The 56,458-nt window shown below is 65.5% G+C and carries 49 protein-coding genes (2 of these 49 cut by a window edge); 29 read left to right on the plus strand and 20 right to left on the minus strand.

What is annotated here, in order from left to right; translation table 11 throughout:
- Together AAHK21_RS18890 and AAHK21_RS18895 are read left to right on the plus strand one after the other, a co-directional pair.
- Positions 1 to 1,001 carry the 3' portion of a carbohydrate porin gene (locus AAHK21_RS18890; RefSeq protein WP_111532118.1) on the plus strand. The gene continues 343 nt to the left of window position 1, outside the view, so 1,001 of the gene's 1,344 nt are visible here — the last part of the coding sequence; its start codon lies off the left edge, out of view; the stop codon is at positions 999 to 1,001.
- A gap of 119 nt (positions 1,002 to 1,120) precedes the next feature.
- Positions 1,121 to 1,975, plus strand: coding sequence for a D-hexose-6-phosphate mutarotase (locus AAHK21_RS18895; RefSeq protein ID WP_046854323.1), 855 nt, complete (start codon positions 1,121 to 1,123; stop codon positions 1,973 to 1,975).
- On the opposite strand, the gene hexR is transcribed toward AAHK21_RS18895, so the two are convergent.
- Positions 1,968 to 2,831: a DNA-binding transcriptional regulator HexR gene (gene hexR / locus AAHK21_RS18900; RefSeq protein WP_172670918.1), complete on the minus strand. Its 864-nt coding sequence runs from the start codon at positions 2,829 to 2,831 to the stop codon at positions 1,968 to 1,970. The genes AAHK21_RS18895 and hexR overlap by 8 nt on opposite strands.
- A 191-nt stretch (positions 2,832 to 3,022) precedes the next feature.
- On the opposite strand from hexR, the gene zwf reads away from it, so the two are divergent.
- Genes zwf through AAHK21_RS18915 form a run of 3 tightly spaced genes read left to right on the plus strand, consistent with a single transcriptional unit; the run spans position 3,023 to position 5,884 of the window.
- On the plus strand, positions 3,023 to 4,492 hold the full coding sequence (zwf, locus tag AAHK21_RS18905; RefSeq protein ID WP_046854324.1) for a glucose-6-phosphate dehydrogenase: 1,470 nt from the start codon (positions 3,023 to 3,025) through the stop codon (positions 4,490 to 4,492).
- Complete coding sequence (gene pgl, locus AAHK21_RS18910) at positions 4,479 to 5,192, plus strand: 6-phosphogluconolactonase (RefSeq protein WP_367858026.1); 714 nt, start codon at positions 4,479 to 4,481, stop codon at positions 5,190 to 5,192. The genes zwf and pgl overlap by 14 nt, the downstream gene beginning before the upstream one ends.
- 17 nt (positions 5,193 to 5,209) lie before the next feature.
- Positions 5,210 to 5,884: a bifunctional 4-hydroxy-2-oxoglutarate aldolase/2-dehydro-3-deoxy-phosphogluconate aldolase gene (locus tag AAHK21_RS18915; RefSeq protein ID WP_046854326.1), complete on the plus strand. Its 675-nt coding sequence runs from the start codon at positions 5,210 to 5,212 to the stop codon at positions 5,882 to 5,884.
- 209 nt (positions 5,885 to 6,093) lie between these two features.
- Here AAHK21_RS18915 and leuA read toward each other — a convergent pair whose 3' ends face one another.
- The 3 genes from leuA to xseA all read right to left on the minus strand — a co-directional run bounded on the left by leuA (position 6,094) and on the right by xseA (position 10,328).
- Positions 6,094 to 7,767: a 2-isopropylmalate synthase gene (leuA, locus tag AAHK21_RS18920; RefSeq protein ID WP_046854327.1), complete on the minus strand. Its 1,674-nt coding sequence runs from the start codon at positions 7,765 to 7,767 to the stop codon at positions 6,094 to 6,096.
- Positions 7,768 to 8,117: 350 nt separating this feature from the next.
- Entirely contained in the window at positions 8,118 to 8,945 is an 828-nt protein-coding gene (locus AAHK21_RS18925) for a M23 family metallopeptidase (RefSeq protein WP_046854328.1), read from the minus strand.
- 3 nt (positions 8,946 to 8,948) lie between these two features.
- Positions 8,949 to 10,328: an exodeoxyribonuclease VII large subunit gene (xseA, locus tag AAHK21_RS18930; RefSeq protein WP_217868530.1), complete on the minus strand. Its 1,380-nt coding sequence runs from the start codon at positions 10,326 to 10,328 to the stop codon at positions 8,949 to 8,951.
- Positions 10,329 to 10,465: 137 nt separating this feature from the next.
- Here xseA and AAHK21_RS18935 point away from each other — a divergent pair, with 137 nt between their 5' ends.
- Positions 10,466 to 11,230: an N-acetylmuramoyl-L-alanine amidase gene (locus tag AAHK21_RS18935; protein WP_367858027.1), complete on the plus strand. Its 765-nt coding sequence runs from the start codon at positions 10,466 to 10,468 to the stop codon at positions 11,228 to 11,230.
- Here AAHK21_RS18935 and AAHK21_RS18940 read toward each other — a convergent pair.
- Positions 11,218 to 12,117, minus strand: coding sequence for a LysR family transcriptional regulator (locus tag AAHK21_RS18940; RefSeq protein ID WP_367858028.1), 900 nt, complete (start codon positions 12,115 to 12,117; stop codon positions 11,218 to 11,220). The genes AAHK21_RS18935 and AAHK21_RS18940 overlap by 13 nt on opposite strands.
- A 97-nt stretch (positions 12,118 to 12,214) precedes the next feature.
- Here AAHK21_RS18940 and AAHK21_RS18945 point away from each other — a divergent pair, with 97 nt between their 5' ends.
- The 4 genes from AAHK21_RS18945 to guaA all read left to right on the plus strand — a co-directional run bounded on the left by AAHK21_RS18945 (position 12,215) and on the right by guaA (position 16,789).
- Entirely contained in the window at positions 12,215 to 12,970 is a 756-nt protein-coding gene (locus AAHK21_RS18945) for a sulfite exporter TauE/SafE family protein (RefSeq protein WP_367858029.1), read from the plus strand.
- 50 nt (positions 12,971 to 13,020) lie between these two features.
- Positions 13,021 to 13,578 (plus strand): sugar ABC transporter ATPase, encoded by a 558-nt coding sequence (locus AAHK21_RS18950; RefSeq protein ID WP_367858030.1) that lies wholly within the window; start codon positions 13,021 to 13,023, stop codon positions 13,576 to 13,578.
- 86 nt (positions 13,579 to 13,664) lie between these two features.
- On the plus strand, positions 13,665 to 15,134 hold the full coding sequence (gene guaB, locus AAHK21_RS18955; RefSeq protein WP_023628475.1) for an IMP dehydrogenase: 1,470 nt from the start codon (positions 13,665 to 13,667) through the stop codon (positions 15,132 to 15,134).
- A 77-nt stretch (positions 15,135 to 15,211) separates the two neighbouring features.
- A complete protein-coding gene (guaA, locus tag AAHK21_RS18960; protein WP_011535447.1) occupies positions 15,212 to 16,789 on the plus strand; it encodes a glutamine-hydrolyzing GMP synthase in 1,578 nt (525 codons plus the stop codon).
- 180 nt (positions 16,790 to 16,969) lie between these two features.
- On the opposite strand, the gene AAHK21_RS18965 is transcribed toward guaA, so the two are convergent.
- From AAHK21_RS18965 to AAHK21_RS18975, 3 genes are all read right to left on the minus strand, one after another.
- Complete coding sequence (locus AAHK21_RS18965) at positions 16,970 to 19,267, minus strand: autotransporter outer membrane beta-barrel domain-containing protein (RefSeq protein ID WP_367858031.1); 2,298 nt, start codon at positions 19,265 to 19,267, stop codon at positions 16,970 to 16,972.
- A gap of 213 nt (positions 19,268 to 19,480) precedes the next feature.
- Positions 19,481 to 20,269, minus strand: a complete 789-nt coding sequence (locus tag AAHK21_RS18970; RefSeq protein WP_367858032.1) for an alpha/beta hydrolase — start codon at positions 20,267 to 20,269, stop codon at positions 19,481 to 19,483.
- A gap of 253 nt (positions 20,270 to 20,522) precedes the next feature.
- The gene (locus tag AAHK21_RS18975; protein ID WP_110604785.1) at positions 20,523 to 20,996 is read right to left on the minus strand and encodes an OsmC family protein; all 474 of its coding nucleotides are present in this window, start codon (positions 20,994 to 20,996) and stop codon (positions 20,523 to 20,525) included.
- 282 nt (positions 20,997 to 21,278) lie between these two features.
- On the opposite strand from AAHK21_RS18975, the gene AAHK21_RS18980 reads away from it, so the two are divergent.
- Positions 21,279 to 22,661, plus strand: coding sequence for a multicopper oxidase family protein (locus AAHK21_RS18980; RefSeq protein WP_367858033.1), 1,383 nt, complete (start codon positions 21,279 to 21,281; stop codon positions 22,659 to 22,661).
- Entirely contained in the window at positions 22,661 to 23,140 is a 480-nt protein-coding gene (tadA, locus tag AAHK21_RS18985) for a tRNA adenosine(34) deaminase TadA (protein WP_046854335.1), read from the plus strand. Before AAHK21_RS18980 ends, tadA begins: the two co-directional genes overlap by 1 nt.
- 104 nt (positions 23,141 to 23,244) lie before the next feature.
- Here the strand turns inward: tadA and mltF are convergent, their stop codons facing one another.
- On the minus strand, positions 23,245 to 24,702 hold the full coding sequence (mltF, locus tag AAHK21_RS18990) for a membrane-bound lytic murein transglycosylase MltF (protein WP_367858034.1): 1,458 nt from the start codon (positions 24,700 to 24,702) through the stop codon (positions 23,245 to 23,247).
- A gap of 222 nt (positions 24,703 to 24,924) precedes the next feature.
- Between mltF and purL the strand changes: the two genes are divergently transcribed.
- Together purL and AAHK21_RS19000 are read left to right on the plus strand one after the other, a co-directional pair.
- Positions 24,925 to 28,824: a phosphoribosylformylglycinamidine synthase gene (purL, locus tag AAHK21_RS18995; protein ID WP_367858035.1), complete on the plus strand. Its 3,900-nt coding sequence runs from the start codon at positions 24,925 to 24,927 to the stop codon at positions 28,822 to 28,824.
- Positions 28,825 to 28,827: 3 nt separating this feature from the next.
- Positions 28,828 to 29,139 (plus strand): NIF3 1, encoded by a 312-nt coding sequence (locus AAHK21_RS19000; RefSeq protein ID WP_023632229.1) that lies wholly within the window; start codon positions 28,828 to 28,830, stop codon positions 29,137 to 29,139.
- A gap of 110 nt (positions 29,140 to 29,249) precedes the next feature.
- Here AAHK21_RS19000 and nagE read toward each other — a convergent pair whose 3' ends face one another.
- The 8 genes from nagE to tatA form a co-directional block, all read right to left on the minus strand.
- On the minus strand, positions 29,250 to 30,911 hold the full coding sequence (nagE, locus tag AAHK21_RS19005; protein WP_367858036.1) for an N-acetylglucosamine-specific PTS transporter subunit IIBC: 1,662 nt from the start codon (positions 30,909 to 30,911) through the stop codon (positions 29,250 to 29,252).
- Positions 30,912 to 30,923: 12 nt separating this feature from the next.
- Entirely contained in the window at positions 30,924 to 33,467 is a 2,544-nt protein-coding gene (ptsP, locus tag AAHK21_RS19010) for a phosphoenolpyruvate--protein phosphotransferase (protein WP_367858037.1), read from the minus strand.
- An 18-nt stretch (positions 33,468 to 33,485) separates the two neighbouring features.
- Positions 33,486 to 34,508, minus strand: coding sequence for an SIS domain-containing protein (locus AAHK21_RS19015; protein ID WP_367858038.1), 1,023 nt, complete (start codon positions 34,506 to 34,508; stop codon positions 33,486 to 33,488).
- Positions 34,505 to 35,593, minus strand: a complete 1,089-nt coding sequence (gene nagA, locus AAHK21_RS19020) for an N-acetylglucosamine-6-phosphate deacetylase (protein WP_367858039.1) — start codon at positions 35,591 to 35,593, stop codon at positions 34,505 to 34,507. The genes AAHK21_RS19015 and nagA overlap by 4 nt, the downstream gene beginning before the upstream one ends.
- A gap of 11 nt (positions 35,594 to 35,604) precedes the next feature.
- Positions 35,605 to 36,336 carry a GntR family transcriptional regulator gene (locus AAHK21_RS19025; protein ID WP_038706720.1) on the minus strand — a complete coding sequence of 244 codons (732 nt, stop codon included), beginning with the start codon at positions 36,334 to 36,336 and terminating at the stop codon, positions 35,605 to 35,607.
- A 636-nt stretch (positions 36,337 to 36,972) separates the two neighbouring features.
- Entirely contained in the window at positions 36,973 to 37,707 is a 735-nt protein-coding gene (gene tatC / locus AAHK21_RS19030; protein WP_367858040.1) for a twin-arginine translocase subunit TatC, read from the minus strand.
- Positions 37,707 to 37,994 (minus strand): Sec-independent protein translocase protein TatB, encoded by a 288-nt coding sequence (tatB, locus tag AAHK21_RS19035; protein ID WP_046854344.1) that lies wholly within the window; start codon positions 37,992 to 37,994, stop codon positions 37,707 to 37,709. The genes tatC and tatB overlap by 1 nt, the downstream gene beginning before the upstream one ends.
- Positions 37,994 to 38,212 (minus strand): twin-arginine translocase TatA/TatE family subunit, encoded by a 219-nt coding sequence (gene tatA / locus AAHK21_RS19040; protein WP_046854345.1) that lies wholly within the window; start codon positions 38,210 to 38,212, stop codon positions 37,994 to 37,996. Before tatA ends, tatB begins: the two co-directional genes overlap by 1 nt.
- A gap of 136 nt (positions 38,213 to 38,348) precedes the next feature.
- Here tatA and gspK point away from each other — a divergent pair, with 136 nt between their 5' ends.
- The 3 genes from gspK to AAHK21_RS19055 all read left to right on the plus strand — a co-directional run bounded on the left by gspK (position 38,349) and on the right by AAHK21_RS19055 (position 40,907).
- A complete protein-coding gene (gspK, locus tag AAHK21_RS19045) occupies positions 38,349 to 39,314 on the plus strand; it encodes a type II secretion system minor pseudopilin GspK (RefSeq protein ID WP_367858041.1) in 966 nt (321 codons plus the stop codon).
- A gap of 134 nt (positions 39,315 to 39,448) precedes the next feature.
- Positions 39,449 to 40,747 (plus strand): hypothetical protein, encoded by a 1,299-nt coding sequence (locus AAHK21_RS19050; protein WP_367858042.1) that lies wholly within the window; start codon positions 39,449 to 39,451, stop codon positions 40,745 to 40,747.
- Positions 40,737 to 40,907, plus strand: coding sequence for a hypothetical protein (locus tag AAHK21_RS19055; RefSeq protein ID WP_203650986.1), 171 nt, complete (start codon positions 40,737 to 40,739; stop codon positions 40,905 to 40,907). Before AAHK21_RS19050 ends, AAHK21_RS19055 begins: the two co-directional genes overlap by 11 nt.
- Positions 40,908 to 40,982: 75 nt before the next feature.
- Here the strand turns inward: AAHK21_RS19055 and AAHK21_RS19060 are convergent, their stop codons facing one another.
- On the minus strand, positions 40,983 to 43,028 hold the full coding sequence (locus AAHK21_RS19060) for a PhoX family phosphatase (RefSeq protein WP_367858043.1): 2,046 nt from the start codon (positions 43,026 to 43,028) through the stop codon (positions 40,983 to 40,985).
- A 207-nt stretch (positions 43,029 to 43,235) separates the two neighbouring features.
- On the opposite strand from AAHK21_RS19060, the gene AAHK21_RS19065 reads away from it, so the two are divergent.
- From AAHK21_RS19065 to AAHK21_RS19120, 12 genes are read left to right on the plus strand one after another with little or no spacing between them, the layout of a single operon-like run.
- A complete protein-coding gene (locus tag AAHK21_RS19065; protein WP_367858044.1) occupies positions 43,236 to 44,882 on the plus strand; it encodes a lipoprotein UxpA in 1,647 nt (548 codons plus the stop codon).
- On the plus strand, positions 44,879 to 45,298 hold the full coding sequence (locus tag AAHK21_RS19070; RefSeq protein WP_367858045.1) for a pilus assembly protein PilZ: 420 nt from the start codon (positions 44,879 to 44,881) through the stop codon (positions 45,296 to 45,298). Before AAHK21_RS19065 ends, AAHK21_RS19070 begins: the two co-directional genes overlap by 4 nt.
- Positions 45,299 to 45,301: 3 nt before the next feature.
- Entirely contained in the window at positions 45,302 to 47,251 is a 1,950-nt protein-coding gene (gene gspD / locus AAHK21_RS19075) for a type II secretion system secretin GspD (RefSeq protein ID WP_367858046.1), read from the plus strand.
- Complete coding sequence (locus AAHK21_RS19080) at positions 47,251 to 48,699, plus strand: GspE/PulE family protein (RefSeq protein ID WP_367859006.1); 1,449 nt, start codon at positions 47,251 to 47,253, stop codon at positions 48,697 to 48,699. The genes gspD and AAHK21_RS19080 overlap by 1 nt, the downstream gene beginning before the upstream one ends.
- 2 nt (positions 48,700 to 48,701) lie before the next feature.
- Positions 48,702 to 49,898: a type II secretion system inner membrane protein GspF gene (gene gspF / locus AAHK21_RS19085; RefSeq protein ID WP_367858047.1), complete on the plus strand. Its 1,197-nt coding sequence runs from the start codon at positions 48,702 to 48,704 to the stop codon at positions 49,896 to 49,898.
- Between the two features lie 14 nt (positions 49,899 to 49,912).
- A complete protein-coding gene (gene gspG, locus AAHK21_RS19090; RefSeq protein ID WP_046854352.1) occupies positions 49,913 to 50,347 on the plus strand; it encodes a type II secretion system major pseudopilin GspG in 435 nt (144 codons plus the stop codon).
- A 13-nt stretch (positions 50,348 to 50,360) separates the two neighbouring features.
- A complete protein-coding gene (gene gspH, locus AAHK21_RS19095; protein ID WP_367858048.1) occupies positions 50,361 to 50,804 on the plus strand; it encodes a type II secretion system minor pseudopilin GspH in 444 nt (147 codons plus the stop codon).
- Complete coding sequence (locus AAHK21_RS19100; protein ID WP_094011662.1) at positions 50,801 to 51,169, plus strand: type II secretion system protein; 369 nt, start codon at positions 50,801 to 50,803, stop codon at positions 51,167 to 51,169. The genes gspH and AAHK21_RS19100 overlap by 4 nt, the downstream gene beginning before the upstream one ends.
- Entirely contained in the window at positions 51,166 to 51,756 is a 591-nt protein-coding gene (locus AAHK21_RS19105; RefSeq protein WP_263160191.1) for a prepilin-type N-terminal cleavage/methylation domain-containing protein, read from the plus strand. The genes AAHK21_RS19100 and AAHK21_RS19105 overlap by 4 nt, the downstream gene beginning before the upstream one ends.
- Positions 51,753 to 52,814: a GspL/Epsl periplasmic domain-containing protein gene (locus AAHK21_RS19110; RefSeq protein WP_367858049.1), complete on the plus strand. Its 1,062-nt coding sequence runs from the start codon at positions 51,753 to 51,755 to the stop codon at positions 52,812 to 52,814. The genes AAHK21_RS19105 and AAHK21_RS19110 overlap by 4 nt, the downstream gene beginning before the upstream one ends.
- The gene (gene gspM / locus AAHK21_RS19115) at positions 52,811 to 53,197 is read left to right on the plus strand and encodes a type II secretion system protein GspM (RefSeq protein ID WP_367858050.1); all 387 of its coding nucleotides are present in this window, start codon (positions 52,811 to 52,813) and stop codon (positions 53,195 to 53,197) included. The genes AAHK21_RS19110 and gspM overlap by 4 nt, the downstream gene beginning before the upstream one ends.
- On the plus strand, positions 53,194 to 53,853 hold the full coding sequence (locus tag AAHK21_RS19120; protein ID WP_367858051.1) for a hypothetical protein: 660 nt from the start codon (positions 53,194 to 53,196) through the stop codon (positions 53,851 to 53,853). The genes gspM and AAHK21_RS19120 overlap by 4 nt, the downstream gene beginning before the upstream one ends.
- A gap of 12 nt (positions 53,854 to 53,865) precedes the next feature.
- Here the strand turns inward: AAHK21_RS19120 and AAHK21_RS19125 are convergent, their stop codons facing one another.
- A complete protein-coding gene (locus tag AAHK21_RS19125; protein WP_367858052.1) occupies positions 53,866 to 55,485 on the minus strand; it encodes a ShlB/FhaC/HecB family hemolysin secretion/activation protein in 1,620 nt (539 codons plus the stop codon).
- A gap of 187 nt (positions 55,486 to 55,672) precedes the next feature.
- On the minus strand, positions 55,673 to 56,458 hold the end of the coding sequence (locus AAHK21_RS19130; RefSeq protein WP_367858053.1) for a hemagglutinin repeat-containing protein. 2,931 nt of this gene lie beyond the right edge of the window; only the last 786 of its 3,717 coding nucleotides appear in the window; its start codon lies off the right edge, out of view; the stop codon is at positions 55,673 to 55,675.

Below are 56,458 nucleotides of genomic sequence, written 5' to 3' on the forward strand. Positions count from 1 at the left end.
CCAACGACCGCATCAGCGACCCGCGTGCCGGGCAGTTCAGCTCGGTGCAGGAGGTCTGGGGCCGCGGCCAGACCTGGCGCCTGACGCAGATGTGGGTCAAGCAGAAGTACTTCGACGGCGCGCTGGACGTGAAATTCGGCCGCTTCGGCGAGGGCGAGGACTTCAACAGCTTCCCCTGCGACTTCCAGAACCTGGCCTTCTGCGGCTCGCAGGTGGGCAACTGGGTCGGCGGCATCTGGTACAACTGGCCGGTCAGCCAGTGGGCGCTGCGGGTCAAGTACAACATCACCCCGGAATTCTTCGTCCAGGTCGGCGCCTATGAACAGAACCCGTCGAACCTGGAGACCGGCAACGGCTTCAAGCTCAGCGGCAGCGGCACCAAGGGCGCGATCCTGCCGGTGGAAGCGGTGTGGTCGCCGAAGGTCAACGGCCTGCCGGGCGAGTATCGCCTGGGCTACTACTACAGCACCGCCAAGGCCGACGACGTCTACGACGACATCAACGGCAACCCGCAGGCGCTGACCGGCGCGGCGTTCAAGTCGCACTCCAGCAAGCACGGCTGGTGGGTGGTGGCGCAGCAGCAGGTCACCGCCCATGCCGGCGACGTCAACCGCGGCCTGAGCCTGTTCGCCAACTTCACCGTGCACGACAAGGCCACCAATGTGGTCGACAACTACCAGCAGGTCGGCCTGGTCTACAAGGGCGCCTTCGATGCCCGGCCCAAGGACGACATCGGCTTCGGCATCGCCCGCATCCACGTCAATGACGATGTGAAGAAGCGCGCCGAGCTGCTCAATGCCCAGTCCGGCATCAACGACTACGACAACCCGGGCTTTGCGCCGCTGCAGCGCACCGAGTACAACGCCGAGCTCTACTACGGCTTCCACGTCACCAACTGGCTGACCGTGCGGCCCAACCTGCAGTACATCAAGAGCCCGGGTGGTGTGGACGAAGTGGACAACGCGCTGGTCGCGGGGTTGAAGATTCAGTCGTCATTCTGAGAAAAATTGTTGTAAATTTACGCCATCCATTTCGGCCTCCCGCTAACCACTGGTCTGCAGTGGTTAGCGGGCACAGGCTGAGACAGCGCTATCTCGAACAACAAAAGAGCTTGGAAACCATGCCCGAACATCCGCTACATCGCTTCTTCACCTCGCAACGGCCGAGGCCGACCTTCGAGTGGGAGCGTTACCAGCAGCGCGATGTGCTGATCATCGACCACCCTCGCTGCCAGGCAGTGTTCAGCCGCCAGGGCGGGCAGCTCCTGCACTTTCAACCCGCCGGTGAGAAACCCTGGTTGTGGTGCGCCGAGCAGTGGCCGCAGGTGGGGGCCATCCGTGGCGGTGTGCCGGTGTGCTGGCCCTGGTATGGCCGCCATCCCAGCGAGGACCTGTGGCCGGCCCATGGCTGGGCGCGCCTGCTGGACTGGAAGCTGGTGGACAGCCGCGAGGACGAGGAGGGGGTGACCCTGAAATGGCGCCTGGACCTGTGCGACTGGCAGGTCGACCTGCATGCCCGGCTTGGGGCAAGCATGGAGCTGAGCCTGAGCACCGAGCACCAGGACAGCGAACCGTGCCAGCTGAGCCATGCGCTGCTGGCCTACTGGCGGATCAGCGACGTGTCGAAGATAGCGCTATCCGGGCTGGAGGACATCGACGGCTACGACCGCCTCAATCGCCAGGCCTGCCGCGAAGACGGCGCGCTGACCCTCAAGGGCGGTTGTCAGCGGGTCTACCCCGGCACGCCGCGGGTGCAGTTGCAGGACCCGGCCTGGCAGCGCGAACTGTGCATCGACACCGGCGACAGTGACGACACCGTGGTCTGGCACCCTGGCAACCGGCCGTTGATGGGCGTGAGCGGGCGCGAGTGCCAAGGCTTCGTCTGCGTGGAGGCGGCCAGCGGCAGTGGCGAGGGCCTGAGCCTGGCGCCGGGCGAGCGGGCGCACCTGCGTTTGCAGGCGCACCGGCTCAGTTGAGGTCGTCGTCCTCGATCGGGTAGCGGCTGGCGTTGAGGCTTTCCTTGATCTTGCGCAGGTGTGGCTGGAAGTCCACGCCACGACGCAGGGTCATGCCGGTGGCAAGCACGTCGAGCACAGTGAGCTGGATGATCCGCGAGGTCATCGGCATGTAGATGTCGGTGTCTTCCGGCAATGGGATATGCAGGCTCAGGCTGCAGGCCTGGGCCAGGGGCGAGCCGGCGGCGGTGAGGCCGAGCACCGAGGCGCCGTTTTCCCGGGCCAGGCGCGCCACCTCGACCAGTTCGCGGGTGCGCCCGGTGTAGGAAATGATCACGAACAGGTCGCCAGTGTGGGCCACCGAAGCCAGCATGCGCTGCATCAGCACATCGGCGTGGGCCGACACGGCGAGGTTGAAACGGAAGAACTTGTGCTGCGCATCGAGGGCCACTGGAGCCGAGGCGCCGAGGCCGAAGAAGTGGATCTGCCGGGCCTGGATCATCATGTCCACGGCGCGGCTGACCTGCTGTGGGTCGAGCGCCTGGCAGGCACTGTCGAGCGAGGCAATGGCACTGCCGAAGATCTTCTGGGTGTAGGCGGCCGGATCGTCGTCGGCCTCCACCGCGCGGCTGACATAGGCGGCGCCGCTGGCCAGGCTCTGCGCCAGTTGCAGCTTGAGCTCGGGGTAGCCGCTGACGCCGAACGAGCGGCAGAAGCGGTTGACCGTCGGTTCGCTGACACTGGCCGCCTGGGCCAGGGCGGCGATGCTGAAGCGGGTGGCTTGTTGCGGGTTGAGCAGGATGACTTCGGCGACCTTGCGTTCGGCCTTGTTCAGCTCGTCGAGGCGGCCCTGGATCTGTTCCAGGAGGTTTCGCACGCGGTCCATGGTGTGTCCTTGGGTCGGGAAGCAGGCTTTTTGCGCTGGTGTGTATCCTACTGTCGGTAAGATTGTCACACCACTTGTCTGTAATGGCTGTATTGGATGTTGTGGTTTTTACTACATTAACCCTTGAAAAGCAGGGTTGAAACCGGTATTCCTAGTCCAACATTTATAAAAGAACCAACATCATGGCCGCGATCAGTGTCGAACCCTGCACCTTCGCCCTCTTTGGCGCCCTAGGCGACCTGGCATTGCGCAAGCTGTTCCCCGCGCTCTACCAGCTCGACCGCGCCGACCTCCTGCACCCCGACACCCGTCTGTTGGCCCTGGCCCGCGAGCCGGGCAGCGTGCAGGAACACCTGAACAACATCGAAGCCCATCTGCGCCGCCACGTGCCGGAGGCCGAGATCGATGCCGCTTCCCTGGGGCGCTTCCTGGCGCGCCTGAATTACCTGCACCTGGACTTCGTCGAGCCCGAGGGCTACCAGGCCTTGGCCGAACAGGCACCGAGCGGGCAGCCGCTGATCGCCTACTTCGCCACGGCGGCGGCGGTCTACGGCGCGATCTGCGAGAACCTCGACAAGGCCGGCCTGGCGTCGCGTACCCGGGTGGTGCTGGAAAAGCCCATCGGCCACGACCTGGAGTCGTCGCGCCGGGTCAACGACGCCGTGGCGCGGTTCTTCCCCGAGAGCCGGGTCTACCGTATCGACCACTACCTGGGCAAGGAGACGGTGCAGAACCTGATTGCCCTGCGCTTTGCCAACAGCCTGTTCGAAACCCAGTGGAACCAGAATTCCATCTCCCATGTGGAGATCACCGTCGCGGAGAAAGTTGGTATCGAGGGCCGCTGGGGCTACTTCGACAAGGCCGGCCAGCTGCGCGACATGATCCAGAACCACCTGTTGCAGCTGCTCTGCCTGATCGCCATGGACCCGCCCAGCGATCTCTCAGCCGACAGCATCCGCGACGAGAAGGTCAAGGTACTCAAGGCCCTGGCACCGATCACCGGAGAAGGTCTGAGCACCCATGTGGTGCGTGGCCAGTACATCGCCGGTTTCAGTGACGGCAAGCCGGTGCCGGGTTACCTCGAAGAGGACAACGCCAACGCCCAGAGCGACACCGAGACCTTCGTCGCCCTGCGCGCCGATATCCGTAACTGGCGCTGGTCGGGCGTGCCGTTCTACCTGCGCACCGGCAAGCGCATGCCGCAGAAGCTGTCGCAGATCGTCATCCATTTCAAGGAAACCCCGCACTACATCTTCGCTCCGGAACAGCGTTTGCAGATCGGCAACAAGCTGATCATTCGCCTGCAGCCGGACGAGGGTATTTCGCTGCGGGTGATGACCAAGGAGCAGGGCCTGGACAAAGGCATGCAACTGCGCAGCGGCCCGCTGCAGCTGAATTTCTCCGACACCTGGCGCAGCGCGCGGATCCCGGATGCCTACGAGCGGTTGTTGCTGGAAGTGATGCGCGGCAACCAGAACCTGTTCGTGCGCAAGGACGAGATCGAATACGCCTGGAAATGGTGCGACCAGCTGATCGCCGGCTGGAAGCACACCGGCGACGCGCCCAAGCCCTATGCGGCCGGTTCCTGGGGGCCGATGAGCTCGATTGCATTGATTACACGTGATGGGAGGGCCTGGTATGGCGATATCTGAACTGCAACTGCCGGCGACCGTGAAGGTTCATCAGCTGGCCGATCCGAAAACCCTGGCGGCGACCCAGGCCCATGATGTGGCCGAGCGCCTGCGCCAGGCGATCGCCAGCAAGGGGCAGGCCTGCCTGGTGCTATCTGGCGGGCGTAGCCCGGTGCCGTTTCTCGAGAAGCTGGCCGGCGAGGCGCTGGACTGGGCCCGGGTCACCGTGAGCCTGGCCGACGAGCGCTGGGTGCCGGTGGCGCACGACGACAGCAACGCCGGCCTGCTGGCTCGCCACCTGTTCAAGGGACCGGCGGCCAAGGCCCGTTTCATCGGGCTCTACCAACCCGCCGCGACCCTCGAAGCCGCTGCCGAGCAGGCCGACCAGGTGCTGGCCGACCTGCCGCCGATCGATGTGCTGGTGCTGGGCATGGGCGACGATGGTCATACGGCCTCGCTGTTCCCGGCCAGCCCCAACCTGCGCCAGGGCCTGGCCAAGGTCGGTGAGCGCCGCTGCCTGCCGATGCTGGCGCCCAGCGTGCCGCACCAGCGCCTGAGCATGACCCGCGCACTGCTGGCCACGGCCGGCCTGACCCTGTTGTCGGTGCAGGGCGCGGGCAAGCTCGCCACCCTGCGCACCGCGCTGGCGGCAGAAGACCCAACCGAAATGCCGATTCGCGCCTTTCTTCACGACCCCCTGGACATCTACTGGTGCCCATGAGCCAAGGATCCATTGTCATGACCACCCTCGAACGCCCACAGCCTTTGCTCTCGATGGCCGACAAAGCCGCGCGGATCGACGCGATCTGCAACAAGGCGCGCATCCTGCCGGTGATCACCATCGCCCGTGAGGAAGACATCCTGCCCCTGGCCGATGCCCTGGCCGCCGGCGGCATCCGCACCCTGGAAGTGACTCTGCGCTCGCAGCACGGCCTGAAGGCCATCCAGGTGTTGCGCGAGCAGCGCCCGGAGCTGTGCGTCGGCGCCGGTACCGTGCTCGACCGCGGCATGTTCGCGGCGGTCGAGGCGGCGGGCGCGCAGTTCGTCGTTACCCCGGGCATCACCCAGGACATTCTCGAAGCGGGCGTGGACAGTGATATTCCGCTGTTGCCAGGCATCAGCACGCCGTCGGAGATCATGATGGGCTATGCCCTGGGCTACCGCCGCTTCAAGTTGTTCCCGGCCGAGATCAGTGGCGGCGTGGCGGCGATCAAGGCGTTCGGCGGCCCGTTCGGCGACATTCGCTTCTGCCCCACTGGCGGGGTCAACCCGGCCAACGTGCGCAACTACATGGCCCTGCCCAATGTGATGTGCGTGGGCGGTACCTGGATGCTCGACAGCAGTTGGATCAAGAACGGCGACTGGGCGCGGATCGAGGCGTGCAGCGCCGAGGCGATGGCGTTGCTGGACTGACAGATTTCGTTGTGTGCTACACGGCTTGTGGGGCGCTTGGTCGGCGCCCCTTTTTTTGCCTGTGGGTTTTGGATTGTCTGTACCGGCCTCATCGCGGATGAATCCGCTCCTACACGGTCACTGTAGGAGCGGATTCATCCGCGATGAGGCCGGTACGGACAAAAAAAAGCCCGCATCCAAGATGCGGGCCTTGATCATCACATTGCGACTTACGCCGCCTTGGCCTGCTGCTGGCTCAGCGAGCGGTTCAGTGCGCTGAACAGCGCCTTGAAGCTGGCGGTGGTGATGTTCTCGTCGATGCCCACGCCGTGCACCGGACGTCCGCCGGCCACGCGCAGCTCGATATAGGCCGCGGCCTTTGCATTGGTGCCGGCGCCGATGGCGTGTTCGTTGTAATCCATGATCTCCACGGCGATCGGCAGGCCGGCCACCAGTGCTTCGAGGGCGCCGTTGCCCTTGCCGTGCCAGTGCAGGGTGGTTTCGCCTTCACCGGAGACTTCCACTTGTACGTGGCTGCTGCCGTTTTCTTCCTGCAGACGGTGGCTGACCAGGGCATATGGCGCGTTGGCCTGGAGGTATTCCTTCTGCAGCAGCTTGTAGATCTGCTCGGCGGTCATTTCCAGGCCGAGACGGTCGGTCTCGCCCTGTACTACCTGGCTGAACTCGATCTGCATGCGGCGCGGCAGGCTGATGCCATATTCCTGCTCGAGCAGGTAGGTGATGCCGCCCTTGCCCGACTGGCTGTTGACGCGGATCACCGCCTCGTAGCTGCGGCCGATGTCGGCCGGATCGATCGGCAGGTATGGCACTTCCCACAGCTCGCCGTCCTGCTGCTTGGCGAAGCCCTTGCGAATGGCGTCCTGGTGCGAGCCGGAGAAGGCGGTGTGCACCAGGTCGCCGACGTACGGGTGACGTGGGTGCACCGGCAGCTGGTTGCACTCCTCGACGACCTTGCGCACGCCGTCGATGTCGGAGAAGTCGAGCTGCGGGTCGATGCCCTGGGTGTAGAGGTTCAGTGCCAGGGTCACCAGGTCGACGTTGCCGGTGCGCTCGCCGTTGCCGAACAGGCAGCCTTCGGCACGGTCGGCGCCAGCCATCAGGCCCAGCTCGGTGGCGGCGATGCCGGTGCCACGGTCGTTGTGGGTATGCAGGCTGATGATCACGCTGTCGCGGCGGTTGACGTTACGGCAGAACCACTCGATCTGGTCGGCGTAGACGTTCGGCGTGGCGACTTCGACGGTGGCCGGCAGGTTGAGGATGATCTTGTGCTCGGGAGTCGGGTTCCACACCTCGATCACCGCGTCGCACACCTCCTTGGCGAATTCCAGTTCGGTGGCGCTGAAGGTTTCCGGCGAGTACTGGAAGGTCCACTGGGTTCCCGGCTGCTGCGCCGCGTACTTGACGAACAGCTTGGCGGCATTGACCGCGATGTCCTTGACGCCCTGCTTGTCCTGGTTGAAGACGATGCGGCGGAACGACGGGCAGGTGGCGTTGTACAGGTGAACGATGGCCTTCTTGGCGCCGCGCAGGGATTCGAAGGTACGCGCGATCAGGTCTTCACGGGCCTGGGTGAGCACCTGGATGGTGGTGTCGTCCGGGATGTGGCCGTCTTCGATCAGGGTGCGCACGAAGTCGAAGTCGGTCTGCGATGCGGACGGGAACGACGCTTCGATTTCCTTCACGCCTACTTGCACCAAGGTCTTCCAGAAACGCAGCTTCTTCTCGGCATCCATCGGCTCGATCAGCGACTGGTTGCCATCACGCAGGTCGGAACTGCACCAGATCGGCGCCTGGGTGATGGTCTTCGACGGCCAGGTACGGTCAGGCAGGTCGATGGTCGGGAAGGCGCGGTACTTCTTCGATGGATCTTTGAGCATGGTCATGGAAGCAATCCTTTTATGTGCGGCCGTGATCGGGCCTGCCGAACGTGTACGAGATGAAAAGGCGAGGCGACGCGATTCACCCTGGTAGTCGGGCGCTGACCAGGCAGAGGCTGCGGTGTTGTTGGAGGAGGGTGCTGAAGATGTTCATATGCTCAACCCTAACCAGTGGGTTGGGGGATGGCAAGTATTGCGGGAAAATTGAGAGGAATGCTTAAAAAAACGAGTTTACAGAGTTTTTATGGCCATTAATTTTGGAATGTTGAGATTTTATTGCTTTAAGTTTTTTCATTGCGCAAGTCGCGGGGCCAGCGTTGGCTGCGTGGGGGCGGGCTTGCCCCGCGATTGCGATTTCAGGGCTGGAACGCGCCGATGAAGATCGCCGGATCCACCCGCGCATCGTTGAGGCTGACGTTCCAGTGCATGTGCGGCCCGGTGGCCCGGCCAGTCGAACCTACACGGCCCACCACCTCACCACGGCGCAGCGCCTGGCCCGGTTTCACGTCGATCTTCGACATGTGGCAGAACATGCTGATGAAGCCTTGCCCATGGTCGACGAACACCGTGCGGCCATTGAAGAAGTAGTCGCCCACCAGGATCACCTTGCCATTGGCCGGGGTCTTGATCGGCGTGCCGGCGGGCACGGCGAAGTCCAGGCCGGCATGCGGGTTGCGTTCCTCGCCATTGAAGAAGCGGCGCACGCCGAACTTGCTCGACAGCGGGCCGTTGACCGGCTTGTCGAGGATCAGGTTGCTCGGAAGCACAGGGCTGAAACTGCGGTAGGCCTTGATCTGCTCGGCCAGTTCGCGGTCGATGCGCTTGAGGTCCTGCGGCTCAGGGTTGACCTGGCGCTTGTTCTTCAAGGTGATGTGCTGCTCGGGGTACTTCTTGCTGCCGACACTGAAAGGAATGTTGCGCCCACCCTGGGTCAGCACGGCACTGCCGGGCTTTTGCGTCAGCGGAATACCGACGATGGCCAGCCAGTTGTCCTGCTCCCTGACCACCAATACCGGTTTGCCATCGAAGCGCGCGGTCGGGGCGCTGGCGCCCGGGCCCAGGTCGACCACCGCCACGCCACCGGGCACGGGCTTGTTGAGGGCGCGGGTGATGTAGCTGGCGTGGGCGGCCGTGACCGGCAGCAGCAGGGCGAGGGCAAGCAGGGGCGCGAACAGGCGTGGCATGTGTCAGTCCAGTAGCGAGAGGGTGACCGGGGTCTGGTGGTTGTCCTCGACCCGCACCTTGAGCTCGCCTTCGTTGAGGCGGGCGGTCAGGCGTTGGCCGTTGTGGGTTTGCGCGGCGCTGCGGATGGCCTGGCCGCGTTCATCCAGGAGGATGCTGTAGCCGCGGGCGAGGGTGGCCAGCGGGCTGACCACTTGCAGGGTCTGCAGCTGTGCCTGGAAGCGCTGGCGGCGGTCCTTGAGCACGTCGCGCATGGCGCGCGGCAGGCGCTCGGCGAGGCTGTCCAGGCGCTGCTTGAGCAGTTTCAGGCTGCGTCCCGGGTGTTGCGCGGCCAGGCGCGTGTCGAGGCGGCCGAGGCGTTGCTGGCGCTGGTTCATGTCGAGCATGAAGGCGCGGCGCAGGCGCATGTCCAGGTCGTCCAGGCGCTGGGCCTGCTGGCGCAGGCGCTCGCCGGGGTGACGCAGGCGTCGGGCCAGCCCGTCGAGGCGCAGGCGGTCGTGGGCCAGGCGGTTCTGCATGCGCAGCAGCAGGCGCCGTTGCAGGCTGTCGAGGCGCTGCTGCAGGCCGCTGCTGTCGGGGGCGAGCAGCTCGGCGGCGGCGGACGGCGTGGGTGCGCGCACATCGGCGACGAAATCGCTGATCGACACGTCGGTCTCATGACCCACGGCGCTGACGATGGGCGTGACGCAGGCGGCCACGGCGCGGGCCACGGCCTCTTCGTTGAAGCACCAGAGGTCTTCCAGCGAGCCACCGCCACGGGCCAGGATCAGCGCGTCGAAGCCTTGCCGATCAGCCATCTGCAGGGCGCGGACGATCTGGTTGATCGCCTCGCGGCCCTGCACCGCGGTGGGGATCAGGTTCAACTCGACCTGCGGCGCACGGCGGCCGAACACACTGATGATGTCGCGAATCACCGCGCCGGTGGGCGAGGTGATGATGCCGATGCGTTGCGGGTGCGCCGGTAGCGGCTTCTTGCGTTCGGTGCTGAACAGCCCCTCGGCGCCGAGCTTTTCCTTCAGTGCCTCGAACGCCAGGCGCAGGGCACCGTCGCCGGCCGGTTCGACCGTATCGAGGATCAGCTGGTAGTCGCCACGCCCTTCGAACAGCGAAACCTTGCCGCGCACCCGTACCGCCAGGCCGTCACGCAGGGCCTGGCGCACCCGGGCGGCGTTCTGCCGGAACAGCGCGCAGCGGATCTGCGCGCCGCTGTCCTTGAGGGTGAAGTACATATGGCCGGAGGCCGGGCGGGCGAGGTTGGAAATCTCGCCTTCCACCCAGACGCTGCGGAACACGTCCTCGAGCAGCACGCGGGCGCGGCCGTTGAGCTGGCTGACGGTGAGGACCTCGCGGTCCAGGCCGAGTCGTTCGAAAGGGTCTCTGATCATGGCGGGCATCATAAAGGACCCACCGCTCGGATGCACTGGGCCTGCAGCCGGCCTGACCGGGCTGGGGAGCATTTCCGGCTGACGGGTTCGGCGCCTGGGGATGCAGTCTGTGCGCTTGATTCCATGAGGAGGTTGCCATGTACCCCATAGATGCGAGCACTTATCGCTCCAAGGCTTTCAACCGGAGGGTGCGATTCCTGGTTTTGCACTACACGGCTGTCAATTTCAACGGCTCGATCAACGCACTGGCCAAGGGGGGCCAGGTCAGCGCTCACTATCTGATCCCCGACCCGTCCGATACCAGCTTCATGGCGGCGGGTTTCGACACGATGCGTACCTTCAGCCTGGTCGATGAGGGTGAGCGCGCCTGGCATGCGGGTGTCAGTGCCTGGGCCGGGCGCAGCAACCTGAACGACACGGCGATCGGGATCGAGTTGGTCAACCCGGCTTCAGTGAGCAATGGGCAGTTCGTCTTCCCGCCGTACCACCCGCAGCAGGTGGAGGCGTTGACGCAGCTGAGCCAGGCGATACTCCAGCGTTATCCGGACATCACGCCGACCCGAGTGCTCGGCCATAGCGACATCGCCATTGGCCGCAAGAGCGATCCAGGTGCCGCGTTTCCCTGGCAGGCGCTGCATCAGGCCGGTGTCGGTGCCTGGTACGAGGATGCCCGCAAGACGCACTACCAGCAGCAATTCGCTACCTGCATGCCACAGATGAAGGCCGTCCTCGACAAGCTGCGTATCTATGGGTACAGCTTTCCAGCGAGCCCTGACCCGGTCCAGGTGCGGGCATTGCTCAGGGCGTTCCAGCTGCATTTCCGACCGAGCAACTTTGACGGTGCGCTGGATGTCGAGACCGCGGCGATCGCCTTTGCCCTGGTAGAGCGCTACATGCCGTGAGCGCTCGGTGGCGAGCGCATAGCGTCCAGCAGCTTTCTCGCTAGCGCCCCGGCGTCGCGTCGGCAGGCCAGGGCCACGGTGCTCTGGCAGGCTTCGCCGAGCGGGACGAAAGTGACCGACGCCGGTGCGATCTCGCGCATGCTCGCCGGCAACAACGCCACTCCGAACCCGGCCTGGATCAGTTGCAGTTGCGTGGTCTTGCGCGAAACCACCTGTGCCGCCTGCGGAAAGAACCCCGCATTCATGCATAGCGACGCCGACAGGTAGCTCAGGCCGCCACGCTGGCGATGGGGGATGGAAATGAAACGTTCCTCGCGCAGTTGGTCCAGTCGAACACTGCTTGCCGTGGCCAGAGGGTGGCCCGCCGCCACTGCCAGCAGCAGGGGTTCGTCGAACAGCGCATGCAGCTCCACGCCTTCATGCTGGCGCAGCACCGGCAGGCGTAGCAGGCCGATTTCCAGGCGGCCCTCGGCGATGTCCTCCAGTTGTGCCTCCGACGATTGCTGGGCGATCTCCAGGGAAACGCCAGGGTTGTCCTCGAGGTAGCCGCCGAGGCGCTGCAGCAAAAGGCCGGTCAGCGGCACGGTGCTGGAGTGGTTCAGCCGCAGGCTGCCGCGCAAACCCTGACCGATTTCCCGGGCCAGGCGCTCGGCCTTGTCCAGGTCGGCCAGCAGATGGCGGGCGCGCTCGAGAAAGGCCAGCCCGGCGACGGTCAGCCGTGGCTGGCGGGCAGTGCGTTCGAACAGGACGGTGCCCAGGTGAAGCTCAAGCTCCTTGATCTGCCGACTGAGGGCCGACTGGGCAATGTACAGCCGCTCGGCGGCGGCGCTGAAACTGCCGGCCTCGGCGATTTCGACGAAGTAGCGCAGCTGGCGGATCGAAGTCATGTCATGCCTTTTCGAGATGGCTAATGGCAAAAAGGCATATTAGTCGGCATGGCTTGTGGATGGCTAACCTTCAGTGGACTTCCAAGGAACTGCCGCGATGCTCGCTCAACTGTCGTTTTCCACGTTCGACTGGCTGCCCATCCTGCTGGGAGTGGGGGTGGCCTATATCGTCTTCGGTATTGCCGGTTTCGGCACCGCGCTGGTCGCCGGCCCCGTGTTGATCCATTTCATGCCGTTGTCACGGATCATTCCGCTGCTGGTGCTGCTGGATTTCGTCGCTGCCTTCGGCAACCTGCTGCCGTCGCGACGCGATGTGGTGCGCGGCGAGTTGCTGCGCCTGCTGCCGTTCATGGCCGTGGGTTGCACCCTGGGCGTGGTGTTCCTGCTGCGGCTCAAGTCCGATGTGTTGCTGTTGCTGATGGGTATTTTCGTGACCGCCTATGCGGTCTATGGCCTGGCGGTCAAGGTACGCCCGGCTAGCCTGTCGGGCGCCTGGGCGGTGCCCATGGGCACGGTGGGCGGATTGTTCGGCGCCTTGTTCGGCAGTGGTGGATTCCTCTACGCGATCTACCTCAGTGCCCGCCTGGAGGCCAAGGAACAGGTGCGCGCGACCCAGGTCGCGCTGATCAGCTGCAGCACGGTGGTGCGCCTGTCGCTGTTCCTGATCGCCGGGGTGTATGCCGATACCAGCCTGTTGCTGCTCGCCGCCTGCCTGCTGCCGGTGATGTTCGTCGGCACCTGGCTGGGGAGGCGACTGACCTTGAAACTGTCCCGCGAGGCCTTCATCCGCCTGGTCACCTGGTTGGTCCTGGCCAGCGGCCTGGCGCTGATCGGCCGCTACCTGAGCGCCTGAGCAGGCGCTAGAATTGCGCCATTACCGCAGTCCGCAGGCCCGCCTCACCCATGAATACCCAGAGCATCATCGTCCCCAAACTGTCCACCGTGCCCGTCCATGAGGCCCGCTCTCGCGCCATCCTGCGCTGGTTGGTGCGCGAAAAAATCGTCGAGGAACAGTTGAGCACCTGTGGGCGCACCGGCAACCGCATGGGCCATGCCCTGGCGGAGGGGGCGCGCAAGGTGGCCCTGCATCCCGAGAAGTTGCCGTTCGGCGAGCAGGTCAACGGCCTGGAGGTGATGCTCAAGCGCTGCATCTACACCCCCACCGACGGTTTTCTCGAAGAAGCCGGTTGTCCGGAGTGCCGGCGCGAGGTCGGCGAGCCGCTGTTCGAGAGCCTGGAGGAGTGGATGCCGGGGGTGAGTGACAACTTCACCTGCCCGCTGTGCGGCTTCGAAGACGACATCAATGGCTTTCTCTATTTGCAGCCGTGTGCCTTTTCCAACCTGGGGTTCATCTTCAATAACTGGGGCGAGGCCGGGTTTACCCAGGCTTTCCTCGACAGCTTCGCCGACTGGCTGGACCAGCCGGTGGCGGTGGTGCAGGTAAAACTGCCGCAAGGCTGACCGAAGGCCCTTATTTTGCATTGAGCGGCGCGCCATGGATGGGTATAATGGCGCGCTTCCATTTTTCCCTCCCGGGAGCCCCCGCGATGCTGCGTATCAGCCAAGAAGCCCTGACCTTCGACGATATCCTCCTTGTACCTGGCTACTCCGAGGTACTGCCCAATGAAGTCAGTCTCAAGACCCGTTTGACTCGTGGCATCGAGCTGAACATTCCCCTGGTCTCCGCCGCCATGGATACCGTGACCGAAGCGCGCCTGGCCATCGCCATGGCCCAGGAAGGCGGCATCGGCATCATCCACAAGAACATGACCATCGAGCAGCAGGCCGGCGAAGTACGCAAGGTCAAGAAGTTCGAGGCTGGCGTGGTCAAGGACCCGATCACCATCGACGCCGACGCCACCGTGCGCGACCTGTTCGACCTGACCCGCCTGAACAACATCTCCGGTGTTCCGGTGCTGGAAAACGGTGATCTGGTCGGCATCGTCACCTCCCGCGACGTGCGCTTCGAAACCCGCCTGGACGCCAAGGTCCGCGACGTGATGACTCCCAAAGAGCGTCTGGTCACCGTCCGCGAAGGCGCCGACAAGAACGAAGTCCGCGAGCTGCTGCACAAGCACCGCCTGGAAAAAGTCCTGATCGTCGACGACAAGTTCGCCCTCAAGGGCATGATGACCGTCAAGGACATCGAGAAGGCCAAGGCCTACCCGCTGGCCAGCAAGGACGACCAGGGTCGTCTGCGTGTCGGCGCCGCGGTCGGCACCGGCAAGGACACCGGCGAGCGTGTTGCCGCCCTGGTAGCCGCCGGCGTTGACGTGGTTGTCGTCGACACCGCCCACGGCCACTCCAAAGGCGTGATCGACCGCGTTCGCTGGGTCAAAGAGACCTACCCGCAAGTGCAGGTGATCGGCGGCAACATCGCCACTGGCGCTGCCGCCAAGGCCCTGGCCGAAGCCGGTGCCGACGCGGTCAAGGTCGGTATCGGCCCAGGCTCGATCTGCACCACCCGTATCGTCGCCGGTGTCGGCGTGCCGCAGATCAGCGCCATCGCCAACGTCGCCGCCGCACTGGAAGGCACTGGCGTGCCACTGATCGCCGACGGCGGCATCCGTTTCTCGGGTGACCTGTCCAAGGCCATCGTCGCCGGTGCTTCCTGCGTGATGATGGGTTCGATGTTCGCCGGTACCGAAGAAGCACCGGGCGAAGTCGAGCTGTTCCAGGGCCGTTCCTACAAGGCCTACCGCGGCATGGGCTCGCTGGGTGCCATGGCACAGGCGCAAGGCTCGTCCGACCGTTACTTCCAGGACTCCTCGGCCGGTGCCGAGAAGCTGGTGCCGGAAGGTATCGAAGGCCGTGTGCCATACAAAGGCGCCCTGGCCGCGATCATCCACCAGCTGATGGGCGGCCTGCGTTCGTCCATGGGCTACACCGGCAGCGCGACCATCGAAGAGATGCGTACCAAGCCGGAGTTCGTGCGCATCACCGGTGCCGGCATGGCCGAGTCCCATGTGCATGACGTGCAGATCACCAAAGAAGCCCCTAACTACCGCGTAGGCTGAGGCTTCCAGCAATTACCGAACGGGGCTGTCATACACAGCCCCGCGTCGTTTCCGATTTCCACTGACGAGATTGAGTCATGGCCCTCGACATTCACGCTCACCGTATCCTGATCCTCGATTTCGGTTCCCAGTACACCCAGCTGATCGCCCGCCGCGTGCGCGAGATCGGTGTGTATTGCGAGCTGCACCCGTTCGACATGGACGATGAAGCGATCCGCGAATTCAACCCGCGCGGCATCATCCTGGCCGGTGGCCCCGAGTCGGTCCACGAAGCCAACAGCCCGCGCGCGCCGCAGGCCGTGTTCGACCTGAAAGTCCCGGTGCTGGGCATCTGCTACGGCATGCAGACCATGGCCGAGCAGATGGGCGGCAAGGTCGAAGGTTCCGACCTGCGCGAGTTCGGTTACGCCCGCGTCGACGTGGTCGGCAAGAGCCGCCTGCTCGACGGCATCGAAGATCATGTCGACGATGACGGCGTGCTGGGCCTGGACGTGTGGATGAGCCACGGCGACAAGGTCACCCAGATGCCAGGCAACTTCAGCGTGCTGGCCAGCACCCCGAGCTGCCCGATCGCCGGCATGTACGACGATGCCCTGGGCTACTACGGCGTGCAGTTCCACCCGGAAGTGACCCACACCAAGCAAGGCGGCCGTATCCTGTCGCGTTTCGTCCAGGACATCTGCGGCTGTGAAGCCCTGTGGACTGCCTCGAACATCGTCGAGGACGCCATCGCCCAGGTCCGTGCACAGGTCGGTTCGGCCAACGTCCTGCTGGGCCTGTCCGGCGGCGTCGACTCGTCCGTGGTTGCCGCACTGTTGCACCGCGCCATCGGCGACCAGCTGACCTGCGTGTTTGTCGACAACGGCCTGCTGCGCCTGCACGAAGGCGACCAGGTGATGGCCATGTTCAAGGAGAACATGGGCGTCAAGGTGATCCGCGCCGATGCCGAGAAGCAGTTCCTCGACAACCTGGAAGGCGAAGCGGACCCGGAGAAGAAGCGCAAGATCATCGGCCGCACCTTCATCGACGTGTTCGATGCCGAGGCCAGCAAGCTGGAGAACATCCAGTTCCTCGCCCAGGGCACCATCTACCCCGACGTGATCGAGTCGGCCGGCGCCAAGAGTGGCAAGGCCCACGTGATCAAGTCGCACCACAACGTCGGCGGCCTGCCGGAGGAGATGAACCTCAAGCTGGTCGAGCCACTGCGTGAGCTGTTCAAGGACGAAGTTCGCAAGATCGGCCTGGAACTGGGCCTGCCGTACGACATGGTCTACCGCCACCCGTTCCCGGGCCCGGGCCTGGGCGTGCGCATCCTCGGTGAAGTGAAGAAGGAATACGCCGACATCCTGCGTCGCGCCGACCACATCTTCATCGAAGAACTGCGCAAGGCCGACTGGTACCACAAGACCAGCCAGGCGTTCGTGGTGTTCCAGCCTGTCAAGTCGGTCGGCGTCGTCGGCGACGGCCGTCGCTACGCCTGGGTCGTGGCCCTGCGTGCCGTCGAGACCGTGGACTTCATGACCGCGCGCTGGGCGCACCTGCCGTACGAGCTGCTGGAAACCGTCAGCGGCCGTATCATCAACGAAATCGACGGCATCTCTCGCGTCACCTACGACGTGTCGAGCAAGCCGCCGGCCACTATCGAGTGGGAATGACCTTGCGTCCGGAGTAGACCGGAAGCGAGTGGCAGGAAACACCCCAAAAGCCCGCGTAACTGCGGGCTTTTGGCATTCAGTCGGGCAGGTGAAATAGCCAGGCGCTTATGGGCTTCACCCTCGGCCCCAAACAACAAAACCCGCCAATGCGGGTTTTGTTGTTTGAAGCGCAGGCGTTGGTCAGAAGTCGTAACGCACGTTGGCAGTGAAGGTGTCGGCGTTGAAACCACTGCTGGCCAGGTAGTTGTACATCCCTCCCACGCTCCAGGCGCCTACCCGGTAGTTGGCACCCAGTCCCAGCTCGTAGCTGTCGCGCGCGGGGGTGGCGCCTTGGGTGGTGAAGGGGGTACCGCCGAGCACGAAGGTCGAGGTGGTGCTGGCCTTGTCGCCGATGAAATCGTGCCAGGCCATCAGCTTGGCTTCCGGCTCCAGGCTGCCCGCGCCGACGTCAAAAGCGGCCGCCAGACGGGCGCCCAGGCCCATTTCGCCGATTTCATAGCGCTGGCTGCCAACGTTGAGGGCGGCTGAGCTGCCTTTTTCACGGTACGAATCAATCGAAACCTTGGCATAACGCGCACCGACCTGTGGCTCCAGCAGCCAATGCTTGTCTAGCCGGAACGTGTAGCCTGCAAGTGCTTTGACGCCGAAGATTGCACTGTCGTAATCGGCCTTGGCGCGGGTACCGGCGATGTAGCGTCTGGACTCGTTGTCGTTCCAGCCATAGGTCAGCGAGGTGTCGACAAAGAAGTTGTCACGGGCCCAGTTGCCGTACAGCGTCAGTGCATGGCCGCTGACGTCGGTCTTGTTGCCAAGGTCCGACTTGACGTCGCTGGTCAGGTAGCTGTATGCCAGGCCCACGGTGGTATTGGGGTTGAGCTTGCCGTCGGCCCCCAAGGCGATGCCTTGGGTGTTGGCATCAAAGCCGGCGATACCGTGGCGGCTATCCTGGTTGGCATCGCTGGACAGCGCTTGCAGCCATACCCCTTGTTCTGCCAGAACGTCGCCGGACGACAGACCGCTGCGTGCATTGCTGGCGCGGTGCTCGATGGCACCTGCGACCAGGTTCTGGCTGTTGGTGGCGGCGTTGATGACCCCACGGCTGACGTCCGGGGCCAAGGTTTCGGCAAGTTTCGCCAGATCTTCGGGTGTGGTGGCGTTGGCAAAATGCTGGAATACCGGGTCGCTTTCGTCCATCTGGCCCAGGACCGTGTTCTTGAGCGGCTGGATGGCGTTCACCGCATTGCGCGAACCATGGGCGCCCAGCAGGTCTTGCGTTACTGCCTCATCACTGCGGGTCGCAACCGTTGCTTTTACATCCTGGCCTTCAATGCCAAAGCTTTTCACTTCAAGCAGCGCCGAGGATGAAACCACGGAGAGGTTCTCTGGATCTTCCCACGTGCCGGAGTTGATGAGGGTGTAGCGGTTGCCCTGGGCCGAGGTGCGGAAATCGTCGGAGCGAGCCTGCAGTTCGACCTGGCTGCCTGGAGAGAAGTAGGTATCGCCGGTGACTGTCAGGATCGGCGTATTGGGCAGTGTGTTGTTATCCAGCAGCAGGCGCAAGCGAGCAGTTTCGCTATCCAGGTCGAGGTTGCCGACGATCGTGGTCTGTGGGCGAAGCAGCGTCAGGCGACCACCGTCGATATCGACGTAACCGGCACGAATGGTCGAGCCGTCGAATTGTGCATCCCCTTGCACCAGCACCCCACTCAGGCCCAGCAGGTCACCCTTGACCTGGCCACCCTCCCAGTAGAAATAAGAAGGGGAGGCATGGTCATCCGCCAGAATTGCCGCGGTGCCGCCTTCGATCAGGCCACCGGTCTGCCTGATGGAGAAGATGCTGAAGCCGGCGGAGGGGTCGAGGTTGACCAAGTGGATACCGACGCCCTCGGCGGAGATAGTCCCGCTGTTGTTGATATCACTCTTGGAAGGGTCGCCTGTGTTTTTACCGGTGAAACTGGCGTTTTCTATCTCGATACCTGCAGAGCCGGCGCCGCTGGCAGTGATGGTGCCCGAGTTATTGATGCGAGCCTGGGCCGAGGTGATCATCATGCCATTGGCATCTTCGCCTGTTACCCTGATGTTGCCGTTGTTGTTGACTTCACCGGTGATTTTCGCCAGATACAGGTCCAGCCCCATGGCAGTGGTGCCGCTCACCGTAATGTCACCCTGGTTGACCAGACTGCCAGCGACGGTGGAGTTGAGGGTCATGGAGATGCCGGATGGGACGTCACTGGGGGTTGCGGCCGTCAGGTTGATCTTGCCCTGATTGATCAAGCTGCCCGCCAGCGTCACATTGGTCAGCGTCACACCTGCGTTTTGTGACGTTCCGGTAAAGGTGGCGTTATTGAAAGCACCGCCGGAGCTGATATATGCCCCTGTGCCCAGGTCGTGGTTGAGGTCGGGTGCGGCATGGACTGTAGCAGTGGCAGCCGTGACGGACAGCGCCAACAACGAGCGGCGCAGGTGGGAGATGTTCAAGACCGTATCCTTACAGGGTAGAAACTGACAGGGGCAACGCGCGCGTCAGCGTCTGTTTTCGGCCTCCCTGTCAGCTTGTCAGTGAAGTGCTGTTTCAAGCGCGCCGAATCTACACGATGCGGGTGAGGAAATTCATCATGAAAACAACTAATGGAGAAAAAAAACATAAATGCGCCGTTTCAGTTGTTTTCTCAAGCCGTGGCCGTCCTGATATCAAGGATATTCATGTGCCAATGGAGTCTTGACCCATCGGCTCCATGCCGCTTCCCAGCCACTGTCGTGGCTCGCTTCAGGGATATGAATACACTGGGATAATGGCGAACCAAGTGCCTGTTGATACCTGGCAGCCAAATCACCCGGAATGATCGAGTCAGCGTCTCCAATGAAATGACGCTGAGGTAACAAGGCGAGTCGATCACGGTAGTCCAGCGGTTCCAAGGATCCGTGGAGTGGCGACAGTCCTTTCATCGTCGCCCACATACGCGGGCTAAGATTGCCGGCCAGGGTTTGCACCTCGGTAATATCCTTGCGCTGCGCCGCTAACAATAATGCCAGCGCGGCGCCACCCGAATACCCCACGAGTTCGAATTCACTGTTGCCATATCGTTGTTTCAGTTGGTCTAGCGCCTGGTTGAGGCGGTCGATCACTTCCTGAGCGTAGCGTCGATGGGTCCAGAGTGCGGTCTGACACGCTGCAGCCATGACGAACTGGCAGGGGCGTGCGAGATACACGTTCGGCGTCGGATCGTTGACCGCCAGCCGTGGCACCAGCAGATTGTGCGGGCTCGGATCCAGGCTGGGTTGAGTGGCCGTCGACCAGGAATGCCCATCGCCTTCCAGGTAGACACGCAGGCGAGTCATTTTTTCTGCGGTGCGCGGCGCAAGGATGAAGAGAGGGAAGTCTTGTCCCGACAGGACCTCCCATTGTCGGCCATGTTCTTGAGCCAGTTGTTGCAGTGCCTCGCGCGGCGATTGGCAGGCGATGAGAAGTGCGCTGATCATCAGCACACACGCCATAGGGAAGCGGGCCACTGTCCGACGACTGAAAAAATATCTACTCAACATATGTTGCAACAAGCTTTGGCAGTGGCGGTATCGCCAGGTTGTTTAGCCGTCATGGTACTTCAATGAAGTTGGATGATTTTGTTTATGTTGCGGCCAATGCTTGATGGGTAAAACTGTCTGGCCGATAACAAAGGAGGAATGAACTGAGCCACAAGAGCGCCGCAAGACGCCCTTGTCGTATCCAGAGGGCTCAGGCCTCGCGCTGGATAACCGCTTCGCAACGAACCGGGAAGTTCACCGAGTTGGCGATGAAGCATTCGTGATGGGCTTCTTCATGCAGACGCATGGCCAGTCGCGTGTCCGACTCGCGGGCAACGACGACCTGCGGACGCAACAAAACCTCAATGAAACGCCCCTTGTGCTCGGCGTTGCCCTCGACCATGCGCCCCTCGGGGTGGTCGATGTACGCCAGGACCTGCACGTTGTTCACCGCGCACAGGTGCAGGTACCAGAGCTTGTGGCAGGCTGATAGGGAGGCCAGTAGCATGTCCTCGGGGTTCCAGCGCCCGGGATCGCCACGGAAGGCCGGGTCGGCCGAACCGTGCAGCGCCGGTTTGCCCGGTGCCTGGACATCGAAGTCGCGTTGGTAGGCGGTGTAGCTGGAGGTGCCGGAGCCGGTGTTGCCAGTCCAGTTCACGGTGACGGCGTACTTATGTTCCTTCATGTGTTCCCCGTTCGGTTGTCTGGCTGGCGTGAATGCACCAGCCAGTGGACTGTCCCTGTTCCAGGTTCCAACTGCAATAGCGCTCTATGCAGATATTGGGCGTGATGCAGCGCAGCGTGGGCATTTGCTCGCGAAGCAGGCGTACCGCCTCGTCGCTACGGCAACGCACAGCCCTGCGACAAGACTTCACTTAATATTTCGCAAATGCAGGTGTATCGTATTCGCCCTTCATCGCCAGCCCTGCTGGCAGCTTGATCGCGCAGAAACGAGGTACCCGCACCGATGTCCTTCACCCGTCGACAAATGCTCAAGGGCCTGACCGGCCTTGTAGTGGTAGGCCTGGGCGCCGGTGGCGCGGCGCGTTACTGGCTGGGCAAGGTCGAGGACGACAACGCCGGGCACGACTACGAGCTGATCGCCGCACCGCTGGACGTCGAGCTGGTGCCGGGCTTCAAGACCGAGGCCTGGGCCTTTGGCCCGTCGGCGCCGGGCACTGAGTTGCGGGTGCGCCAGGGTACCTGGTTGCGGGTGCGTTTCATCAACCGCCTGCCGGTGGAAACCACCATCCACTGGCATGGCATCCGCCTGCCGTTGGAAATGGACGGCGTGCCGTACGTGTCGCAATTGCCGGTCAAGCCCGGCGAATATTTCGACTACAAGTTCCGTGTGCCGGATGCCGGCAGCTACTGGTACCACCCCCATGTGAGCAGCTCCGAGGAACTGGGGCGCGGGCTGGTTGGCCCGCTGATCGTCGAAGAGCGCGAACCGACCGGTTTCAAGCACGAACGTACCCTGAGCCTGAAGAACTGGCACGTGGACGAGCAGGGCGCCTGGCTGCCGTTCAGCATCCCCCGCGAGGCGGCGCGCAACGGCACGGCCGGGCGGTTGATCACCATCAATGGCCAGGCCGAGTCGGTCACCGAGCTGCCGGCCGGGCAGGTGGTGCGGGTGCGTCTGTTGAACCTGGACAACACCTGGACCTACCGCCTGAACCTCAAGGGCAACTGCGAGGCGATGATCTACGCCCTCGATGGCAACCCGATCACCCCGCGCCCGCTGGACGAGGAGTACTGGCTTGGCCCCGGCATGCGCATCTGCCTGGCGATCCGCATACCCGAGGCGGGCGAGGAGGTCTCGTTGCGTGACGGCTTCGTGCGCCTGGGCACCTTGCGCTCGGTGGCCAGCAGCGACGCTCCCGGCGACTGGCCCAAGGCGCTGCCGCCGAACCCGGTTGCCGAGCCGGACCTGGAGAATGCCGAGAAGCTCAACTTCAATTTCGAATGGGTCGGCAAGGTTTCGGTGAATACCGAGAACGGCAAGCCGCCGAGTCTGTGGCAGATCAACGGCCAGGCCTGGGACATCACCGACAAGACTTGCGCCGACCGGCCCATCGCCACGCTGCAGAAGGGCAAGAGCTATATCCTCGAGCTGAAGAACATGACCCAGTATCAGCATCCGATCCACCTGCACGGCATGAGTTTCAAGGTGATCGCCTCCAATCGGCGCAAGATCGTCGAGCCGTGGTTCACCGACACTTACCTGCTGGGCAAGAACGAGCGGGCGCAGGTGGCGCTGGTGGCGGATAACCCAGGCACCTGGATGTTCCACTGCCATGTCATCGACCACATGGAAACCGGCCTGATGGCCGCGATCGCGGTGGTCTGATGCGCCCGCAGATCATCGATCGCAGCCGCGATCAGGAATTCATGCGCCTGGCCCTGGAACTGGCGGCCCAGGGCGCGGCCCTGGGCGAGGTGCCGGTGGGCGCGGTGCTGGTGCAGCACGGCCAGGTACTCGGCCAGGGCTTCAACCGGCCGATCCTCGACAGCGACCCCAGCGCCCACGCCGAGATGGTGGCGATCCGCGCTGCGGCCAAGTCCGCCAGCAACTACCGCCTGCCGGGCAGCACCCTGTACGTGACACTGGAGCCGTGCAGCATGTGCGCGGGGCTGATCGTCCATTCGCGGGTGGCGCGGGTGGTCTACGGCGCGCTGGAGCCCAAGGCGGGGATCGTGCAGAGCCAGGGGCAGTTCTTCACCCAGGGCTTTCTCAATCACCGGGTGATGTACGAGGGGGGAGTGCTGGCCGAGGAATGTGGCGCGATACTCAGCGAGTTTTTCAAGGCTCGGCGGGCCAAGGGCTAACCTGCGCCGGCCTCATCGCTGGCAAGCTAGCTCCCACAGGATGGCGCTCGGCTTTAGAAGGGCGATTGAGGGAGCTGGCTTGCCGGTGAAGTGGCCTTGAAGACTCACATCGGCGACGCTTGCTCCGCTGGCTTGTCCTTGTTCACCGCGGGCACATGCAGGTTGCCCTCGGCCACCTGGCCTTCGAGCTGCGGTTGCGTAACCCAGGTGAGGATGTCGTAGTAGCGGCGGATGTTGGCGACGAAATGCACCGGCTCGCCGCCCCGGGCATAACCGTACTTGGTCTTGCTGTACCACTGCTTCTGCGACAGGCGCGGCAGCATCTTCTTCACGTCCAGCCACTTGTTCGGGTTCAGGCCTTCGCGCTTGGCCAGGGTGCGGGCGTCTTCCAGGTGGCCGCTGCCGACGTTGTAGGCCGCCAGGGCAAACCAGGTGCGGTCCGGCTCCTTGATGCTGTCGTCGAGCTGGTCCTTGACCAGCATGAAGTACTTGGCGCCGCCCTGGATGCTCTGCCGGGGGTCCAGGCGGTTGGACACGCCCATGGCCTGGGCGGTGCGCTGGGTCAGCATCATCAGGCCGCGCACACCGGTCTTGGAGGTGACTTCCGGCTGCCACATCGATTCCTGGTAGCCGATCGCGGCCAGCAGCCGCCAGTCCACCTGTTCGACCTTGGAGCTGGTCTTGAAGTGTTTCTCGTACTTGGGCAGGCGTTGCTGCAGGTGCTGGGCGAAGGTGTAGGCACCGACGTAGCCCAGCACATCGACATGGCCGTAGTAACGGTCCTTCAGGCGTTGAAGCGTGCCGTTCTTCTGCGACTTGTCGAGAAACTCGTTGATCTCGTTGAGCAGGCTGTTGTCTTCGCCGGCGGCCACCGCCCAGCGCTGGTCACGGGTGTCGCCCAGGTCGAAGGCCACGCGCACGTTGGGGAAGTAGACCTGGTTCATGGCCAGTTCGTTGGAGTCGACCAGGGTCAGGTCGATCTGGCCTTCGTCGACCATGCGCAGCAGGTCGACCACTTCGACGGCGTCGGATTCTTCGTATTCCAGCCCCGGATTCTGCTTTTTCAGCTCGGCCAGCTGGTCGGCGTGGCTGCTGCCCTTGAGCACCATGATCTTCTTGCCCACCAGGCCCTTGGCATTGGTCGGGCGCGAGCGGCCGTTGCGGTAGATGACCTGCGGGGTCACCTCGAGATACGGGTGGGAGAACTTCGCCTGGCTGGCGCGGCGCTCGCTGCTGACCAGGCCGGCGGCGGCCAGTACCGGGCCGGAGGGCTTGCCCAGTTGGTCGAACAATTGGTCGAGGTTGTCGGCGGTCTCGATCTCGAGCTTCACCCCCAGGTCATCGGCGAAGCGCTTGACCAGTTCGTACTCGAAACCGGTTTCGCCGTTGCGGTCCTGGAAGTAGGTGGCCGGGCTGTTGCGGGTAATCACGCGCAATACGCCATCCTCCTTGACGCGCTCGAGGGTGCTGGGTTTTTCAACGCAGGCACCGAGCATCAGGAAGAGTCCGGTTGCGAAGAGCCATTTGGCGCAACGCTGGCGCAAAGCAGTGTGGGCGAACATAGGGTGCAGTATACGCAAAGGACTGCCGGCGCCATATCTCGACAATAGGTGGCTTGTCTGGTAGCAGGCGCTGTGACGGGCGTGGCGCAAGGGGCGATTTTTTGACCCCTGGGTCCGGTTCCACCGCCCGGCAGCATTGGCTTAGAGCGGGTGCCGAAAGCCTGCGAATTAGGCTAGAATGCACGGCCTCTAAGCACACCCCTTCCTGAGGCTGTCCCGACGATGTTGATCCTGCGCGGCGCTCCTGCCCTTTCTGCCTTTCGCCACGGTAAATTACTCGAGCAACTGAGCCAGAAAGTCCCCGCTGTTACTGGTTTGTATGCCGAATTCGCCCACTTCGCCGACGTCGACGGCGAGCTGACCGCCGACCAGCAGCAGGTGCTGGGCCGTCTGCTCAAGTACGGCCCGAGCGTGCCGGTACAGGAGCCGAGTGGCCGCCTGTTCCTGGTCGTGCCGCGCCTGGGCACCATCTCGCCCTGGGCATCCAAGGCCAGCGACATCGCCCACAACTGCGGCCTGCAGTCGATCCAGCGCCTGGAGCGCGGCATCGCCTACTACGTCGCCGGCAGCATCAATGACGCCGACGCCCAGGCCATCGCCGCCGAGCTGCACGACCGCATGACCCAGCGCGTGCTGGGCAAGCTGGAAGACGCCGCCGACCTGTTCAGCCACGCCCAGCCCAAGCCGATGACCTCGGTCGACATCCTGGACGGTGGCCGCGCCGCCCTGGCCCAGGCCAACATCGACCTGGGCCTGGCCCTGGCCGAAGACGAGATCGACTATCTCGTCAACGCCTTCCAGGGCCTCAAGCGCAACCCGAACGACATCGAACTGATGATGTTCGCCCAGGCCAACTCCGAGCACTGCCGCCACAAGATCTTCAATGCCAGCTGGGACATCGACGGCCAGGCGCAAGAGAAGAGCCTGTTCGGCATGATCAAGAACACCTACCAGATGCACAACGAAGGCGTGCTGTCGGCCTACAAGGACAACGCCTCGGTGATCGTCGGTTCGGTGGCCGGGCGCTTCTTCCCGAACCCTGAGACCCGCCAGTACGGCGCGGTGCAGGAGCCGGTGCACATCCTGATGAAGGTCGAGACGCACAACCACCCGACCGCCATCGCCCCGTTCTCCGGCGCCTCCACCGGCTCCGGCGGCGAAATCCGCGACGAAGGTGCCACCGGCCGTGGTGCCAAGCCCAAGGCCGGCCTGACCGGTTTCACCGTTTCCAACCTGCGCATCCCCGGTTTCGAGCAGCCTTGGGAAAAGCCGTACGGCAAGCCTGAGCGCATCGTCGACGCCCTCGACATCATGATCGAAGGCCCGCTGGGCGGCGCCGCGTTCAACAACGAATTCGGTCGCCCGGCCCTGACCGGCTACTTCCGTACCTTCGAGCAGGGCATCAACACCCCGCACGGCGAGGAAGTCCGTGGCTACCACAAGCCGATCATGCTCGCTGGCGGCATGGGCAACATCCGTGAAGACCACGTGCAGAAGGGCGAGATCACCGTCGGCGCCAAGCTGATCGTGCTTGGCGGCCCGGCCATGCTGATCGGCCTGGGCGGCGGCGCCGCTTCGTCGGTTGCCACCGGCGCCAGCTCCGCCGACCTGGACTTCGCCTCGGTGCAGCGCGAGAACCCGGAAATGGAACGCCGTTGCCAGGAGGTCATCGACCGCTGCTGGCAGCTGGGTGACAAGAACCCCATCGCCTTCATCCACGACGTCGGCGCTGGCGGCATTTCCAACGCCTTCCCCGAGCTGGTCAACGACGGTGGCCGTGGTGGTCGCTTCGAACTGCGCAACGTGCCCAACGACGAGCCGGGCATGGCCCCGCACGAGATCTGGTCCAACGAGTCGCAGGAGCGCTACGTGCTGGCGGTCAGCGCCGAGGACTTCGAGCGCTTCCAGGCCATCTGCGAGCGCGAGCGTTGCCCGTTCGCGGTGGTCGGCGAGGCCACCGAAGAGCAGCACCTGACCGTTACCGACAGCCACTTCGACAACACCCCGGTGGACATGCCGCTGGACGTGCTGCTGGGCAAGCCGCCGCGCATGCACCGTTCGGTCACTCGCGAAGCGGAGCTGGGCGATGAGTTCGACCCGAGCACGCTGGACCTGACCGACTCGGTCGAGCGCGTGCTGCGTCATCCGGCCGTGGCCAGCAAGAGCTTCCTGATCACCATCGGCGACCGCACCATCACCGGCCTCGTGGCCCGCGACCAGATGGTCGGCCCGTGGCAGGTTCCGGTGGCCGACTGCGCCGTTACCGCCACCAGCTTCGACGTCTACACCGGCGAAGCCATGGCCATGGGTGAACGTACCCCGCTGGCCCTGCTCGACGCCCCGGCGTCCGGGCGCATGGCGATCGGCGAGACCCTGACCAACCTGGCCGCCTCGCGCATCGAGAAGCTGTCCGACATCAAGCTGTCGGCCAACTGGATGTCCGCCGCCGGCCACCCGGGCGAAGACGCCCGCCTGTACGACACCGTCAAGGCCGTCGGCATGGAGCTGTGCCCGGAGCTGGGCATCACCATCCCGGTGGGTAAAGACTCGATGTCGATGAAGACCCAGTGGAGCGAAGCCGGCGAGCAGAAGAGCGTCACCTCGCCGATGTCGCTGATCATCACCGGCTTCGCCCCGGTTACCGACATCCGCAAGACCCTGACCCCGCAGCTGCGCATGGACAAGGGCGAGACCGACCTGATCCTGATCGATCTGGGTCGCGGCAAGAACCGCATGGGTGCCTCGATCCTGGCGCAGACCCACGGCAAGCTGGCCGCCCAGGCGCCGGACGTCGACGACGCCGAAGACCTCAAGGCGTTCTTCGCCGTCATCCAGGGCCTGAACGAAGACGGCCACCTGCTGGCCTACCACGACCGTTCCGACGGTGGCCTGCTGACCACCGTGCTGGAAATGGCCTTTGCCGGCCACTGTGGCCTGGAGCTGGAACTGGGCAACCTGACCAGCAAGCGCGAGAAAGTCGCGGCCATCCTCTTCAACGAAGAGCTGGGCGCGGTGATCCAGGTCCGTCAGGACGCCACGCCGGATGTGCTGGCGCAGTTCAGCGCCGCAGGCCTGGGCGAGGATTGCGTCGCGGTGATCGGCCAGCCGATCAACAACGGTGAAGTGCTGATCAAGTTCGAAGGCGAAGAGCTGTTCAAAGGCGACCGTCGCCTGCTGCAGCGCCAGTGGGCCGAGACCAGCTACCAGGTCCAGCGCCTGCGCGACAACGCCGACTGCGCCGACCAGGAGTTCGACGCGCTGCTCGAGGAAGACAACCCAGGCCTGTCGGTCAAGCTCGGCTACGACGTCAACGAAGACATCGCCGCGCCGTACATCAAGAAAGGCGTGCGCCCGCAAGTGGCGATCCTGCGCGAGCAGGGCGTCAACGGCCAGGTCGAGATGGCCGCGGCCTTCGACCGTGCCGGCTTCGCCGCCGTCGACGTGCACATGAGCGACATCCTGTCTGGTCGTGTCGATTTCGAAGCGTTCAAGGGCCTGGTGGCCTGCGGCGGCTTCTCCTATGGCGACGTGCTCGGTGCCGGTGAGGGCTGGGCCAAGTCGGCGCTGTTCAACGCCCGTGCCCGCGATGCCTTCCAGGCCTTCTTCGAGCGTACCGACAGCTTCGCCCTGGGCGTGTGCAACGGTTGCCAGATGATGTCCAACCTGCACGAGCTGATCCCGGGCACCGAGTACTGGCCGCACTTCGTGCGCAACCGCTCGGAGCAGTTCGAAGCCCGTGTGGCCATGGTCGAGGTGCAGAAGTCCAACTCGATCTTCCTGCAGGGCATGGCCGGTTCGCGCATGCCGATCGCCATCGCCCACGGCGAAGGCCATGCCGAATTCGCCAGCGAAGAGGCACTGCTGGAGGCCGACCTGTCCGGTTGCGTGGCCCTGCGCTACGTCGACAACCACGGCAAGGTCACCGAAGCCTACCCGGCCAACCCGAACGGCTCGCCGCGCGGGATCACCGGCCTGACCAGCCGCGACGGTCGCGTGACCATCATGATGCCGCACCCGGAGCGTATGTTCCGCGCCGTGCAGAACTCCTGGCGCCCGGATGAGTGGCAGGAAGACGCAGCCCTGATGCGCATGTTCCGCAACGCGCGGGTCTGGGTGAACTAAGGCGTGTACAAGCTCGCCTTCTTCGTCCCCGACAGCCATGTCGAAGTGGTCAAGGCCGCTGTGTTCGCCGCTGGTGGCGGGCGTATCGGCGACTATGACCACTGCGCCTGGCAGACCCTCGGCCAGGGCCAGTTCCGCCCGTTGCACGGCAGCCAGCCGTACCTTGGGCAGACCGGTCAGGTCGAGGTGGTCGAGGAGTGGAAGGTGGAGCTGGTGGTGGCTGATGCGCTGATCGCCCAGGTGGTCGCTGCGCTCAAGCAGAGCCACCCGTATGAAACACCTGCCTATGAGGTCTGGCCGCTGGCCGATTTCTAGGAAAGCGTTGAATGACATCGCGGGGCAAGTCGCATCGGCGCACCGCCGCTCTCACGAAGCAAATTCGTGGGAGCGGCGGTGCGCCGATGCGACTTGCCCCGCGATGCTTTTCAGCCTTGCAAGGCGGCGCCCAGCGCAGGTGCCTTGCCACCTACCAGCAGATGCCACACGCCGCCTACCTGCGGGCTCACTCCCAGGCATCCCAAGGCGGCCAGGTGATCCTGTTGTACCTTGCTCTCATCCCTGACTTGCACCCGCACCCGGCTCGAGGCCACGCACTGCGCTTCCAGTAGATTGTCGCGCCCGCCCAGGGCCTGCAGCCATTCATCCACGACGACCGTCTCGGTGACCACGGCGGCCTTCTCGGCCACCGCTGCCGTCACCCGCGCATGAGGTAGCTCACCACGGATCTCATCGGCCAGCGCATCGGCCATCGGCCCCACCACCACTTGGAGGCTGCCGCCGCTGCCAGGCCGTACCACCGCCATGGCGCCGAGGGCTTTCAAGGCCTGGTCCTGGGCCAGGCCGCGATCGGCCAGTACCAGGCGCAGGCGCGTGGTGCAGGCGTCCACCCCTTGCAGGTTGGCCGCGCCGCCCAGTGCGTCGATATAGCGCCGGGCCCTGGGCACCTCCGCGCCGGCTGCCGCTTCGTTGCCGGGCTGCTCCTCGCGCCCCGGCGTCTTGAGGTCGAAGCGGCGGATACAGAAGTCGAACACGAAGTAGTACACCACCGCATACAGCAGGCCTACAGGGAACACCAACCAACCGTTGCTGGAGCGCCCCCAGCCCAGGGCCATGTCGATGGCGCCGCCGGAGAAGGTGAAGCCCAGGCGGATGCCCAGCAGGTCGCAAACCGCCATGGACACCCCGGTGAGCAGCGCGTGGATCAGGTACAGCAGCGGCGCGAGGAACATGAAGGCGAACTCGATCGGCTCGGTCACCCCGGTCAGCGCCGAGGTCAGCGCCATCGACAGCAGCACGCCACCAATCAGCTTGCGCCGGGCCGGCAGGGCGTGGCGATACATGGCCAGGCACGCAGCAGGCAGGCCGAAGATCATCACCGGGAACATGCCGGCCATGAACTGGCCGGCGTTCGGGTCGCCGGCGAAGAAGCGCGCCAGGTCGCCGGTGACCACCTGGCCGCTGGCCGCCTGGAAGCTGCCGAAGACGAACCACACCAGGTTGTTGAGGATGTGGTGCAGGCCGGTGATGATCAGCAGGCGGTTGAGCACGCCGAAGAAGAACGCGCCGATACTGCCGCTCTCCAGCATCAATTGGCCGAGGCTGTTGATGCCGTCCTGGATCGGCGGCCAGGCCAGGCCGAACAGCAGCCCGAGGAACACCGCCGACACCCCGGTGGCAATCGGCACGAAGCGCCGGCCGCCGAAGAACGCCAGGTAGTCCGGCAGCTGGATGTCCTTGAAGCGGTTGTACAGGCCACCGCCGAGCAGACCGCAGATGATCCCGGCGAGCATGCCCATGTCGATCTTCGGGTCGATCACCTTCAGCGTCGCCACCAGCACCAGATAGCCGATGGCCCCGGCCAGCCCGGCGGTGCCGTTGTTGTCGCGGGCGAAGCCCACGGCGATGCCGACGGCGAAGATAAGCGCCAGGTTGGCGAAGATCGCCTGGCCTGCGTCATGCACCAGGGCGATGTCGAGCAGGTCGGTGTCGCCCAGGCGAAGCAACAGGCCGGCGATGGGCAGGATGGCGATGGGCAGCATCAAGGCGCGGCCGAGCCGCTGCAGGCCCTGGATGAAGTGCTGGTACATGGTGCGCTCCGATTATTGTTGTAGGGCCGCGGCGGCGGCCGGTTGGGCGTGAGACTGGGCAGTGAAGTCGCGGCAGGCCTGGCGCACCGCGGCGGCGCTGGACAAGCCCAGCAGGCCCTGGCTGAAGCGACGGCAGGCGGCTGCATCGAGCTGGCGCACCTGCGCCTTGATCTCACCGATCTGCGGCGCGCTGACCGACAGCTCGGCCACCCCCAGCCCGACCAGCACCGGCGTGGCCAGCGGGTCGGAGGCCAGCGCACCGCACACGCCGACCCAGCGCCCGTGCTTCGCCGCGCCCTGGCAGGTCAGCTCGATCAGGCGCAGCAAGGCGGGGTGCAAGGCATCCACCCGCGCAGCCAGGCCGGCGTGGTCGCGGTCCATGGCCAGGGTGTACTGGGACAGGTCGTTGGTGCCGATGGAGAAGAAATCGGCATGTTCGGCCAGGCGCTCGGCGAGCAGCGCCGCGGCCGGCACCTCGATCATCACCCCCAGCTCGGCGCGTTGCCTGATGCCCAGCTCACCGGCCAGGCGGTCCAGGCGCTGGCGGATGGCGATCAGCTCGTCGACTTCGGTCACCATCGGCAACATGATCCGGCAACGCTGTTGCGGGCTGACTTGCAGCAGCGCGCGCAACTGCTGGTCGAGCAGTTCCGGGCGCACCTGGCCCAGGCGGATGCCGCGCAGGCCCAGCACCGGGTTGGCCTCGGCCGGCAGGGGCAGGTAGTCTAGCTGCTTGTCGCCGCCCACATCGATGGTACGGATGATCACTGGGCGTTCGGCCATGGCATCGAGTACGGCCTGGTAGGCGCTGCGCTGCTCGCTCTCGTCCGGCGCGGTGGGGCGGTCGATGAACAGGAACTCGCTGCGCAGCAGGCCGATGCCGTCGGCACCCAGGGCCAAGGCCTCGGCGGTTTCCTCGGCACTGGCGACATTGGCGGCAACCTCGATTACTTGGCCATCGCGGGTGCGGGCGCTCTGTTGGGCGGCGGCCTGCTGGCGTTGGCGGGTTTCGCGGCGCTGTTGCACATGACGCTGCACCTCGGCCAGGCGCTGCGCATCAGCCTCGGTTTCCAGGCGGCCCTGGTCGGCGTCCAGCACCAGCGGCGTGCCGGCGGGCAGCTCCAGCAGCGCTTCGCCCACAGCCACCAGGCACGGCAGGCCGCGGGCGCGGGCAAGGATGGCGACGTGCGAGGTGGCGCCGCCTGCGGCCATGCACAACCCGGCGACCTCGTGGCGGGCCAGTAGCAGCAGGTCGGAGGGCGTCAGTTCATGGGCGACGACAATGGCCGAGGGCGGCAGGCGCAGTTGCCGGGTTTCACCAAGCAAGGCCCGCAGCACGCGCTGTTGCAGGTCGTACAGATCGTTGGCGCGCTCGGCCAGCAACGGGTTGCCCAGGCTGCGCAGGATCTGGCACTGGGTATCGATGGCACGGCTCCAGGCATGGCTGGCGGCGACGCCGTTGGCGATATGCTGGCGGGCGTCGCCGAGCAGGGCCGGATCGTCGAGCAAGGCCAGGTGGGCCTCGAGGATCGCGGCCGCGTCCTCCTGGCCGCGTGGCAGGTGGCGCCAGTCGCGGTCAATGGCATGACGCACTTCGGCCAAGGCTGTGTTCAACGCCTGGTGCTGTGCGGCGGGGTCGTTGTCGCCGTTGTCGGGCGGCAGGCTGACCCCGTCCAGCCGGGCCAACGGCCCTTGGGCCAGGCCGGGGGCGGCGCAGACACCGGTTAGCATGCCGGGCCCGGCAGCGGGCTTGGGCATGGCGGTGCTGGTCGGCGCGTGCGCGGCATGGCGCTCACCGACCGAGGCCGTCTGCACGGCGGTGATCAGCGCCTGCAGCGCGGCCTGGCTGTCCGGCCCGGTGCAGATCAGTTCGACTTCGGCACCTTCGCCAACGCCCAGGCCCATGACCGCCACCAGGCTGTCGAGGTCGGCCTCGCGCTCGGCGAAGCGCAGCACGGCATGGCTCTGGAAACCTTGCGCAGTCTGGCGCAGCAAGGCGGCGGGGCGGGCGTGCAGGCCGCCGTGATGAGCGACCCGGGCATGACCGCACGCGCTTTCATGGCTGATCGGCCGGGCATGCGCTTCGCCACCCGTGGCCTCGATCTCCAGCAGCGCCACGCCCAACTGCGCATTGCCTGCCTCCAGTCGCCTCAGGCCAAAGCCAGGGCCATTGCTGATCAGCATCACGGTGACCAGGCTGACACAGTGCTGCGCTACCAGGTCCATGTCGAAGCGCACCAGCGGCTGGCCTTGGCTGACCTGGTCGCCCAGCGCCACCAATGGCGAGAAGCCACGCCCCTGCAGTTGCACGGTGTCGACACCGATATGCAGGAGGATTTCCGCACCGTTGGCCGCGCGCAGGGTCAGCGCGTGGCCGGTGCGAGCCAGTTGCACCACCTCGCCGGCACATGGGGCGTGCAGCACATCGTTGAGTGGGTCGATGGCGACGCCGTCACCGAGGGTGGCGCTGCTGAACACCGGGTCCGGCACCTGCTCCAGCGGCACCAGCGGCCCGGCGAGTGGGGCATGGAGGATGATCTTGTTATTGTCGGGCATGCGCTGTTCCTCGCGGCTTCACTGCGTGCAGGTCACTTTGCTCAGGTGGCGCGGCTGGTCGGGGTCGAGGCCACGGGCCTCGGCCAGGGCCGCGGCCATGACGTAGAAGCTCTGGATCGCCAGCAGCGGGTCCAGGGCCGGGTGTTCGGCGCAGCTCAGGGTGAGGTCGCGCCCGGCGATATCGGCGGGCGCCGCCAGCAGCACATGGGCGCCGCGCTGGCGCATGTCGGCGGCCAGTTGCAGCAGCCCGGCCTGCTCGACGCCGCGCGGGGCGAACACCAGCAGCGGGTACTGGGCGTCGATCAGCGCCATGGGGCCGTGGCGCACTTCGGCGCTGCTGAAGGCCTCGGCCTGGATCACCGAGGTTTCCTTGAGCTTGAGCGCCGCTTCCTGGGCGATGGCAAAGCCGGCGCCACGGCCGATCACCATCAGCCGTTCGGCGTCGCGCAAGGTGTCGAGGGCCGGGTTCCAGTCCTGGGCGGCGGCTTCACGCAATTGCGCGGGCAGGGCAAGGCCGGCTGCCAGCAGGGCACGGTCCTGGCCCCAATGGGCGACCAGGCGGGCGCTGGCGCTCAGGGTGGCGACGAAGCTCTTGGTCGCCGCCACCGACAGCTCGGGGCCGGCGCCCAGCGGCAAGTGATGCTGGCAGGCCTGTTCCAGCGGCGAGCCCTCGGCATTGACCAGCGATACGGTGGTCGCGCCGCACTGGTTCAGGCGACGCAGGCTGTCGACCAGGTCCGGGCTCTGCCCTGACTGCGAGAAGCCCAGCGCCACCTGGCCGCGTACCCGCAACGGCGCCTGTTGTAAGGTCACCACCGACATCGGCAGCGACGCCACTGGCAGGCCGAGTTGCTGCATGGCGACATAGGCGAAGTAACTGGCGGCGTGGTCCGAACTGCCCCGGGCCACGGTCAGTGCCACCTGTGGGTCGAGCCGACGCAGTTGTTCGCTGAGGGTTTCCAGGCGCGGGTCCAGCGCCTGGTTCTGTCGTTCGACGACATCGGCGCAGCTGCGGGCTTCTTCGAGCATCCTTGAACTCATGCGGTTTCTCCTTCGACCATCACGGCGGTCAGGTTCAGTTGGCGATCGAGCAGCACCGCGTCGGCCCAGGCGCCCGGTTGCAGGCGGCCACGGTCGGCGATGCCGAGGTAATCAGCGGGGTAACGGGACAGGCGCGCGGAGGCCTCGGCCAGGGGCAGGCCGATCTTCACCAGGTTGCGCAGGGCCTGGTCCATGGTCAGGGTGCTGCCGGCCAGGGTGCCGTCGGGCAGGCGCACGCCGCCCAGGCACTTGGTCACGGTGTGGCTGCCCAGGCGGTATTCGCCGTCGGGCATGCCGGCGGCGGCGGTGGAGTCGGTGACGCAGTACAGGCACGGGATCGCGCGCAGGGCCACCTTGATCGCCCCGGGGTGCACGTGCAGCAGGTCCGGGATCAGCTCGGCGTAGCGGGCGTGGGCCAGGGCCGCGCCAACGATGCCCGGCTCGCGGTGGTGCAGCGGGCTCATGGCGTTGTACAGATGGGTGAAGCTGCTGGCGCCGGCTTCCAGGGCCGCCACGCCTTCCTCGTAGCTGCCCAGGGTGTGGCCGATCTGCAGGCGGATGCCGCGCTGGCTCAAGGCCTGGATCAGCGGCAGGTGCCCGGCGATTTCCGGGGCGATGGTGATAACCTTGATCGGTGCCAGGGCCAGGTATTCCTCGACTTCGTCGAGCAGCGCCTGGTGGGCGAAGTTCGGCTGGGCGCCGAGCTTGCCGGGGTTGATATACGGGCCTTCCAGATGCACGCCGAGAATGCGCGCGCCCTGGCGCGGTTGCTTGAGGTGCGCGCCCAGCTCGCCCAGCACGTGGGCCAGTTCCTCGCGTGGCGCGGTCATGGTGGTGGCCAGCAGCGAGGTGGTGCCGAAGCGCCGATGGGTGCGGGCGATGGTGGCGAAGGCCTCACCGCCCTGCATGATGTCGCTGCCGCCGCCGCCATGCACGTGCAGGTCGATGAAACCGGGCAACAGGTACGGCAGGTCGTTGGCCAGCGGGTCGCACGGCGTGCCCTCGATGGCCTGTATGCGGCCGTTTTCGAGGTGCAGTTGTCCGCGCACCCAGCCGTCGGGGGTGAGGATGTTGGCGATGTCCATGGAGGCTCCGGTCAGCGTCGCAGTTCGGCGACGAAGTCGTAGTAGTCGTTGCGGCAGTAGGTGTCGGTCAGCTCGATGGCGGTGTTGTCGTCGAGGTAGCCGATCCGGGTCATCAGCAGCATGGCGGTGCCGGGGGCGATGCCCACCTGGGCGGCCAGTTCGTCGCTGGCGTTGATCGCGCGGATATGTTGCAGGGCGCGAACCACCGGGCGGCCAAGTTGGTCGAGGTGCTGGTACAGCGAATCGCCGATGGCCTGCGGGTCGCCGAGCAGGCGGGCGGGCAGGGTGCTGACCTCCACCGCCATGACGATGTCGTCGGCCTTGCGCAGGCGCTTGAGGTGGGCCACCTGGTCGGTGGGCGACAGGCCGAGGCGGATCAGTTCGTCGCTGCTCGGCGTGCCGATGCTGCGCTCCAGCCACTGCGAGCTGGGCACGAAGCCTTTCATGCGCAGCATTTCGCTGAAGCTCGACAGGCGCGACAGGGGTTGTTCGAGGCGTGGCGTGATGAAGGTACCGGAGCCCTGGATGCGCTGGATCAGGCCTTGTTCGAGCAGGACTTCGAGGGCCTTGCGCGCGGTGACCCGGGAGATGTCCAGGGTTTCGCTGAGGGTGCGCTCCGAGGGCAGGGCCTGGTCGGCGGTCCACTGGCCGGCATGGATGGCCTGCTCCAGGTTGCGTGCCAGCTGCAGGTAGAGCGGGGTGGCGCTGGTGTCGTCGGGGCGCAGGGCGGTTAGAGGACGCATGGGCGGTGTCCGGTATTGTTGTGGGATGAAAATTAATACCACTTTAATACCAGGTCAATACCACTGGTCTGGATTGGTGTGCCTGATCAGATGGCTGGGGCCGCTTCGCGACCCTTTCGTCGCGGTTCGTCGCCACGACAAGCCGGCTGTCCCAGAGTCAACCCCAGCTTGCTTTTTGTGGGAGCCGGCTTGCCGGCGAAAGGGCTGCTTAGCAGCCCCAGCGTCCTGTCAGATATTTCCGAACCTGAAACCAAATGCTTCAGCCAGAAAAGCTTGGGAACTACCCTACGTGCTTGCCGGAAGCTGCTGCGTTGTCGGGGAAAGACCCCGGGGATAACTTCACCTGGTCGCCAGATATGGTGACCAGGATGTGAGAATCCTGGAGTACAGGTTTTTCGGCAGTCCCTTCATGGCAGCCGTGCACGGGCAGACTTCGGTCTGACCGGGTTTCTTGTGCCCCGGATTCTCACCCCGTTCATGGCTGCCACCTTAATCGGGCGTGAGAGTCCGTATAACGAAGATCGCTGCTCTGCCATGGCAGCCGTAGGCGGGCAGGCATTGCCTGATCGGTTTTCTTCGTGACCGGTTCTCACTCCGTGTACGGCTGCCACCCGACCAAGTAATGGCTCCTGCCTTTTACTCCATACGTCGCACCAACCCACACGCCAGCAACCCCACCTCGAACAGCACCCACATCGGCACCGCCAGCATGGTCTGGGAAAACACATCCGGCGGCGTCAGGATCATCCCCACCACGAAGCAGCCGACGATCACATAAGGCCGGCTGCGCCGCAGCGTGGCCACGTCGGTCAGCCCCGCCCAGACCACGATGAAGGTCGCCACCGGGATCTCGAAGGCCAGGCCGAACGCCAAAAAGAGCGCCAGGATGAAGTCCAGGTACAGGCCGATGTCGGTCATCATTTCGACCCCGTCCGGGGTCACGCTGGCGAAGAAACCGAACATCATCGGGAACACCAGGAAGAACGCGAACGCCATGCCGCCATAGAACAGCACGATGCTCGACACCAGCAGCGGCAGGGCGATACGCCGTTCACGTCGGTACAGCCCCGGGGCGATGAAGCCCCAGGCCTGGTGCAGCAGCAGCGGCATGGCGACGAACAGCGCGCACATCGCCGTCAGCTTGAACGGCGCAAGAAACGGCGAGGTGACGCTGGTGGCGATCATGCTGGCGCCTTCTGGGAGGTAACGGCGCAGCGGTTCGGAGATGTGCGTGTACAGCGTCTGGGCAAAGGGGAACAGCCCGCAGAACACCAGCGCGATCAGCAGCAGGCAGCGCACCAGGCGCTTGCGCAGGTCCCGCAGATGATCGGTCAGCGGCATGCGCGCCGCCTGGTCGAGAGCGAGGGACATCAAGCGCTCTCCTTGGCGTGGGCGACTGGTGTCGGGTCATTGGCCGGCGTCGCGTCAAGCTGGATGCCTTGGCGCAGCTCCTGCTCCAGGCGCTGCAACGGCGCGGCATCCAGGGCGGGCATGTCGATCTCCCGTTCCACCTGCGCCTTCAACGCATTCAGTGCCCGACGGGCCTGGCCCAGCCCACGGCCCAGGGTCCGCGCCGCCACCGGCAGGCGCTCGGGGCCGAGCACCAGCAGGGCGACGATGCCCACCAACAGCAGTTCGGTGAAGCCGATCTCGAACATCAGGCCTGACGATCCGTTTGTGTCTGTTGTACCGGCTGATTGTTCAGCACTTGCGGCTGCTGCTCGACAGTGTTGTCGGCAGTGCCGCCCATGGACTTGCGAAAGCCCTGGATCGCCTCGCCCACATCACCGCCCAGCCCCTTGAGACGCTTGGTGCCGAACAGCAGGAAGACGATCAACAGCACGATCACCAATTGCCAGATTCCGATGCCACCCATGTAAGACCACTCCTGTCAGGTCAAAGAAAAAGGAAGGCCAATCCTGCCCTGCGCAGATGACGGGCACATGACTGCCATCTGCCTGCAACAACCGGCGTGTTGACTGGCGCTTTTCAGCGGCCACGGGAAGACAGGGATGGGGCGCAGGCGACAACGGGGCGCGGCACTGTTGATGGTGCTGGTGGTGCTGGCGATGCTGGCGGCGGGGCTGGCCTGGTTGGTGGAGGATGGCCGGCGCCAGGTGGATGCGGTGCGCCTGCTGCACCAGCGGGTGCAGGTACGGGCCATGGAGCAGGCGGGGCTGGCCTATGCCTCCCAGGCCCTGCGCGATCCGGCCTGGCGCGCCAGCCCGCTGTTCTGGCAGGCCCTGCGCGGGCAGCCGCTGGCCTATGACTTTGGCGCCGGCAAGGCGCAGTTGCGGGTGATCGACCAGCACAGCTGCTTCAACGTCAACGCCCTGCTGGGGGAGGATGGCCCACGGGCCGAGCGCCAGTTGCGCCAGCTGTTGGGTGATGACATGGCTGCCGAACGGTTGGTCGATGCCCTGGCCGACTGGCTGGACGCCGACAGCGATGCCCGTCTGCAGGGCGCCGAGAGCGCCCAGTACCTGCGCCAGCAACCACCGCGGCTGGCGGCCAACCAGCCCATGCTCGACACCAGTGAACTCAACCTGCTGCTGGAGCCGGACAGTGCTCGGCAAGGCCGCTATCGAATGCTCTGCGCGCTGCCGTCGACCAGCGGCTGGCGGCTCAATGCCAATGCCCTGGGGTTGGAGCACCTGCCGTTACTGGAGGCGATGTACGAAGGACGGTTCTCCCGTTCGATGCTCAGCCGCGTGATCAGTGGCCGCCCGGCGGCCGGGTATGTCGATGCCGCGGCCTTGCGCCAGGCGCTGGGGGCGGTGGATGACGAGACCTTCGCCCGGCTAAGCGAAGGGTTGCTGCTCAACAGCGGCCATTTCGTCCTGCAGCTGTCGTTCGAGGAGGAGGGGCGCACGCTGCGCAGCCAGTTCCAGATCGAGGCACTGGGCGTGGTGCAATGGCATGCGCGGGTGCCGGCGCAGCAGGTGCGAGTCAGGGGGCGGGAGCCCGTTGCCGGGTGAGACTTTGTTACTGATGGTTGGAAATTCGCTAGGTATCGTAGGAAATGTCGGATGAGGCGATCTGTTCAGCATGGCCGGTGACGCGGGCGGCTAAGCTACCCGCCGACCATTGGTTTACCGGATATTCACCTCTCATGCCGAACACCACCCGCCCCGGTTGGGGCGAGAAAACCCTCCAGGCCCTGAGTGACGGTGTGGCCATTGACGGGCGATTCCGGACAGGGCTCTCGAAGTGCTTTGCGTCTGCCGCCGGGTCGATCCTGCTGGCAGTGTTCTCTGTCGGCAGCGCGGGATTCGTATCGATCTGCAGCACACCGATACTCGAACAGTGCAAGTACCTGATCGATGACACATCGCTCCCTGTGCCGGAAACCTACGCGCACTCCATCATTGCGCTCTGCCTGACAGTGGTTGCGCTTCTGCTGGTGTGGTTGCGCGAGCTGGGTCTGACGGATATCGCGCGTCGCAAGGAAGCCGACCTGGAGCGTCAACGCCGGGAGATGGAAGGGCGTCTGACCAATCTGCCGCCCCGGCAGTTCATCAATGACTATGTGGATGCGCTGAGAACCATCGGCGAGTTGCGTCAGTTGACCAAGTACGAGGCTCGCACGCTCAGCCCGGAAACGATCGTGCAGCGCATTCGAACCATCATGTCGATCATCCTGAGCCTGACCAGGCTGTGGGATGGCGTCTCGGCATCCAACCGCTTCGTCACTTACCATGCGAACATCATGCGGGTCCTGTATCGGGACGAAATTGCCCTGACCCCGGTACGCGACCTGGCCTTGGGTGATGAGGCGCAAACTTTTGCCAGCCAGGACTCATACGCATTGCAGAACTGGTTGCTTCAGTATGAGTTCTTTCTGCACAACCAATCCTATGACGTGGTGATCGAGCGCTGTTCGGGCATCCTGTTCATCCAGGACACCGGTCTGTCCGTCAACTCATCATGCCCCGGGCGTCCCGATGCGTCGGCCGAGCAGATCTGCCTGCCATTCACTCGAACGGCGTGCTATGACCCATCGTTCCATCATCCAAACCTCCCGGGGCCGGCGCGAGCGGCGGCGACCGGCCAACCTGGCTATGTACCGAACATCAATGAAACCATGGCACTGTGGTTCGCCAATCAGAAAATCATCAACAGCGAAATCAATCCCAGATACGAGCAACAGGTAAAGGATTACTACCGCAAGCTTGATCATGCGAAATCGCTGATCAGCCTGCCCCTTTATCATCAGGGCGCATTGATGGGAGTCTTGAACGTCAGCAAAAATGCCGAGAACATGCTGATGAATGCAGACCGTGCAGACCTGTTCGTGCAGTTGATGAACCCTGTCTGCTACCATTTGGGCAAGATGCTAGTCTCGCCTGAGGCAGGCTACGCTGGCGCGCAAGGCGTGCCCTGCGACAAGGAGCATGAATATGAGAATTGAGCTGCGTACACCGCTGGTTCGCAAACCGACGCCCGCCAACACTGCCAAGAAGCGTGAGATGACAGGCGAGGAGTTGTGCAAGGCTATGGCCGAGCGGGCCGAGAAGATCCTCAAGGGGGAGCCCGTCGAACCGGTGGGCTGGAACCTCGAGGTCTACTGAGCCTCAGTCGAATCGAAAGAAGCCGCCCATGGGCGGCTTTTTCGTTTGTCACAGTGGGAACGCGGGTCGACTCGATCAGGCCGTGCCGATCTCCCCGCCATCGTTACGCTGGATCACCACCGTCGAAGCCCGTGGCCGCACCGGGGTGCCGGCCGGCGTGACGTCGGTGGCCTTGTCGGTGCTTGGCCAGTTGTCCGGGTGCTGGATGTTGACGAACATGGTCTTGTTGTCCGGGGTGAAGGCAATCCCCGTCACCTCGCAGCCATTCGGCCCGACGAAGAAGCGGCGCAGGTCCACCTGGTTGGTGGCGTTGACCGGGACCTGCTTGCCGTTGGCGTCCACCAGGTCGGTGGGGATCACTGCCAGCACCTGGTCGTTGGTGTAGCTGGTCAGGGTGGCTTCGCCGTTGTCGGTCTCGAACCACAGTACGCCGCGGCTATCGAAGCTCATGCCGTCGGGGCTGGCGAACTGGTTCAGTTCGGTCAGGCCCGAGCGGTTGATGTCCGGCGCACCGGCGGCGTTGGCGCCGAACACGAAGATGTCCCAGGTGAAGGTCTTGTGGTCGTCGCTGTCGTGCCAGCGGATGATGTGGCCGTGGCGGTTCGGCCCGCGTGGGTTGGCCGCGTCGACCTTGGCCGCGGTGCGCGCGCTGTTGTTGGTCAGGGTCAGGTAGACATCGCCGTTGAGCGGGTTGACGGCGGTCCACTCGGGGCGGTCCATGGGCGTGGCGCCCACGGCGTCGGCAGCGCCACGGGTGTTGAGGATGATGCCCGGCAGGTCGCCGAATTGCGCGCCCAGGGTGCTGCCGGCCGTGGTCGGGGTGGCCACGTCGAGCAGCAGCCACGCGCCGGTGCCGTTGGCATCGAAGCGGGCGACATACAACTTGCCCTTGTCCATGTACTTGGCGCCGGTGGCCAAACGGTCGGCTGGGTTGGCGTCGGCCGGGTCCCACAGCGCGTCGGAGACGAACTTGTACAGGTATTCGTTGTTGGAGTCGTCGCCGGTGTACCAGACCAGCGGCTTGCCGGCCACCGGCAGGCCTGGGCAGCAGCCCTCATGGCGGAAGCGGCCCAGGGCGGTGCGCTTCACCGCCAGGGTGTTGTTGGTGTACGGGTCGATCTCGACGATGTAGCCATAGGTGCTGGCTTCGTTGCGGAAGTCGTCGGTGGCGCTGGCACCGCTGGGGGTGATGTTGAAGCGGGCGAATTCGCCGGCCACTTCGCTGGCATCACCAGCCGCGGTTTCCCACTTGTACTGGCCACTGCTCGAAGAGACGCCGATACGCACCTGGTCGGCCGGGCGCACACCCTTGTTGACGAAGATGCCGGGCCAGTTCTCCTCGCAGGTCAGGTAGGTGCCCCACGGGGTGTAGCCGTTGCCGCAGTTGTTGTTGGTGCCGCGGCACTGGGTGCCGGTGGGCGAGAACTTGGTCTTGACGTGGTCGGTGCCGCGCATCGGGCCGGCAATATCCATCAGCGAGACGGTGGTGAAGCGGCGGTTGAGCGGGTCGTTGTCGACCACCTGCCAGCGCCCGGCGACTTTGCTGATGCGCACCACGCCGGCGCCGTGGGCGTTGATCTCCTTGCGCACCTCCTCGACCGGGCGTTTGCCGGCGACGGTGGTCGGGCCGGCCGGGTGCAGGGCGGCGGTGTCGATGTATTCGAAGTTGATCGCCAGCAGGCCATCGCTGGAACTGCCGTTGATGGGGAAGAAGTGCATGCCGTCATGGTGCATGCCCATGGCGTTGGCCTGGTCGGTGGAGGTGTTGCTGCCGTCGGCCTTCCATGGGTTGGCGGTGGCGTTCAACGGCGTGCCCCAGGGCGCCAGCACGTAGGCGCTGTAGCCGGCGGCGACCACGCAGGCGTCGGTGCGCGAGCCGGCGATGGAGTTGAAGCCCAGCTTGAGTTTGGGTTTCTCCGGCTGCGGTGCTGGATCGTCGTGATCCGAGCCGCCGCCGCTGTCGAAGCAACCGGTCAGGCCGGCACCGGCGATCATGGCGATGGCCGCGCCGAGGCTGCCGCGCACCACCGAGCGACGGCTCAGGTAAGTGTCCATGACACTGGCCATCGGCAGGTTGCCGCTCTGGTTGCGGTCCAGGTTATCGCCGGTATCTCGACTCATCAGGGTGTCCTTTTTTTGGCTGAGTTGAAGGAAACCGCGACTGTAGAGGGCAAGTATGATGATTGATTGTCAGATTTGTTAAAGAGCCTTTAAAACTCACCGCTATTACTAAAGCGTTAACCTGCGCTGTTTTGGAATTAACGTCGGTTTTCTGCCATCAAACTGTCACGCAAGCGCCGCAATATCCGGAGCCCTATGTGAACAGGGATGGCGGAGTCGATGGCGAGCAGGCGCGAAGTGATCAGCTGGATGGGTGTCGGTGCCCTGGCTCCGTTGCTCGGCGCCTGTTCGGCCCTGCCCATGTCCGGTGGCGCTGGCGACCGCGCGCTGGACCTGCTGTATGTCGCCGATACCCTCGACGCCCGCCAACCGTGCCAGGCCGTGGTGCCGGCCACACGCCTCGGCCCGGTCAGCCACCTTGGGCGAGCTCCGTGGATGAGCGGGCCGAATGCAAGTGCCGGGCAGCTTGAGCTGGCGCCGTTGCTCGATGCTGGCCTTGCCGGCCAGGCCCAGACTGGGGGCTATGCAGTATTGGCCGCGCTGCTCGAACAGCTGCGGCGCGAGGCTGGCAGCGAACAATGCCTGACCCTGGAGAACGGCCAATGCTGGAACGGCAGCGGCCTGGCCTACCTCACCCAGGGCGAAAGCGGTGTGCAGGGCAGCCAACTGCTGGGCAGCGAGGTGCGGGTCAGCAGCGATGAGCGTGTGCTGTGGCCGCAGCGCAGTGCCGGGCTCTATCGCCAGTCTTCCTCTATTACCCTCGGTGCCGGCCTGGCCGATGCCCAGGCCAAGGCCCTGGGCGTCAAGGGGCTGCAGGTGTTCCAGCGTGGTGGTGTGCGCATTGCCGTGGTCGGCGTCACCGACCCTTATGCGCAGGATCAGAAAGCCTCCCTCAAACAGTGGTACCAAGCCTTGCAACCGAGCTTCCAGCAAGCCCGGCGCGAGGCCGACCTGGTGGTGGCGCTGGCGGATGTCGGCACTGGCCCCGGCTTGTGGTTGGCCGAGCGCATACCCGAGGTGGATGTGCTGCTGTGCGCCCGTGGCCAGGACCTGTGGCCCGCGCCGGTGCAGGCCACCCAGGCCAGCGGCCGCCGGGTACCGGTGCTGTTCGCTGGCTGCCGGGCCAGTGGCGCGTTTCGTCTGCGCTGCCGCCAGGCAGGCGGCCAATGGCAGTTCGAGACGCGGTTCTTCCCGGCCTTCGAGCACAGCCTTGCCCCCCAGGCCCTGGCCCGCGCCAACCAGTTGCGCGGCGAGTTGCAACGTCAGCGCAGCGGCCATGCCGCTTGGCTCGACCAGCCGCTGGCGCGTGCCCCAGAAGCATTGTGGCGCCGCGATACCCGTGGCGGCAGCTGGGACCGCCTGCTGCACCAGGCCCTGGCCGACGATTCGAGCATGCCGGTGCTGCTGCCCGGTCTGCGTTACGACTACCCTCTGCAAGCCGCTGAAGCGATCACCCGCGAGCATCTGATCAGCCTGACTGGCGGCTATCCCGCCCCGGTGGTCGAGGCCCCGGCGCGCCAGGTCGAGCAGGTGCTGGAAAACGCCGCCGAGCAGCTGTTCGGCGACCCGTTGCTGCTGGACAACAGCCAGGACCTGCCGCGCTGGCAAAGCCAGGACTGGCAGGTCAGCTACAGCCCCAACGGCAAGCGCATCATCGGCCTGCAACCCGTCGAGGGCCTGTGCCGCACCTTTGGCCTGCACTTCGATGCCCAGGCCGGCGCGCCCTTGTGGCAGACCCTCGAAGCCTGGCTGACCCGCCAGGCGCCGGGCTGGGCCCTGGCCCCCTTGCAACTGCCGGCCGTGCGCTATGTGCAGGGCCACCCCGGCTGGCACCCGCACCAGGTGGCCGCGTGATCTCGCGTGTTTTCAGCTTCGCGTTGCTGACCCTCGCCGGCTGGCTGGCGGCGCAGTGCGTGCTGCTGCTCAGCCGCCAGCCGCAACCGGCCGGTGCGCCGGTGCCGGCGCTGGCGCCGTTGCCGGGCTTGCTGGTCGAGCATTGGCAAGCGCCGGTGGACGACGGGCGCATCCCGCTCACCCGCCTGCCCCTGGCCTACCTGGGCGGGCTCAAGGCTCAGCCGTTGTCGGCCAGCGTGGTGGTACTGCGCCATGGCCAGCAGGTGCGCACCCTCGGCCGTGGCCAGCGCCTGGCACCGGGCATCGTGCTGCAGGACATCGACGCCGATGGCCTGATCTTCGACAACAACGGGCGGCGCGAGCGCCTGCCCTGGCCACCACGCCCCGCCGTGACCGGCTTCAAGCGCCAAGGATGAATGATGATCGCAAGGTACTGTCTGGCCGGGCTGTTGATGCTCGGCATGTCCCTGGCCCGGGCCGAAGAGCCGGAAGTCTTCGCCGACGACGGCACGCCACTGTACGAGGTGAACTTCGTCGACACCGAGCTCGGTGAGTTCATCGACAGCGTGTCGCGCATCACCGGCACCACCTTCATCGTCGACCCACGGGTGCAGGGCAAGGTCACCGTGCGCACGGTTGATCGCCACGACGCCGACGCCATCTACGACATCTTCCTTGCCCAGCTGCGCGCCCAGGGCTTCGCCGCCGTGGACCTGCCCAACGGCAGCGTGAAGATCGTGCCCGACCAGGCCGCGCGCCTGGAGCCGGTGCCGGTGGAAACCGCGGGCAAGAAGGCCGAAGGCAGCGACGGCGTGGCCACCCGCGTGTTCAATGTGCGCAACGCCGCCAGTGAGCAGATGCTCGGCATCCTCAAGCCGCTGATCGACCCACGGGTCGGGGTGATCACCCCGTATCCGGCGGCCAACCTGCTGGTGGTCACCGACTGGCGCAGTAACCTGGAGCGCATCGACAGCCTGCTGCGCCAGCTCGACCAGGTCAGCGACGAGCCGTTGCAGGTGATGCCGCTCAAGCATGCCAGCGCCGCCGACACCGCCGGCCTGGTGACTCGCCTGCTGGCCCGCGAGCAGGGTGCCGACAGCGCCCAGGTGGTCGCCGATCCGCGCAGCAATGCGTTGCTGGTGCGCGGCAGCGCCGACAGCCGGGAGCGGGTGCGGGCGCTGCTGGTGCAGCTCGACCGGCCCAGCGACAGCCTGCGCAGCAGCAACACCCAGGTCATCTATCTGCGCCACGCCAATGCCGCCGAGGTGGTCAAGGTGCTGCGCGGCCTGAGCCAGGCTGGCACGGTGCCGGCGGCGGAAGGCGAGGGCAAGGATGCGCCCGTGCCGGCGGCCAGCGACTCGGGCATCCGCCTGGAGTACGAGGAGGGCACCAACGCCGTGGTGATGGTTGGCCCCGACAGCGAGCTGGCCGCCTACCGCAGCATCGTCGAGCAGCTGGACATTCGCCGGGCGCAGGTGGTGGTCGAGGCGATCATCGCCGAGGTTTCCGACAGCAGCGCCCAGGAACTGGGCGTGCAGTGGCTGTTCGCCGACGAGAAGTTCGGCGCCGGCATCGTCAACTTCGGCGGCAACGGGGTGAACATCGCCAGCATCGCCGGGGCCGCCAGCAGCGGCGACAACGAGAAACTCGGCAAGCTGCTGTCGGCCACCACCGGCGCCACCGCCGGCATCGGCCATATCGGTGGTGGCTTCAACTTCGCCATGCTGGTCAACGCACTCAAGGGCAAGAGCGGTTTCAACCTGCTATCCACACCGACCCTGTTGACCCTGGACAACGCCGAGGCGTCGATCCTGGTGGGCCAGGAGGTGCCGTTCGTCACCGGCTCCGTTACCCAGAACAACGCCAACCCCTACCAGACCATCGAGCGCAAGGAAGTCGGGGTGAAGCTGCGCATCAAGCCGCAGATCAGCATCGACGACAGCGTGCGCCTGGACATCGTCCAGGAGGTGTCGTCGATCGCCGACTCCAGCGCCGCCAGTGACGTGATCACCAACAAGCGCGAGATCAAGACCAAGGTCATGGTCGAGGACAACGGCCTGGTGATCCTCGGCGGGCTGATCAGCGACGAGCTGGCCACCAGCAACCAGCGCGTGCCGCTGCTCGGCGATATTCCCTACCTGGGCCGGCTGTTCCGCTCCGACGCCAGCAAGAACACCAAGCAGAACCTGATGGTGTTCATCCGCCCGCGCATCCTGCGTGACGGCGAGAGCCTGGCCGGGATCAGCCAGCAGAAGTACCAGAGCCTGCAGCAGAACACTCCGCTCAAGCTGCCTGCCCTGGCTGAAGGCCTGCCGCTGCTGCAGGTGTTTCCCTCCAGCCGGGCACGCCTTGAAGGCGGTGACTGGTGATGCTGCCCTATCGCCTGGCGCGGCAGAGCGGTGTGGCCATGGCGCCGGCTGAAAATGGCTGGCAGCTGTGGCTGCGCGGCGACGCCGACAGTGACCAGTTGCAGGAACTGCTGCGCGTGCATGGCCAGCCGGTGGGCGTCGAGCAGCTCGACAGCGCGAGCTTCGACGAGCGTCTCGGCCAGCTCTACCAGGCCGGCGAGGCGGCGAACCAGGCCTTGATCGAAGGCATCGGCGAGCAGGTCGACTTGGACAGCCTGATGAGCGAGATGCCGCGCATCGAGGACCTGCTGGAAAGCGATGACGAAGCCCCGGTGATCCGCCTGATCAACGGCCTGTTCGGCCAGGCGCTGCGTCTGCGCGCTTCTGACATCCATATCGAGACTTTCGAGCAGAGCCTGGTGGTGCGCCTGCGCATCGACGGTCACCTGCGCGAGGTGCTGCGTCCGCCACGGGCGTTGTCGGCGATGCTGGTGTCGCGGATCAAGGTCATGGCGCGGCTCGATATCGCCGAGAAGCGCCAGCCCCAGGATGGCCGTATCACCCTGCGCGCCGCCGGGCGCGAGGTGGACGTGCGGGTCTCGACCTTGCCCGGCATCCATGGCGAGCGGGTGGTGATGCGCGTGCTCGACAAGCAGGCCAGCCTGCTGGCGCTGGACAACCTGGGCATGCCTGCCGCAGTGCTGCGTGGCTTGCGCGGTTGCCTGGCGCGGCCCAATGGCATTGTGCTGTCCACCGGCCCCACCGGTTCGGGCAAGACCACCACGCTGTACGCCAGCCTCAACAGCCTGAATGACGGCAGCCGCAATATCCTCACCGTCGAGGACCCGGTCGAATACGCCATCGCCGGCATCGGCCAGACCGCCATCAACCCGCGTGCCGGGCTGACCTTCGCCAGTGGCTTGCGCGCCATCCTGCGCCAGGACCCGGACGTGATCATGCTGGGCGAGATCCGCGACCAGGAGACCGCGCAGATCGCCGTGCAGGCCAGCCTCACCGGGCATCTGGTGCTGTCGACCCTGCACACCAACAGTGCCGTCGGTGCGGTGACCCGCCTGCGCGACATGGGTATCGAGCCGTTCCTGATTGCCTCGTGCCTGCGCGGGGTGCTGGCCCAGCGCCTGGTGCGCCGTCTGTGCACCTGCGCGGTGGCGCAGCCGCTGCAAAGCGCCGAGCGTGAGCTGTGGCCGGAGCTGGGCAGCCTGCGTGAAAGCTTTCACCCGGTTGGCTGCGAGCACTGCCAGGGCAGCGGCTATGTCGGCCGGCTGGGGCTGTACGAATTCATCGAGCTGGACGCCGGGCTGGTTGCCTTGCTCTACGACGGCGAGAGCGAACTGGCCATGCAGGCCTACCTGGACGGACGCCGGCAAAGCCTGGTAGCCATGGCCAGCGATTGCCTGGCCCGTGGCGAGACCAGCCTGGCCGAAGTGTTGCGCGTGGTGCAGGGCTGAGCATGCCGACTTATCGCTACCAGGCCGTGGATCTTGCCGGCAAGGCGCACAAGGCCAGCGTGCAGGCCGACAGCGAGCGCCATGCGCGGCAATTGCTGCGCGAGCAGGGGCTGTTCACCCGGCACTTGCAACGCCACGACAGCGCCCAGCCACGTCGTCAGCGCCTGACCCGCGCCCAACTGTGCGAGCTGACCCGCCAATTGGCGACCTTGGTTGGCGCTGGCATCCCCCTGGTCGATGCCCTTGCCACACTGGAGCGGCAACTGCGCCAACCGGCCTTGCACGCGGTGCTGGTGGCCTTGCGCGGTTCCCTCGCCGAGGGCCTGGGGCTGGCGCGTAGCCTGGCGCGACAGGGCGCGCCGTTCACCGGTTTGTATTGCGCGCTGGTCGAGGCCGGCGAGCGCTCCGGGCGCCTTGGCCAGGTACTGAGCCGTCTGGCCGACCACCTCGAACAGGTCCAGCGCCAGCGCCACAAGGCACGCACCGCGCTGATCTACCCAGCGGTGCTGATGGGCGTGTCGCTGGCCGTGGTGGTCGGCCTGATGACCTTCGTGGTGCCCAAGCTCACCGAGCAGTTCGCTCACTCCGGGCAGAGCCTGCCTTTGATCACGTCGCTACTGATCGGCTTGAGCCAGGGGCTGGTGCAGGCCGGCCCCTATCTGCTGGCACTGGCGATCCTGCTCACACTGTTGGGCGGCTGGCTGCTGCGCAAGCCGCACTGGTGCCTGCGCCGCGACGACCTGCTGCTGCGCCTGCCGCGCATCGGCGCGCTGCTGCAAGTGCTCGAGAGCGCGCGCCTGGCGCGCAGCCTGGCGATCCTCTGCGGCAGCGGCGTGGCCCTGCTCGAAGCCTTGCAGGTGGCCACCGAGACGGTTGGCAACCGGCGCACCCGCGCAGCCATGGAGCAGGTGCGCCAGCAGGTGCAGGGCGGCACCAGCCTGCATCGGGCGCTGGACAACGCCGGGGAATTTCCGCCGCTGCTGGTGAACATGGTCGGCAGCGGCGAGGCCAGCGGCACCCTGGCCGACATGCTCGAACGGGTGGCCGACGACCAGGAGCGCGGCTTCGCCCGCCAGGTGGACACCGCCATGGCGCTGTTCGAACCGCTGATGATCCTGGTGATGGGCGCCGTGGTGCTGTTCATCGTGCTGGCGGTGCTGCTGCCGATCATGCAGCTCAACCAGGGATTGCAACTGTGACAAGGAGAACTTCGATGCAACGACGACGCAACCGCCAGCGGGGCTTCACGCTCATGGAAATCATGGTGGTGATCTTCATCATCGGGCTGCTGATCGCCGTGGTCGCGCCCAGCGTGCTGGGCAACCAGGACAAGGCCATGAAGCAGAAAGTCATGGCCGACCTCGCGACCCTGGAACAGGCGCTGGACATGTACCGCCTGGACAACCTGCGCTTCCCCAGCACCGAACAGGGCCTGGCGGCGCTGGCGAAAAAGCCGACCCAGGAACCGCTGCCGCGCAGCTGGCGCAGTGACGGCTATATCCGCCGCCTGCCGGAAGACCCGTGGGGCACACCGTACCAGTACCGCATGCCCGGCGAGCATGGCCGGGTTGATGTGTATTCGCTGGGCGCCGATGGCGTGCCGGGCGGCGAAGGGCTCGATGCCGACCTGGGCAACTGGGCGCTTTAAGTTGATCAAGCCTATGGCCCACTCCCTCCAGCGCGGTTTCAGCATGCTCGAACTGCTGGTGGTGCTGGCCATTGCCGCCTTGATGACCAGCCTGGCCGTGGCCTGGCTCGACAGCGGCAGAAGCAGCATCGACCAGGCGCTCGATCGCCTGGCCGCCGCTACCGTGGCCCAGGCCGACCTGGCGCGCCATGCCGGGCAGTTGCGCGGGCTGCGCTGGAACGGTCAACGCCCCGAGTTCGTCCGTCGGCAAGGCGAGCACTGGCAGGTGGAAACCGTGGCACTGGGTGATTGGCCCAAGGGCTTGCGGCCGGACTGGCCCGTCAGCCAGGCGCCAGCGCTGCTGTTCACCCCCGATGGCTGGTCACGTCCGGGCACTGTGCGCTGGCGCTGGGCCGAGGGCGGTCAGCGCTGGGACTGGGACCGCGGCGGGCAGTTGCGCGTGAGCGCGATGCCATGAAGCGCCGGCAACGCGGCTTCACCCTGTTGGAGGTGAGCGTGGCCCTGGGCATCGCCGCCGTCCTCGCGGTGATCACCAGCCAGGTCCTGCGCCAGCGCCTGGCGGTGCAGGAAACCGTGCAGCAGCATCGCCTTGGCCTGCTGTGCGCCCGTGAGCTGCAGGCACGCTTCGTGGTCGAGCAGTATTGGCCGGCGACCAACCAGGACAACGGTGTGCTGGTGCAGGGCGGGCAGGCCTGTCATTGGCAGTTGCAGTTGCGCCGCACCGGTGTGCGCGACTTGCGCCGTGGCGAACTGCTGTTGCATGCCGATCGCGACCAGCGCCTGCCGCTGGGGCAGTTCACTGTGTTCCTGGAGCGGCCATGAAACGGCGCCAGGCGGGCATGACCCTGATCGAACTGCTGGTGGCCCTGGCCCTCACGGCCTTGCTCGGGGTAATGCTGTCGGCGTTGGTCAACGGCTGGCTGAAGGTGCGCGAGCGGCTCGATGAACAGGTGAGCGAAACCGGTGTAGTGGATTTTTGCCTGGCCTTGGAGCGGCGCTTCGACAGCCCGGTGCTGCGCCGCCTGTACGAGCAGCGTTTGCCGTTGGCGACGCGCTGGCTCGACTGGCAGCCCGACCGCCAGCAACTGCTGTGGGTGGCCGCCGCCGCCTGGCCGCAGGCCGAAGGGGGATCGCGCCTGCAGCGCCAGCGCTTGCGCTTCGAGCCGCGTGAACAACGGCTGCTGCTGGAAACCTCGGCCGACCTGTATGCCGCCGCGGCACCGGTTTGGGTGCTACGTGAACGGCTGGAGCGGGTCAGCGCGATGAATGTTCTCTACCACCAGGCCGGCCGTTGGCTGGCCTGGCCTTCCGATCAACCGGCGCACCCCGGTAGGGGCGTGCGCGTGGAGCTAGTGCGTGATGGAGCACCTTATACCTGTACCTTCGTTCTGCCCTGGGGGCGCGCATGAAGCTTGAATGGCGCCGGCGGGCGCCGGCACAACCCTGGCTGCTGCTGCGCCCCGGTGAGGTCTGGGATTGGCTGTTGGTCAGCCAAGGCCGTCCATTGCGCCAGGGGCAGGGCGAACCTCCGGCGGGGCTCGGGGCGCGGGTTGCCCTGATCGTCCCCGGTGAACATTGCAGTCATTTCCAACTGCCCGCGCCGCCAGGGCTGAAACGCGAAGAATGGCCCTTGCTGCTCGAGGACCGCTTGCTGCAAGGCGACGATGACGTGCTGTGCGGCTGCATCGGCCGTCACGCAGGGCACTTGCGCTTGTTGGTGGTGGCCCGGGGCAGGCTCAACGAATGGCGGGGGCAGTGCGCCGGCTGGGGGCTGACCGTGGAACGTTGCTGGGCCGAGTTCCAGTTGCTGCCCGATTGTGCAGCAGAAGCGGCTTGGCATTGGCGCCGAGGAGCGATGAGCCTGTACAAAGGCCAGGCCCACTGGCTGGCCTGGCCGCAGGGCCTTGGCCCGCCTCCCGCGCTCGCCTGGCTGCCTGGCGAGGTCGAGTGCATCGACGGCGACTGGCCCGAAGTGCTGGCCCCGCTCGATGGCTTGCCCGGCTTGTTCGAGGCCCGCCGGCCACGCCAAGGCCTGCGGCTGGCAAAAGGGCAGGCGCGCCTGGCAATTGCCTGCCTGGCGTTGATGTTGGCGTGGGGCGGGCTGTGGAGTGCGCAACAGTGGCGCCAGGCCCAGCTCTATCGCGCCCAGGTGCAGGCTGTGACCGGCGTCCAGCCGACGCCTCGCCAGGCGGCGCGGGTGTTGACGCAACTGCAGGACGAGGCGCGTGAAAGCCAGGTGCGCCTGCGCCAGCTCGAGGCGTTGCAGGCACAGGTCCATGGGTGGTTGAACGATCATCCCGGCTGGCACCTGCGGGGGGTGCGCTTCGATGGCCAGCGTTGGCATCTTGAGCTGGTGGGAGAGGGTGCAGTTGTACCCTGGCAGGAGATGGCCACGGCGGCTGGCGTGCAGGTCCAGGTGGAAGACGAAGCGCGTCGCGTGGTGTTCGACCTGGGGAGCGCCGCATGAGCCGTGAGTGGATGCGACAGCATCGGCTATCGCTGGCCTGGGGTGTCGTCGCGCTGTTGCTGGTGTTGCTGGCGCTACGTGAGGGCGTGGCCTTCTGGCAGGAACAGCGGCAATGGCAGGCATTGGCCGAGTCGCTGGCGGCACAGCCAGGCCAGCCTGCGCTGACTCTTGAAGCGTTGCACCAATCGGCCCAGGCCCGGCATATCGAATTGGCCGAGGTGCAGTCCGAGGACGAGGGCTGGCTGTTGCGCGGCAAGGTGGTCGATGTGCAAGCCCTGCAGGGCTGGTTGCAGGCCCTGCGCGATGACGGCGCGCAGCCGTTGCAATGGGGGCTGGAGCGAGATACCGAGGGGCTGCGTTTCACTCTGCGGCTTCGGCCATGAGGCGGCGGGCGTACCTTTGGCTGGGCCTGGTGTTCTGCCTGACCCTGGTGGCCGAACTGCCGGCGCGTTGGCTGGTGGCGGGGTTCGGGTTACCGGCGGAGGGGGTGAACGGCAGCCTGTGGCAAGGGCAGTTTGCCCGGCTGGGACCAGTGGGACCCGTGCAATGGACATGGCGTCCGTGGCAGCGCGAGTTACAGGTGCACCTGGGCTTCCAGGGGCAGGGCTGGCAGGGCCGCCTGAGTGGTTGGCCGTGGCATTGGCAGGCCGACCTCCAGGCTCTGGGCGCACAGCCAAGCGTCGGCGGCGACTATCGCTTGGCCGGGCAATGGCAGGGCAGTATCAAGCTGCAAGGCTCGGGGCAACATTGTCGGGCCGCCGCAGGCAGCATCACCGTCGCCGACCTGGCTTTGAATACGCCCTGGTCGCTGGTGCTGGGACAGGGCTCGCTGGCGATGGACTGCCGTCAGGGCTGGCGGTTGAGTGCTGGCCTGGTTCGCCAAGGTCAGCACCAGATGAGCCTGGAGGCCGACCTCGCGGCCCGGCAAGCGCAGGTCGATTTCGTGTTGCAGGCCGATGCCGGTTTGACGCCGGTGCTGCGCGGCGTGCAATGGCTGGGGCCCGAAGACACGGTCGGGCAGCGCCGGCTCAGGTGGTAGCTCGCTTGTCGGTCAGAGGGCGAGGGACCATTGCGCGACCCAGAAGCCTTGCTCCAGTGATTTACGCGGGCGATCGCTGGCATGCAGTGCGCGTTGGTAGTCCAGGCGCACCGTACTGTGCGGCAGGTTCAACTCAACACCTGCCGAGGCGCCAACCAGGCGCTGCGACGGGCTGGTGCGCGCATAACGGGCCCAGCCAAGGTCAACGCCGAAGGATGGGCGTACCTGCACCGGCAGGGGCAGTGGCTGGCTGAAGGTGTTGCGCCATGCCCCGGCGCTGGCGCCCGCGACATTGTGCTGGCGGAATCCGCGCACCGCCGAATGATCGCTCAGTTGCATCTGTTCGACGGCGGGCAGCACATGGGCGCTGTATTGCAGGGCCAGTTCGCTCTGCCAGCGCCAGGGCCATTGAGCCGGGCCCTGGCGCAGGTGCAGCAGGTTGGCGCGGTATTTGGTGAAGTCCGGGCGGGGCGCCTGCTTGTGCGCAAACGGGCGGTCGGCGCCGAACCAGCGTACCCCTTGGCTTACGCCCAGGTAAGCGTTCCACAATCCACCTTCGAGCCACAGCAGGTTCAGGCCGGCTTCGAGGGTGGCCAGGGTCGGGCTCTGCAGCGCCAGCACGGCCGGGCCGAAGCGGTTGAGCAATTGCTTGCGGTCCAGCCGGGCGTTGGCGCTGAGCATGCCTTGCTGGTTGCGCCACAGCACGCGCTCGGCGCTGACACCGTAGAATTCGCTGCGGCCACTGCTGGCGTAGCGGGTGTTCGGGATCGGCGCTCGGTAGCGCATCTGGCTGGCATTGAGGCTGAAGGTCCAGCGGCCATGGGGAATGCTGTGGTAAAGGCTGGCGCCTTCACTCTGGCCGGGCGCGTCGAACACCACCGAACTCAGCGACAGGCGCAGGTCGTCATTCAGGCCCAGTGGGCTGTCCAGGCCAAGGCCCAGGTTGAGGCGGTGGCGACCGGTCAGTTCACCGCCGCGGTTGTCGAGCAGGGCGTCCAGATGGGCGCGTGGAGCGACGCGCCGGGGTTCGAGCACAACGCGGGTGCCGCCTTGCATCTCGCCCGGCAGCAAGGCCATTTGCAGGTCATAGGCGCGCAGCCGGTTGAGTTGGTCCAGGCCTTGCTCGAGGTCCGGCAGGTGCAGGGGAAGGCCGAGCATGCCCGGAAATGCGCCTTGCAGCGACAGGGGCAGGTCGGCGCCAGCCAGTTCGATCGATTCGATGAAGCCTTCGACGATGACGATGTCCAGCGGGGCGCCGTGCTCGGGGGGACGGGCCACATAGGGGCGGCTGGTGGGATATCCGGCTTGCACGTAGTGCCGGGTCAGTTGCTTGAGTAACCGGTCAATTTGGGCGACACCCATGCAAGAGGACGACAGCGCACGCACGATCGGCTGCAGTTGCCGGGTATCGAGCATGCGGTTGCCGGCCAGGCGTACCCCGCTGATCGCCCAGCAGTGCTGGTCGGGGTTGAGCGTTGCAGTGTCGCGGTCTTCAGTGGCGTTGGCAGGTTGATTGCGCTGCCAGCGTTCGAGCCGCCGCTGCTGCTCCAGTTGCCGCACGGCCTGCTGCTGATCCCGCAACTGCTGGCTGGCCGGGTCGACCGTGGCGATGGCGTTGGCCGATAGCGTCATGATGAGGCAAGCCAGCAGGACAGTGGCGACGCGGCGTATGCCTGCACTTGATGGGCGGAAAATATGGGAAGAGAAGATCGGTGCGTTCATGGGGTTTGGTCCGATGCCCCTGTGGGAACGGGTGTACCCGCTCCCGCAGAATCCGTGTGTGAGGCGCAGCGACCCACAGGCCGCTGCCTGGCACGTGTCAGCGCTGGCGGCTCTCCTTTATCTGCGAGACATACTCGGTAGTGCGGTCGTGACCGGTGTTGCTGTACGCCTTGTAGTCGTCAGCCTTGTCGGTGCTGCCGGTGAACAGGTTCGAGAGGTATGAATAGGCTGTGCTGACCAGGCCCGCCGTCGACAAATCGACATTGACCTTCACATCCTTCGCGTAATCTCGACCGCTAAGGTTGTCGCGGGCGACCGCGCCGTCGCCCAGTTCTACCTGACCATCGACTGCCTGCAGTGTTGCGCCGACCAGCCGGGTGTCGCCACCTACCTGCAGATCGATACCTTGCGTGCCGGACAGGAGCGTCTGCTGGCTGACGGTGTCGTTGGTGCGCTTGGCGTAGTCCATCTTGACCGACGGGGTAAATTTCGTGGTGACTTTGTTCCACAGCGCCCCGGCGATTTCCGTGATGTTGCCGCCCTCGAAAACGCTCGCCAGCGAGGCCGGGGTTTCAGTCTCGGATGCTGCCTGTTGCTTCTGGGCGAGACTGGTGTCGACCTCTAGCTTCACGCTGTCGACCTGGTCCTGACGGCTGGCCACCCGCAGGTTGCCGTCGATCTTGCCTTCGATTGCCTGCGCCTCAAGCTGTGCGCCTTCGATACGGGTGTCGCCCTGGCTGCGCAAGTCGATCACGTCGGCGCGCAGCTTGCTGCCATGCCAGGTAGTGTTGTCGCGTTTATCCAGACCGACCTTGACCTGGGCGTTGATGCCTCCAATGTCCATGGCATCGACTTTCAGGCCGCCGCCAACGGTGACGTCGAG

Source organism: Pseudomonas sp. TE50-2 (assembly GCF_040813665.1).
GTDB classification, from domain to species: domain Bacteria; phylum Pseudomonadota; class Gammaproteobacteria; order Pseudomonadales; family Pseudomonadaceae; genus Aquipseudomonas; species Aquipseudomonas soli.

What these genes read in the sequence shown, in the direction of transcription:
- AAHK21_RS18895 (WP_046854323.1), top strand. Translation starts at nt 1,121, where the DNA reads ATGCCCGAACATCCGCTACATCGCTTCTTCACCTCGCAACGGCCGAGG.
- zwf (WP_046854324.1), top strand. Translation starts at nt 3,023, where the DNA reads ATGGCCGCGATCAGTGTCGAACCCTGCACCTTCGCCCTCTTTGGCGCC.
- pgl (WP_367858026.1), top strand. Translation starts at nt 4,479, where the DNA reads ATGGCGATATCTGAACTGCAACTGCCGGCGACCGTGAAGGTTCATCAG.
- AAHK21_RS18915 (WP_046854326.1), top strand. Translation starts at nt 5,210, where the DNA reads ATGACCACCCTCGAACGCCCACAGCCTTTGCTCTCGATGGCCGACAAA.
- leuA (WP_046854327.1), bottom strand. Translation starts at nt 7,767, where the DNA reads ATGACCATGCTCAAAGATCCATCGAAGAAGTACCGCGCCTTCCCGACC.
- AAHK21_RS18925 (WP_046854328.1), bottom strand. Translation starts at nt 8,945, where the DNA reads ATGCCACGCCTGTTCGCGCCCCTGCTTGCCCTCGCCCTGCTGCTGCCG.
- xseA (WP_217868530.1), bottom strand. Translation starts at nt 10,328, where the DNA reads ATGATCAGAGACCCTTTCGAACGACTCGGCCTGGACCGCGAGGTCCTC.
- AAHK21_RS18935 (WP_367858027.1), top strand. Translation starts at nt 10,466, where the DNA reads ATGTACCCCATAGATGCGAGCACTTATCGCTCCAAGGCTTTCAACCGG.
- AAHK21_RS18940 (WP_367858028.1), bottom strand. Translation starts at nt 12,117, where the DNA reads ATGACTTCGATCCGCCAGCTGCGCTACTTCGTCGAAATCGCCGAGGCC.
- AAHK21_RS18945 (WP_367858029.1), top strand. Translation starts at nt 12,215, where the DNA reads ATGCTCGCTCAACTGTCGTTTTCCACGTTCGACTGGCTGCCCATCCTG.
- AAHK21_RS18950 (WP_367858030.1), top strand. Translation starts at nt 13,021, where the DNA reads ATGAATACCCAGAGCATCATCGTCCCCAAACTGTCCACCGTGCCCGTC.
- guaB (WP_023628475.1), top strand. Translation starts at nt 13,665, where the DNA reads ATGCTGCGTATCAGCCAAGAAGCCCTGACCTTCGACGATATCCTCCTT.
- guaA (WP_011535447.1), top strand. Translation starts at nt 15,212, where the DNA reads ATGGCCCTCGACATTCACGCTCACCGTATCCTGATCCTCGATTTCGGT.
- AAHK21_RS18970 (WP_367858032.1), bottom strand. Translation starts at nt 20,269, where the DNA reads ATGATCAGCGCACTTCTCATCGCCTGCCAATCGCCGCGCGAGGCACTG.
- AAHK21_RS18975 (WP_110604785.1), bottom strand. Translation starts at nt 20,996, where the DNA reads ATGAAGGAACATAAGTACGCCGTCACCGTGAACTGGACTGGCAACACC.
- AAHK21_RS18980 (WP_367858033.1), top strand. Translation starts at nt 21,279, where the DNA reads ATGTCCTTCACCCGTCGACAAATGCTCAAGGGCCTGACCGGCCTTGTA.
- tadA (WP_046854335.1), top strand. Translation starts at nt 22,661, where the DNA reads ATGCGCCCGCAGATCATCGATCGCAGCCGCGATCAGGAATTCATGCGC.
- mltF (WP_367858034.1), bottom strand. Translation starts at nt 24,702, where the DNA reads ATGTTCGCCCACACTGCTTTGCGCCAGCGTTGCGCCAAATGGCTCTTC.
- purL (WP_367858035.1), top strand. Translation starts at nt 24,925, where the DNA reads ATGTTGATCCTGCGCGGCGCTCCTGCCCTTTCTGCCTTTCGCCACGGT.
- nagE (WP_367858036.1), bottom strand. Translation starts at nt 30,911, where the DNA reads ATGTACCAGCACTTCATCCAGGGCCTGCAGCGGCTCGGCCGCGCCTTG.
- ptsP (WP_367858037.1), bottom strand. Translation starts at nt 33,467, where the DNA reads ATGCCCGACAATAACAAGATCATCCTCCATGCCCCACTCGCCGGGCCG.
- AAHK21_RS19015 (WP_367858038.1), bottom strand. Translation starts at nt 34,508, where the DNA reads ATGAGTTCAAGGATGCTCGAAGAAGCCCGCAGCTGCGCCGATGTCGTC.
- nagA (WP_367858039.1), bottom strand. Translation starts at nt 35,593, where the DNA reads ATGGACATCGCCAACATCCTCACCCCCGACGGCTGGGTGCGCGGACAA.
- AAHK21_RS19025 (WP_038706720.1), bottom strand. Translation starts at nt 36,336, where the DNA reads ATGCGTCCTCTAACCGCCCTGCGCCCCGACGACACCAGCGCCACCCCG.
- tatC (WP_367858040.1), bottom strand. Translation starts at nt 37,707, where the DNA reads ATGTCCCTCGCTCTCGACCAGGCGGCGCGCATGCCGCTGACCGATCAT.
- tatB (WP_046854344.1), bottom strand. Translation starts at nt 37,994, where the DNA reads ATGTTCGAGATCGGCTTCACCGAACTGCTGTTGGTGGGCATCGTCGCC.
- tatA (WP_046854345.1), bottom strand. Translation starts at nt 38,212, where the DNA reads ATGGGTGGCATCGGAATCTGGCAATTGGTGATCGTGCTGTTGATCGTC.
- gspK (WP_367858041.1), top strand. Translation starts at nt 38,349, where the DNA reads ATGGGGCGCAGGCGACAACGGGGCGCGGCACTGTTGATGGTGCTGGTG.
- AAHK21_RS19050 (WP_367858042.1), top strand. Translation starts at nt 39,449, where the DNA reads ATGCCGAACACCACCCGCCCCGGTTGGGGCGAGAAAACCCTCCAGGCC.
- AAHK21_RS19055 (WP_203650986.1), top strand. Translation starts at nt 40,737, where the DNA reads ATGAGAATTGAGCTGCGTACACCGCTGGTTCGCAAACCGACGCCCGCC.
- AAHK21_RS19060 (WP_367858043.1), bottom strand. Translation starts at nt 43,028, where the DNA reads ATGAGTCGAGATACCGGCGATAACCTGGACCGCAACCAGAGCGGCAAC.
- AAHK21_RS19065 (WP_367858044.1), top strand. Translation starts at nt 43,236, where the DNA reads ATGGCGGAGTCGATGGCGAGCAGGCGCGAAGTGATCAGCTGGATGGGT.
- gspD (WP_367858046.1), top strand. Translation starts at nt 45,302, where the DNA reads ATGATCGCAAGGTACTGTCTGGCCGGGCTGTTGATGCTCGGCATGTCC.
- AAHK21_RS19080 (WP_367859006.1), top strand. Translation starts at nt 47,251, where the DNA reads ATGCTGCCCTATCGCCTGGCGCGGCAGAGCGGTGTGGCCATGGCGCCG.
- gspF (WP_367858047.1), top strand. Translation starts at nt 48,702, where the DNA reads ATGCCGACTTATCGCTACCAGGCCGTGGATCTTGCCGGCAAGGCGCAC.
- gspG (WP_046854352.1), top strand. Translation starts at nt 49,913, where the DNA reads ATGCAACGACGACGCAACCGCCAGCGGGGCTTCACGCTCATGGAAATC.
- gspH (WP_367858048.1), top strand. Translation starts at nt 50,361, where the DNA reads ATGGCCCACTCCCTCCAGCGCGGTTTCAGCATGCTCGAACTGCTGGTG.
- AAHK21_RS19100 (WP_094011662.1), top strand. Translation starts at nt 50,801, where the DNA reads ATGAAGCGCCGGCAACGCGGCTTCACCCTGTTGGAGGTGAGCGTGGCC.
- AAHK21_RS19105 (WP_263160191.1), top strand. Translation starts at nt 51,166, where the DNA reads ATGAAACGGCGCCAGGCGGGCATGACCCTGATCGAACTGCTGGTGGCC.
- AAHK21_RS19110 (WP_367858049.1), top strand. Translation starts at nt 51,753, where the DNA reads ATGAAGCTTGAATGGCGCCGGCGGGCGCCGGCACAACCCTGGCTGCTG.
- gspM (WP_367858050.1), top strand. Translation starts at nt 52,811, where the DNA reads ATGAGCCGTGAGTGGATGCGACAGCATCGGCTATCGCTGGCCTGGGGT.
- AAHK21_RS19120 (WP_367858051.1), top strand. Translation starts at nt 53,194, where the DNA reads ATGAGGCGGCGGGCGTACCTTTGGCTGGGCCTGGTGTTCTGCCTGACC.
- AAHK21_RS19125 (WP_367858052.1), bottom strand. Translation starts at nt 55,485, where the DNA reads ATGACGCTATCGGCCAACGCCATCGCCACGGTCGACCCGGCCAGCCAG.